This window comes from Salmonella sp. SAL00653 (genome assembly GCF_046552515.1).
Classification (GTDB): Bacteria; Pseudomonadota; Gammaproteobacteria; order Enterobacterales; family Enterobacteriaceae; genus Salmonella; species Salmonella enterica.
Window position 1 is genome coordinate 461373 of sequence record NZ_JBGDTY010000001.1, and the last position, 56432, is coordinate 517804.

General features: G+C 49.1%; 55 protein-coding genes, 15 pseudogenes and 1 riboswitch (2 of these 71 cut by a window edge). Of the genes and pseudogenes, 37 read left to right on the top strand and 33 right to left on the bottom strand.

Translation table 11 applies throughout. The features are described from left to right. Window positions 1-74: the end of a RidA family protein gene (locus ACLJRU_RS02325; RefSeq protein ID WP_000029550.1), read on the top strand. It extends 271 nt beyond the left edge of the window; the window shows 74 of its 345 coding nt (coding positions 272-345); its start codon lies off the left edge, out of view; its stop codon occupies window positions 72-74. 5 nt (window positions 75-79) lie between these two features. On the opposite strand, the gene ACLJRU_RS02330 is transcribed toward ACLJRU_RS02325, so the two are convergent. Continuing rightward, on the bottom strand, window positions 80-259 hold the full coding sequence (locus ACLJRU_RS02330; protein ID WP_000457328.1) for a YoaH family protein: 180 nt from the start codon (window positions 257-259) through the stop codon (window positions 80-82). Window positions 260-339: 80 nt separating this feature from the next. On the opposite strand from ACLJRU_RS02330, the gene pabB reads away from it, so the two are divergent. The 4 genes from pabB to ACLJRU_RS02350 all read left to right on the top strand — a co-directional run bounded on the left by pabB (window position 340) and on the right by ACLJRU_RS02350 (window position 5653). After that, a complete protein-coding gene (pabB, locus tag ACLJRU_RS02335; RefSeq protein WP_001540198.1) occupies window positions 340-1704 on the top strand; it encodes an aminodeoxychorismate synthase component 1 in 1365 nt (454 codons plus the stop codon). Between the two features lie 3 nt (window positions 1705-1707). Then, window positions 1708-2286: a CoA pyrophosphatase gene (locus tag ACLJRU_RS02340; RefSeq protein WP_000381544.1), complete on the top strand. Its 579-nt coding sequence runs from the start codon at window positions 1708-1710 to the stop codon at window positions 2284-2286. Between the two features lie 263 nt (window positions 2287-2549). After that, a complete protein-coding gene (sdaA, locus tag ACLJRU_RS02345; protein WP_000624277.1) occupies window positions 2550-3914 on the top strand; it encodes an L-serine ammonia-lyase in 1365 nt (454 codons plus the stop codon). A gap of 137 nt (window positions 3915-4051) precedes the next feature. After that, window positions 4052-5653: an EAL domain-containing protein gene (locus ACLJRU_RS02350; protein WP_023235000.1), complete on the top strand. Its 1602-nt coding sequence runs from the start codon at window positions 4052-4054 to the stop codon at window positions 5651-5653. 21 nt (window positions 5654-5674) lie between these two features. On the opposite strand, the gene yoaE is transcribed toward ACLJRU_RS02350, so the two are convergent. Both yoaE and ACLJRU_RS02360 read right to left on the bottom strand, forming a co-directional pair. Further along, complete coding sequence (gene yoaE, locus ACLJRU_RS02355; protein ID WP_023235001.1) at window positions 5675-7234, bottom strand: CNNM family cation transport protein YoaE; 1560 nt, start codon at window positions 7232-7234, stop codon at window positions 5675-5677. Next, window positions 7222-7554, bottom strand: a complete 333-nt coding sequence (locus ACLJRU_RS02360) for a protein YoaL (RefSeq protein WP_011233029.1) — start codon at window positions 7552-7554, stop codon at window positions 7222-7224. The genes yoaE and ACLJRU_RS02360 overlap by 13 nt, the downstream gene beginning before the upstream one ends. Before the next feature lie 152 nt (window positions 7555-7706). Here ACLJRU_RS02360 and manX point away from each other — a divergent pair, with 152 nt between their 5' ends. The 5 genes from manX to mntP all read left to right on the top strand — a co-directional run bounded on the left by manX (window position 7707) and on the right by mntP (window position 11885). After that, complete coding sequence (gene manX, locus ACLJRU_RS02365) at window positions 7707-8675, top strand: PTS mannose transporter subunit IIAB (protein WP_000150521.1); 969 nt, start codon at window positions 7707-7709, stop codon at window positions 8673-8675. 52 nt (window positions 8676-8727) lie between these two features. After that, window positions 8728-9528: a PTS mannose transporter subunit IIC gene (manY, locus tag ACLJRU_RS02370; RefSeq protein ID WP_000406918.1), complete on the top strand. Its 801-nt coding sequence runs from the start codon at window positions 8728-8730 to the stop codon at window positions 9526-9528. Window positions 9529-9540: 12 nt separating this feature from the next. Beyond that, window positions 9541-10392, top strand: coding sequence for a PTS mannose transporter subunit IID (locus tag ACLJRU_RS02375; RefSeq protein WP_001518647.1), 852 nt, complete (start codon window positions 9541-9543; stop codon window positions 10390-10392). 58 nt (window positions 10393-10450) lie between these two features. Next, complete coding sequence (locus ACLJRU_RS02380) at window positions 10451-10909, top strand: DUF986 family protein (RefSeq protein ID WP_000156280.1); 459 nt, start codon at window positions 10451-10453, stop codon at window positions 10907-10909. A gap of 196 nt (window positions 10910-11105) precedes the next feature. Further along, window positions 11106-11207, top strand: a riboswitch (yybP-ykoY riboswitch). 111 nt (window positions 11208-11318) lie between these two features. Then, on the top strand, window positions 11319-11885 hold the full coding sequence (gene mntP / locus ACLJRU_RS02385; RefSeq protein ID WP_001518359.1) for a manganese efflux pump MntP: 567 nt from the start codon (window positions 11319-11321) through the stop codon (window positions 11883-11885). Here mntP and rlmA read toward each other — a convergent pair. The 6 genes from rlmA to mgrB form a co-directional block, all read right to left on the bottom strand. After that, window positions 11882-12691 carry a 23S rRNA (guanine(745)-N(1))-methyltransferase gene (gene rlmA, locus ACLJRU_RS02390; protein ID WP_000010924.1) on the bottom strand — a complete coding sequence of 270 codons (810 nt, stop codon included), beginning with the start codon at window positions 12689-12691 and terminating at the stop codon, window positions 11882-11884. The genes mntP and rlmA overlap by 4 nt on opposite strands. Window positions 12692-12755: 64 nt before the next feature. Further along, entirely contained in the window at window positions 12756-14501 is a 1746-nt protein-coding gene (gene ftsI, locus ACLJRU_RS02395) for a peptidoglycan glycosyltransferase FtsI (RefSeq protein ID WP_023235002.1), read from the bottom strand. A 219-nt stretch (window positions 14502-14720) separates the two neighbouring features. Then, window positions 14721-14930, bottom strand: coding sequence for a transcription antiterminator/RNA stability regulator CspE (cspE, locus tag ACLJRU_RS02400; protein ID WP_001062678.1), 210 nt, complete (start codon window positions 14928-14930; stop codon window positions 14721-14723). A 12-nt stretch (window positions 14931-14942) separates the two neighbouring features. After that, complete coding sequence (locus ACLJRU_RS02405) at window positions 14943-15086, bottom strand: DUF2627 domain-containing protein (protein WP_001537930.1); 144 nt, start codon at window positions 15084-15086, stop codon at window positions 14943-14945. A 648-nt stretch (window positions 15087-15734) separates the two neighbouring features. After that, window positions 15735-16022 carry a YebO family protein gene (locus ACLJRU_RS02410; protein WP_001000660.1) on the bottom strand — a complete coding sequence of 96 codons (288 nt, stop codon included), beginning with the start codon at window positions 16020-16022 and terminating at the stop codon, window positions 15735-15737. Between the two features lie 70 nt (window positions 16023-16092). Beyond that, the gene (gene mgrB / locus ACLJRU_RS02415) at window positions 16093-16236 is read right to left on the bottom strand and encodes a PhoP/PhoQ regulator MgrB (RefSeq protein WP_079961240.1); all 144 of its coding nucleotides are present in this window, start codon (window positions 16234-16236) and stop codon (window positions 16093-16095) included. 157 nt (window positions 16237-16393) lie between these two features. Here mgrB and yobH point away from each other — a divergent pair, with 157 nt between their 5' ends. Continuing rightward, window positions 16394-16633 (top strand): invasion protein YobH, encoded by a 240-nt coding sequence (yobH, locus tag ACLJRU_RS02420; protein WP_001236777.1) that lies wholly within the window; start codon window positions 16394-16396, stop codon window positions 16631-16633. A 211-nt stretch (window positions 16634-16844) separates the two neighbouring features. Here the strand turns inward: yobH and kdgR are convergent, their stop codons facing one another. Further along, window positions 16845-17636 (bottom strand): DNA-binding transcriptional regulator KdgR, encoded by a 792-nt coding sequence (kdgR, locus tag ACLJRU_RS02425; protein WP_001262195.1) that lies wholly within the window; start codon window positions 17634-17636, stop codon window positions 16845-16847. A 175-nt stretch (window positions 17637-17811) separates the two neighbouring features. Here kdgR and ACLJRU_RS02430 point away from each other — a divergent pair, with 175 nt between their 5' ends. Further along, entirely contained in the window at window positions 17812-19185 is a 1374-nt protein-coding gene (locus ACLJRU_RS02430) for an MFS transporter (protein WP_000416139.1), read from the top strand. 47 nt (window positions 19186-19232) lie between these two features. On the opposite strand, the gene htpX is transcribed toward ACLJRU_RS02430, so the two are convergent. From htpX to ACLJRU_RS02450, 4 genes are all read right to left on the bottom strand, one after another. Continuing rightward, window positions 19233-20114 (bottom strand): protease HtpX, encoded by an 882-nt coding sequence (gene htpX, locus ACLJRU_RS02435; protein WP_000984498.1) that lies wholly within the window; start codon window positions 20112-20114, stop codon window positions 19233-19235. Between the two features lie 193 nt (window positions 20115-20307). After that, on the bottom strand, window positions 20308-22356 hold the full coding sequence (gene prc, locus ACLJRU_RS02440; protein WP_001091234.1) for a carboxy terminal-processing peptidase: 2049 nt from the start codon (window positions 22354-22356) through the stop codon (window positions 20308-20310). Between the two features lie 19 nt (window positions 22357-22375). Further along, window positions 22376-23062: an RNA chaperone ProQ gene (gene proQ, locus ACLJRU_RS02445; RefSeq protein ID WP_000431401.1), complete on the bottom strand. Its 687-nt coding sequence runs from the start codon at window positions 23060-23062 to the stop codon at window positions 22376-22378. Window positions 23063-23159: 97 nt separating this feature from the next. Beyond that, window positions 23160-23657, bottom strand: a complete 498-nt coding sequence (locus ACLJRU_RS02450) for a GAF domain-containing protein (RefSeq protein WP_023235004.1) — start codon at window positions 23655-23657, stop codon at window positions 23160-23162. Window positions 23658-23785: 128 nt separating this feature from the next. Here ACLJRU_RS02450 and yebS point away from each other — a divergent pair, with 128 nt between their 5' ends. From yebS to ACLJRU_RS02475, 5 genes are all read left to right on the top strand, one after another. Further along, window positions 23786-25069, top strand: coding sequence for a membrane integrity lipid transport subunit YebS (yebS, locus tag ACLJRU_RS02455; RefSeq protein ID WP_001207290.1), 1284 nt, complete (start codon window positions 23786-23788; stop codon window positions 25067-25069). Further along, the gene (locus tag ACLJRU_RS02460) at window positions 25038-27671 is read left to right on the top strand and encodes a PqiB family protein (RefSeq protein ID WP_024148654.1); all 2634 of its coding nucleotides are present in this window, start codon (window positions 25038-25040) and stop codon (window positions 27669-27671) included. Before yebS ends, ACLJRU_RS02460 begins: the two co-directional genes overlap by 32 nt. A gap of 77 nt (window positions 27672-27748) precedes the next feature. Beyond that, window positions 27749-29188 carry a 16S rRNA (cytosine(1407)-C(5))-methyltransferase RsmF gene (gene rsmF / locus ACLJRU_RS02465; protein WP_001540209.1) on the top strand — a complete coding sequence of 480 codons (1440 nt, stop codon included), beginning with the start codon at window positions 27749-27751 and terminating at the stop codon, window positions 29186-29188. Between the two features lie 117 nt (window positions 29189-29305). Continuing rightward, window positions 29306-29542, top strand: coding sequence for a YebV family protein (locus tag ACLJRU_RS02470; protein ID WP_024131167.1), 237 nt, complete (start codon window positions 29306-29308; stop codon window positions 29540-29542). Window positions 29543-29651: 109 nt separating this feature from the next. Further along, on the top strand, window positions 29652-29843 hold the full coding sequence (locus ACLJRU_RS02475; protein ID WP_000457838.1) for a YebW family protein: 192 nt from the start codon (window positions 29652-29654) through the stop codon (window positions 29841-29843). A gap of 18 nt (window positions 29844-29861) precedes the next feature. On the opposite strand, the gene pphA is transcribed toward ACLJRU_RS02475, so the two are convergent. The 3 genes from pphA to sopE2 all read right to left on the bottom strand — a co-directional run bounded on the left by pphA (window position 29862) and on the right by sopE2 (window position 31906). Beyond that, window positions 29862-30512: a protein-serine/threonine phosphatase gene (gene pphA, locus ACLJRU_RS02480; RefSeq protein WP_001540211.1), complete on the bottom strand. Its 651-nt coding sequence runs from the start codon at window positions 30510-30512 to the stop codon at window positions 29862-29864. A 222-nt stretch (window positions 30513-30734) separates the two neighbouring features. Beyond that, window positions 30735-30899: a hypothetical protein gene (locus tag ACLJRU_RS02485; RefSeq protein WP_001134857.1), complete on the bottom strand. Its 165-nt coding sequence runs from the start codon at window positions 30897-30899 to the stop codon at window positions 30735-30737. Window positions 30900-31183: 284 nt separating this feature from the next. Next, window positions 31184-31906: an SPI-1 type III secretion system guanine nucleotide exchange factor SopE2 gene (gene sopE2 / locus ACLJRU_RS02490; RefSeq protein ID WP_000182074.1), complete on the bottom strand. Its 723-nt coding sequence runs from the start codon at window positions 31904-31906 to the stop codon at window positions 31184-31186. A 683-nt stretch (window positions 31907-32589) separates the two neighbouring features. On the opposite strand from sopE2, the gene ACLJRU_RS02495 reads away from it, so the two are divergent. Both ACLJRU_RS02495 and ACLJRU_RS02500 read left to right on the top strand, forming a co-directional pair. Next, window positions 32590-32985 carry a DUF1398 domain-containing protein gene (locus ACLJRU_RS02495; protein WP_000422891.1) on the top strand — a complete coding sequence of 132 codons (396 nt, stop codon included), beginning with the start codon at window positions 32590-32592 and terminating at the stop codon, window positions 32983-32985. A gap of 327 nt (window positions 32986-33312) precedes the next feature. After that, window positions 33313-33789 (top strand): hypothetical protein, encoded by a 477-nt coding sequence (locus ACLJRU_RS02500; protein WP_000030946.1) that lies wholly within the window; start codon window positions 33313-33315, stop codon window positions 33787-33789. A 372-nt stretch (window positions 33790-34161) separates the two neighbouring features. Here ACLJRU_RS02500 and ACLJRU_RS02505 read toward each other — a convergent pair whose 3' ends face one another. Beyond that, window positions 34162-34581: a GNAT family N-acetyltransferase gene (locus ACLJRU_RS02505; RefSeq protein ID WP_000354401.1), complete on the bottom strand. Its 420-nt coding sequence runs from the start codon at window positions 34579-34581 to the stop codon at window positions 34162-34164. A 369-nt stretch (window positions 34582-34950) separates the two neighbouring features. Here ACLJRU_RS02505 and ACLJRU_RS02510 point away from each other — a divergent pair, with 369 nt between their 5' ends. Beyond that, window positions 34951-35220 carry a hypothetical protein gene (locus ACLJRU_RS02510; RefSeq protein ID WP_012664556.1) on the top strand — a complete coding sequence of 90 codons (270 nt, stop codon included), beginning with the start codon at window positions 34951-34953 and terminating at the stop codon, window positions 35218-35220. Window positions 35221-35385: 165 nt separating this feature from the next. Continuing rightward, a complete protein-coding gene (locus tag ACLJRU_RS02515) occupies window positions 35386-35526 on the top strand; it encodes a hypothetical protein (RefSeq protein WP_001617922.1) in 141 nt (46 codons plus the stop codon). 145 nt (window positions 35527-35671) lie between these two features. Here ACLJRU_RS02515 and ACLJRU_RS02520 read toward each other — a convergent pair. After that, a pseudogene (locus tag ACLJRU_RS02520) lies at window positions 35672-36845 on the bottom strand (IS256 family transposase). Window positions 36846-36914: 69 nt separating this feature from the next. Between ACLJRU_RS02520 and ACLJRU_RS02525 the strand changes: the two are divergent. Beyond that, window positions 36915-37337: pseudogene (locus tag ACLJRU_RS02525) on the top strand (tyrosine-type recombinase/integrase); the annotation flags it as partial. 415 nt (window positions 37338-37752) lie between these two features. Here the strand turns inward: ACLJRU_RS02525 and ACLJRU_RS02530 are convergent. Next, window positions 37753-37927 (bottom strand): annotated as a pseudogene (locus ACLJRU_RS02530) (DUF4113 domain-containing protein); the annotation flags it as partial. On the opposite strand from ACLJRU_RS02530, the pseudogene ACLJRU_RS02535 reads away from it, so the two are divergent. The 4 genes and pseudogenes from ACLJRU_RS02535 to ACLJRU_RS02550 form a co-directional block, all read left to right on the top strand. Then, window positions 37914-38480: pseudogene (locus tag ACLJRU_RS02535) on the top strand (fimbrial protein); the annotation flags it as partial. The pseudogenes ACLJRU_RS02530 and ACLJRU_RS02535 sit on opposite strands and share 14 nt — an antisense overlap. 790 nt (window positions 38481-39270) lie before the next feature. Continuing rightward, complete coding sequence (locus tag ACLJRU_RS02540) at window positions 39271-40185, top strand: DMT family transporter (RefSeq protein ID WP_001233445.1); 915 nt, start codon at window positions 39271-39273, stop codon at window positions 40183-40185. Between the two features lie 132 nt (window positions 40186-40317). After that, window positions 40318-40476, top strand: coding sequence for a DUF5993 family protein (locus ACLJRU_RS02545; RefSeq protein WP_000480735.1), 159 nt, complete (start codon window positions 40318-40320; stop codon window positions 40474-40476). Window positions 40477-40485: 9 nt separating this feature from the next. Beyond that, window positions 40486-41100, top strand: a complete 615-nt coding sequence (locus ACLJRU_RS02550; RefSeq protein WP_000848070.1) for a disulfide bond formation protein B — start codon at window positions 40486-40488, stop codon at window positions 41098-41100. A gap of 408 nt (window positions 41101-41508) precedes the next feature. Here the strand turns inward: ACLJRU_RS02550 and ACLJRU_RS02555 are convergent, their stop codons facing one another. Then, window positions 41509-43488, bottom strand: a complete 1980-nt coding sequence (locus tag ACLJRU_RS02555; RefSeq protein WP_023235011.1) for an alkyl/aryl-sulfatase — start codon at window positions 43486-43488, stop codon at window positions 41509-41511. Window positions 43489-43883: 395 nt separating this feature from the next. On the opposite strand from ACLJRU_RS02555, the gene ACLJRU_RS02560 reads away from it, so the two are divergent. Next, window positions 43884-45014, top strand: coding sequence for a GGDEF domain-containing protein (locus ACLJRU_RS02560; RefSeq protein ID WP_000529518.1), 1131 nt, complete (start codon window positions 43884-43886; stop codon window positions 45012-45014). A gap of 286 nt (window positions 45015-45300) precedes the next feature. Here the strand turns inward: ACLJRU_RS02560 and ACLJRU_RS02565 are convergent, their stop codons facing one another. Continuing rightward, a complete protein-coding gene (locus tag ACLJRU_RS02565) occupies window positions 45301-45696 on the bottom strand; it encodes a DUF977 family protein (protein ID WP_000089408.1) in 396 nt (131 codons plus the stop codon). Between the two features lie 13 nt (window positions 45697-45709). After that, window positions 45710-45820 (bottom strand): annotated as a pseudogene (locus tag ACLJRU_RS02570) (replication protein); the annotation flags it as partial. On the opposite strand from ACLJRU_RS02570, the pseudogene ACLJRU_RS02575 reads away from it, so the two are divergent. The 3 genes and pseudogenes from ACLJRU_RS02575 (at window position 45769) to ACLJRU_RS02585 (ending at window position 48224) form a co-directional block, all read left to right on the top strand. After that, window positions 45769-46216 (top strand): annotated as a pseudogene (locus ACLJRU_RS02575) (recombinase RecT). The pseudogenes ACLJRU_RS02570 and ACLJRU_RS02575 sit on opposite strands and share 52 nt — an antisense overlap. Next, a pseudogene (locus tag ACLJRU_RS02580) lies at window positions 46173-46490 on the top strand (tyrosine-type recombinase/integrase); the annotation flags it as partial. The pseudogenes ACLJRU_RS02575 and ACLJRU_RS02580, both read left to right, overlap by 44 nt. A 933-nt stretch (window positions 46491-47423) precedes the next feature. Beyond that, window positions 47424-48224, top strand: a complete 801-nt coding sequence (locus ACLJRU_RS02585; protein WP_001536069.1) for a hypothetical protein — start codon at window positions 47424-47426, stop codon at window positions 48222-48224. Window positions 48225-48252: 28 nt separating this feature from the next. Here the strand turns inward: ACLJRU_RS02585 and ACLJRU_RS02590 are convergent. Further along, window positions 48253-48395 (bottom strand): annotated as a pseudogene (locus ACLJRU_RS02590) (helix-turn-helix domain-containing protein); the annotation flags it as partial. Window positions 48396-48871: 476 nt separating this feature from the next. Between ACLJRU_RS02590 and ACLJRU_RS02595 the strand changes: the two are divergent. The 3 genes and pseudogenes from ACLJRU_RS02595 to ACLJRU_RS02605 all read left to right on the top strand — a co-directional run bounded on the left by ACLJRU_RS02595 (window position 48872) and on the right by ACLJRU_RS02605 (window position 50263). Next, window positions 48872-49641: pseudogene (locus ACLJRU_RS02595) on the top strand (transporter substrate-binding domain-containing protein). Between the two features lie 16 nt (window positions 49642-49657). Continuing rightward, a pseudogene (locus ACLJRU_RS02600) lies at window positions 49658-49834 on the top strand (tail fiber assembly protein); the annotation flags it as partial. A 243-nt stretch (window positions 49835-50077) separates the two neighbouring features. Next, window positions 50078-50263 carry a PagK family vesicle-borne virulence factor gene (locus ACLJRU_RS02605; protein WP_012218702.1) on the top strand — a complete coding sequence of 62 codons (186 nt, stop codon included), beginning with the start codon at window positions 50078-50080 and terminating at the stop codon, window positions 50261-50263. A 90-nt stretch (window positions 50264-50353) separates the two neighbouring features. Here ACLJRU_RS02605 and ACLJRU_RS02610 read toward each other — a convergent pair. The 5 genes and pseudogenes from ACLJRU_RS02610 to ACLJRU_RS02630 form a co-directional block, all read right to left on the bottom strand. After that, window positions 50354-50463, bottom strand: a pseudogene (locus tag ACLJRU_RS02610) (tail fiber assembly protein); the annotation flags it as partial. A gap of 48 nt (window positions 50464-50511) precedes the next feature. Next, on the bottom strand, window positions 50512-50844 hold the full coding sequence (locus ACLJRU_RS02615; RefSeq protein ID WP_031606598.1) for a DUF1353 domain-containing protein: 333 nt from the start codon (window positions 50842-50844) through the stop codon (window positions 50512-50514). 105 nt (window positions 50845-50949) lie between these two features. Beyond that, a pseudogene (locus tag ACLJRU_RS02620) lies at window positions 50950-51150 on the bottom strand (DUF4376 domain-containing protein); the annotation flags it as partial. A 134-nt stretch (window positions 51151-51284) separates the two neighbouring features. Continuing rightward, window positions 51285-51489 (bottom strand): annotated as a pseudogene (locus tag ACLJRU_RS02625) (phage tail protein); the annotation flags it as partial. Continuing rightward, a pseudogene (locus ACLJRU_RS02630) lies at window positions 51485-51769 on the bottom strand (hypothetical protein); the annotation flags it as partial. The pseudogenes ACLJRU_RS02630 and ACLJRU_RS02625, both read right to left, overlap by 5 nt. 4 nt (window positions 51770-51773) lie before the next feature. Here ACLJRU_RS02630 and ACLJRU_RS02635 point away from each other — a divergent pair. After that, window positions 51774-52403, top strand: a pseudogene (locus tag ACLJRU_RS02635) (tyrosine-type recombinase/integrase); the annotation flags it as partial. Window positions 52404-52776: 373 nt separating this feature from the next. Here ACLJRU_RS02635 and ACLJRU_RS02640 read toward each other — a convergent pair. From ACLJRU_RS02640 to yobA, 3 genes are read right to left on the bottom strand one after another with little or no spacing between them, the layout of a single operon-like run. Beyond that, window positions 52777-53130: a YebY family protein gene (locus tag ACLJRU_RS02640; protein ID WP_038394002.1), complete on the bottom strand. Its 354-nt coding sequence runs from the start codon at window positions 53128-53130 to the stop codon at window positions 52777-52779. 16 nt (window positions 53131-53146) lie between these two features. Beyond that, window positions 53147-54022 (bottom strand): copper homeostasis membrane protein CopD, encoded by an 876-nt coding sequence (gene copD / locus ACLJRU_RS02645; RefSeq protein WP_001540235.1) that lies wholly within the window; start codon window positions 54020-54022, stop codon window positions 53147-53149. Then, on the bottom strand, window positions 54023-54397 hold the full coding sequence (yobA, locus tag ACLJRU_RS02650) for a CopC domain-containing protein YobA (protein WP_000168393.1): 375 nt from the start codon (window positions 54395-54397) through the stop codon (window positions 54023-54025). A gap of 137 nt (window positions 54398-54534) precedes the next feature. Between yobA and ACLJRU_RS02655 the strand changes: the two genes are divergently transcribed. The 3 genes from ACLJRU_RS02655 to exoX all read left to right on the top strand — a co-directional run bounded on the left by ACLJRU_RS02655 (window position 54535) and on the right by exoX (window position 56251). Continuing rightward, a complete protein-coding gene (locus ACLJRU_RS02655) occupies window positions 54535-54765 on the top strand; it encodes a DNA polymerase III subunit theta (RefSeq protein WP_000856224.1) in 231 nt (76 codons plus the stop codon). A gap of 107 nt (window positions 54766-54872) precedes the next feature. Further along, window positions 54873-55529: a carbon-nitrogen hydrolase family protein gene (locus ACLJRU_RS02660; RefSeq protein WP_000100257.1), complete on the top strand. Its 657-nt coding sequence runs from the start codon at window positions 54873-54875 to the stop codon at window positions 55527-55529. A 23-nt stretch (window positions 55530-55552) separates the two neighbouring features. Further along, window positions 55553-56251, top strand: coding sequence for an exodeoxyribonuclease X (gene exoX / locus ACLJRU_RS02665; RefSeq protein ID WP_000944282.1), 699 nt, complete (start codon window positions 55553-55555; stop codon window positions 56249-56251). 34 nt (window positions 56252-56285) lie between these two features. Here the strand turns inward: exoX and ptrB are convergent, their stop codons facing one another. Further along, window positions 56286-56432 carry the 3' end of an oligopeptidase B gene (gene ptrB / locus ACLJRU_RS02670; protein ID WP_000936992.1) on the bottom strand. The gene runs 1905 nt beyond the window's last position, so only the last 147 of its 2052 coding nucleotides appear in the window; the start codon falls outside the window, past its right edge — the gene reads right to left on this strand; its stop codon occupies window positions 56286-56288.

Sequence of the window (56432 nt, forward strand, 5' to 3'; positions counted from 1 at the left end):
TACGCTGTACCGTACAGGCCGGGTTAATGAATCCGAAATATAAAGTTGAGATTAAGATTGTCGCGGCGGTATAAGCCGGTTATTCGTCTTCATCCTCAAAACGCGCCACTATCCGTTCGCCGGTATGGTTGGCGCGAAGTTCGCCCGCCACCTGGGCAATCGCTTCTCCGCTACTCATACCTTGCGACATCAATTCCTGGATACGTTCTACGGCTTTTTGCTGTTGTTCATGACTGAGTGAAGGTAAACCTGCAAACATGATTAACTCCTGCTAAATTGTTAGCGCTAATTATTTCACGCTACCCGGCGGTAAGCCAGTAGTGTTGTAACGAGTCAGGAATGATGAAGACGTTATCTCCCACTGTTATCACCTTACCCTGGCGTCCGGACGCCGCTGAACACTATTTTGCGCCCGTAAACCATTTGCCCTGGGCGATGCTGCTGCATTCAGGTGATGCTATTCATCCCTATAACCGCTTTGATATTCTGGTCGCCGATCCTGTCACCACACTGACCACGCGCGCGCAGGAAACCACGGTATGTACTGCGCGCACGACTACCGTCACTCTCGACGATCCGTTACACGTTTTGCAGACTCAACTGGAGGCGCTGCCTTTTCATCCTCAGCCTGACCCTGACTTACCCTTTCAGGGCGGCGCGCTGGGTCTGTTTGGTTATGATTTAGGGCGGCGTTTCGAAATTCTGCCCGATACTGCCGCGCGCGATATCGCTTTACCCGATATGGCGATTGGCCTTTACGACTGGGCGCTGATTGTCGATCACCATAAACAGGTAGTGTCGCTGATAAGCTATCACGATGCAGACGCCCGATATCGCTGGCTCACCAGCCAGCGCGCGCCGACCCGCACGCCCTTCAGGCTTACCTCAGCCTGGCAATCCAATATGACGCGTTGCGAGTATGGCGAGAAGTTTCGTCAGGTGCAGGCCTGGCTGCACAGCGGGGACTGCTATCAGGTCAATCTTTCCCAGCGTTTTCAGGCGAGCTACGAGGGTGATGAATGGCAGGCTTTCGAACGCCTTAACCGCGCCAATCGCACCCCGTTCAGCGCCTTTCTTCGTTTACATGACGGCGCCATATTGAGCCTTTCTCCCGAGCGTTTTATCCAACTGGAGAATGGTCATATCCAGACGCACCCGATCAAAGGTACGCTTCCACGGCTTAACGATCCGCAGGCGGATCGTCAGCAGGCGCAGAAACTGGCCAACTCAATGAAAGATCGCGCTGAAAATTTGATGATCGTCGATTTGATGCGTAACGATATTGGCCGGGTCGCCGTACCGGGTTCGGTGAAAGTGCCGGAACTGTTCATCGTCGAACCATTTCCTGCCGTTCACCATCTGGTTAGCACCATTACCGCCCGTTTACCGGACTCGCTTCATGCCACCGATCTGCTGCGCGCGGCTTTCCCCGGCGGCTCCATTACCGGCGCGCCTAAAGTGCGGGCGATGGAAATTATCGACGAACTGGAGCCGCAGCGACGCAACGCCTGGTGCGGTAGCATCGGTTATCTGAGTTTCTGCGGCAAGATGGATACCAGTATTACTATCCGCACCGTCACGGCAACGCAGGGCCAACTCTATTGCTCAGCCGGCGGCGGTATCGTGGCCGATAGCAACGAAGATGCGGAATATCAGGAAACTTTTGATAAAGTTAATCGTATCCTGCACCCACTGGAGAACTAATACGTGGATACCAGCCGTCTGACGCTCGATCATTTCTTATCGCGCTTTCAGCTTTTGCGCCCGCAGATGACTCATGAAACGTTAAATCAACGTCAGGCCGCCGTACTGATCCCTGTGGTTCGCCGCCCCCAGCCGGGGCTGCTGTTGACCCAGCGGGCTATTCATTTGCGCAAACACGCCGGACAGGTCGCCTTTCCCGGCGGGGCCGTGGACAGTACCGATGCTTCGCTTATCGCCGCAGCGCTTCGCGAAGCGCAGGAGGAAGTCGCCATCCCGCCGCAAGCCGTGGAAGTGATTGGCGTTTTACCGCCGGTAGACAGCGTGACCGGTTTTCAGGTCACCCCGGTGGTCGGCATTATTCCGCCAAATCTCCCCTGGCGCGCCAGTGAAGATGAAGTGTCTGCGGTGTTTGAAATGCCGCTGGCGCAAGCGTTGCAACTGGGGCGATATCATCCGCTTGATGTTTACCGTCGCGGCAATTCGCACCGCGTATGGCTCTCCTGGTATGAGCATTATTTCGTCTGGGGCATGACCGCAAACATTCTTCGTGAGCTGGCGCTGCAAATCGGCGTAAAGCCCTGACTGTACACAACGCCATTCACGTTGCCTCAAGGCGGTAACAATCGCCTCCCCCAAAGAGGCAGCCTGAAGGGCAACGTGTATATACTTAACTTTACGCGCGTAAGACACGACTTGAGATTACTGTCGCAATATTAGTAAAAACGCGGTTATTCATTAGTTTAATTCATGTGAATAGTTAAGCTGATGCCAGCGTTCCCTCTTACACTATGCGCAGTTATAACATAGTAACCGGAAGCCCCGGTTGCCCTGTCAGGAGTATTATCGTGATTAGCCTATTCGACATGTTTAAGGTAGGGATTGGTCCCTCCTCTTCCCACACTGTTGGCCCGATGAAGGCCGGTAAACAGTTCGTCGATGACCTGGTCGAAAAAGGATTACTGGATAACGTTACCCGCGTCGCTGTCGATGTCTACGGCTCGCTGTCGCTGACGGGGAAAGGTCACCATACCGATATCGCCATTATTATGGGTCTGGCGGGTAATGAACCCGCTACCGTGGATATTGATAGTATCCCCGGTTTTATTCGCGACGTCGAAACGCGCGAGCGTCTGTTACTGGCCCAGGGACGTCACGAAGTCGACTTCCCGAAAGATGACGGAATGCGTTTTCACAACGGCAATTTGCCGCTGCATGAAAACGGGATGCAGATCCACGCCTGGCATGACGACACGGTCATTTATAGCAAGACGTACTATTCCATCGGCGGCGGCTTTATCGTTGATGAAGAGCATTTCGGCCAGGAAGCGACGAATGAGGTTACTGTACCTTATCCGTTTAAATCGGCGAAAGAAATGCTGGAGTATTGCAACAGTACCGGCCTTTCACTCTCCGGCATGGTGATGCAAAACGAACTGGCGCTGCATAGCAAGAAAGAGATTGAAGAGTATTTCGGTCACGTCTGGCAGACCATGCAGGCCTGTATTGATCGTGGTATGAATACCGAAGGCGTGCTGCCGGGGCCGCTGCGCGTACCGCGTCGCGCCTCTGCGCTGCGTCGTATGCTGGTTTCCAGCGATAAGCTTTCCAGCGATCCGATGAACGTCATTGACTGGGTGAACATGTTTGCTCTGGCGGTGAACGAAGAGAACGCCGCAGGTGGTCGCGTCGTGACGGCGCCAACCAACGGCGCGTGCGGCATCGTGCCTGCGGTACTGGCTTACTACGACCATTTTATTGAGTCTGTCAGCCCGGATATTTACACCCGCTACTTCCTGGCGGCAGGCGCTATTGGCGCGCTGTATAAGATGAACGCGTCTATTTCCGGCGCGGAAGTCGGCTGTCAGGGCGAAGTCGGGGTCGCCTGTTCGATGGCGGCGGCAGGCCTTGCTGAACTGCTGGGCGCCAGCCCGGAACAGGTTTGCGTTGCCGCTGAAATCGGCATGGAGCATAACCTGGGGCTGACCTGCGACCCGGTTGCCGGTCAGGTGCAGGTGCCGTGTATCGAACGTAACGCCATTGCTTCGGTTAAAGCGATCAACGCTGCGCGTATGGCCATGCGTCGAACCAGCGCGCCGCGCGTCTCGTTGGATAAAGTCATCGAAACGATGTACGAGACCGGAAAAGACATGAACGCAAAATACCGCGAAACGTCGCGCGGCGGGTTGGCTATTAAAGTCCAGTGTGATTAAACGCCGTTTCCCCTCCCTTCGCCCATCTGCTACGGATGGGCGAAATTTTTATCTCTTCCTCGTCGACTCCACGTTTCCCCACTACACTTGCTGTGTCGCGGTTGGCTTTTGTCGCCAACGCTTATTGGGCGGCCCGCATGCAAACAGCACAACGGATCATCAATCATTATCGCCGTAATCGTTTCATTGTTTGCACGATTTGTGCACTGGTCACGCTCATTCTTACGCTGAGCATCCGATTTATTTCGGAGCGGAACTTAAATCACCATCGCACGGTTGCATTCGCGAATCATGCCGTTGATGCGCTGGATAATGTTTTGCATCCTCTCCAGGTCGGACGAAACGTACTGCTCCCCTTGCTTGAGCTTCCGTGCGCGACCGCGCATCTGCCGTTGCGTAAGCAAGCCGCCCGTCTGCAAACCGTTCGTTCTATCGGGCTGGTGAAAGAGGGAATTCTCTATTGCTCAAGCATTTTTGGCGCCCGTAATACTCCCATACGCCAGCTTCAGCCCGATCTTCCCGCAGTCGGCGATCTGCTGCTACTTTCCACAGACCAATCGTTACTCAAGGGAAGCCCGATCCTCATTCAGTGGTATCCCGCCTCTGCCGATGGCCAGGATGGCGTGATGGAAATTGTGAATATTGACTTGCTGGCGACTATGCTACTTGAGCCGCAGCAGCCGCAAATTACCAGCGCCAGCCTGACGGTCGGCAAACGGCACCTGTTATATGGTCGGGGCGTGGTCGATACTCTTCCGGAATTAAAAAAAGATGAAGAGCGTTACCAGCTTTCATCGCGGCATTTCCCTTTTACTATCAGCGTCAGCGGGCCGTCGGCAGGCGTACTGGCGTTCAAACATCTCCCGACACAGTTACCGCTGGCCGTATTGCTTAGCCTGTTGATCAGTTATATCGCCTGGCTGGCAACGGCCAGCAGAATGAGCTTTTCCTGGGAGATTAATCTGGCCCTTGCCGAACGGGAGTTTGAGCTATTTTGTCAGCCGTTGCTTAATGCCCGCACGCAGCAGTGTACCGGCGTTGAGATCCTGTTACGCTGGAATAACCCGCGCCAGGGCTGGATCTCACCGGATGTTTTTATTCCTATCGCCGAGGAGCATAACCTGATAGCGCCGCTGACCCGCTATGTGATTGCGGAAACCATTCGGCAGCGGCACTACTTCCCCATCAACCATCAGTTTCATATCGGCATCAATGTGGCGGCAAGCCATTTCCGACACGGCGTGCTTCTCAAGGATCTTAATCAGTACTGGTTTAGTGCGGAACCTGTTCAGCAACTGGTGCTGGAGCTCACGGAACGCGACGCGTTGCTTGACGTTGATTACCGCCTGATGCGCGAGTTGCATCGTAAAGGCGTCAAGTTAGCCATCGATGATTTTGGCACAGGAAACAGCTCGCTCTCCTGGCTGGAAAAACTGCGGCCGGATATTTTAAAAATCGATAAATCCTTCACCGCCGCCATCGGTACCGATGCGGTCAATTCAACGGTGACCGATATTATTATCGCGCTGGGGCAAAGACTGAATATTGAGCTGGTGGCGGAAGGGGTCAAAAACCAGACGCAGGCACAGCATTTGCGCCAGCATGGCGTGCAAATGTTACAGGGCTATCTCTATGCGAAGCCGATGCCCATTAGCGAATTTCCACAGTGGCTGGCGGGCAGCGCGCCGCCGCCCACCCGGCATAACGGACAGATTATGTCCGCGATGCCGCATCTATAGACTTGATTCCTGCGTGTGACGTTATTCCTCTTCGTCGTGGGCAGGCTGTTCTTTAACAATCCGAACCAGATCGACACGATAGTCGTTGGCCTCGACAATGGTGATCCGCAGTGGCGGAACATCAATGACATCGCCTACACGAGGAATATGGCCATTAGCGGCGATCACTAACCCCGCGACCGTCGCAATATCGCCCTCTTCGTTCACCAGATGGTCAACTTCCAGCGCCTGCTGTAGCGCATGAAGATCGGTGCCGCCCTTCACTATCCAGCCCTCGGCATCGGCAACGATTTCCGGCGTTTCATCGGCATCCGGGAACTCACCGGCAATCGCTTCCAGCACATCCAGCGGCGTAACCAGCCCCTGCACCACGCCGAACTCGTTAGTGACGATAACGAAACTGCCGCGCGCGCGACGCAAAACGCCTAACAGATTGATAGGATCAAGCGTTTCCGGCACCACTATCGCCGGAGAAGACGCGGCGATAGCCGCAACGTCCGCGCCCTCTTCCAGCGCCACCAGCAACTCTTTCGCCCGAACGATACCGATAATTTCATCCAGCTCGCCCCGACATACCGGGAACAGGCTATGCGGAGAAGAGAGTAACTGCTGACGGATTTCAGCTACGCTGAGATTCGCATCCACCCAACTAATTTCGCCTCGCGGCGTCATAATGCCGCGCAGGGAGCGCGACGCCAGAGTCAGTACGCCGTTAATCATGTAGCGTTCTTCTTCGGCGAAGGCGCCTTCCGACACCGATATCGCGGCCGGGCTATCCGTTTCATGTTGCGTACTCGCCTGGCGTTTACCGCCCATCAGACGCAGGATAGCGTCCGCAGTACGCGCGCGCAGCGGCAACGTGGACTGATGACGAATAAAGTTGCGGCGCGCAATCTGGTTAAACACCTCGATAACGATCGAGAAACCAATTGCCGCGTACAGGTAGCCTTTCGGAATATGGAAACCAAACCCTTCCGCCACCAGGCTCAAGCCGATCATCAGCAGGAAACTCAGACAGAGCACCACCACCGTCGGATGCTGGTTGACAAAACGGGTCAGCGGTTTTGACGCCAGTAGCATCACCGCCATCGCAATCCCCACCGCCGCCATCATAACCGGCAGATGGTTTACCATACCTACCGCCGTAATCACGGCGTCCAGCGAGAAGACCGCATCCAGGATGACAATCTGCGTGACTACCACCCAGAAACTCGCATAGCCTTTACCGTGTCCGGTGTCATGCTCGCGGTTTTCCAGACGTTCATGCAGCTCGGTGGTCGCTTTAAACAGCAGGAATATACCGCCCAGCAGCATAATTAAATCGCGGCCGGAGAAGGTAAAATCCCAGACGGTAAAGAGCGGCTTTGTTAAGGTCACCAGCCACGAAATAATGGACAGCAGCGCCAGACGCATAATCAGCGCCAGCGAGAGCCCGATAAGACGCGCTTTGTCACGCTGCTTTGGCGGCAATTTATCGGCGAGGATCGCGATAAAGACCAGGTTATCGATACCCAGAACAATTTCCAGGACGACGAGCGTGAGTAAACCCACCCAAATTGAGGGATCCATTAATAATTCCATGACAAGCTCCTGCTTAAGGAATGACTAAACGGCGCCCACAACATCTCAAAGGATGCAGGCGGTAACGCAATAAACAAAGTAAGGCTATGGCAAGATATGCCAGATTGACAGGCGCAAAACGGCCAAAGAGTGAAATGACGTCGGTGACGATCCATACAACGGGCTGCTGCCCTATACCCCATTCTAATTAAACGGAAGCTAAACATAACAGAGACAACTGGTTTTTGGCAAAGATTTACCTTCCTTTGCAAAGAGATGTAACCAGGATATTTTACACTTCGAAATTTCTCATTATCGAAAACAAAATTACGGATCTCCATCACACAAAATATTTTTTTCGATATCTAAAATAATTCACGAAAATCATGCGTTTTTCGTTGTAACCCTCATCTGAATCGATTCGCTTGCGGACGGCGATTCAAAAAATACATCTGTCAAGTTGATGTGTTGACAATAATAAAGGAGGTAGCAAGTGACCATTGCTATTGTTATAGGCACACATGGTTGGGCTGCAGAGCAGTTACTTAAAACAGCCGAAATGCTGTTAGGCGAGCAGGAAAACGTCGGCTGGATCGATTTCGTTCCAGGCGAAAATGCCGAAACGCTGATCGAAAAGTACAACGCTCAGTTGGCTAAACTCGATACCAGTAAAGGCGTGCTATTTCTCGTTGATACATGGGGAGGCAGTCCGTTTAATGCTGCCAGCCGCATTGTCGTCGATAAAGAGCGCTATGAAGTTATTGCCGGCGTCAACATCCCGATGCTGGTCGAAACGTTTATGGCTCGTGACGACGATCCGAGCTTTGACGAGCTGGTCGCACTGGCGGTAGAAACCGGTCGTGAAGGCGTAAAAGCGCTGAAAGCGAAACCGGTAGAAAAAGCCGCGCCAGCGCCAGTCGCCGCCGCGCCAAAAGCGGCCGCACCGGCAAAACCGATGGGCCCGAATGATTATATGGTTATCGGGCTTGCCCGTATTGATGACCGCCTCATTCACGGTCAGGTCGCTACCCGCTGGACCAAAGAGACCAATGTCAGCCGTATTATTGTTGTGAGCGATGAAGTGGCGGCGGATACCGTTCGTAAAACGCTGCTGACGCAAGTTGCGCCGCCGGGCGTTACGGCGCATGTGGTTGACGTCGCGAAGATGATTCGCGTCTACAATAACCCGAAATACGCCGGCGAACGCGTGATGCTTCTGTTTACCAATCCTACCGACGTCGAGCGCATCGTTGAGGGCGGCGTGAAAGTCACTTCCGTGAACATTGGCGGTATGGCCTATCGTCAAGGTAAAACGCAGGTGAACAACGCCGTTTCCGTCGATGAAAAGGATATCGAAGCCTTTAAAAAGCTCAACGAGCGCGGCATCGAGCTTGAGGTGCGTAAAGTTTCCACCGATCCGAAACTGAAAATGATGGATTTAATTGCCAAAGTGGCGAAATAACCGCCGGCATTTAATTAGCTTTCACACTTAAGATAGCAATAGGAGAAGTACAATGGAGATTACCACTCTTCAGATTGTGCTGGTGTTCATCGTCGCATGTATCGCGGGTATGGAGTCGGTACTTGATGAATTTCAGTTCCACCGTCCGCTGATCGCCTGTACCTTAATCGGCGCCGTTCTGGGGGACATGAAAACCGGTATTATCATCGGCGGTACTCTGGAAATGATCGCTCTGGGCTGGATGAACATCGGTGCTGCCGTTGCGCCTGATGCCGCACTGGCGTCCATCATCTCTACCGTTCTGGTCATCGCCGGGCATCAAAGCATTGGCGCCGGTATCGCGCTGGCGATTCCGCTGGCGGCGGCAGGCCAGGTACTGACCATTATCGTTCGTACCATCACCGTGGCATTCCAGCACGCGGCGGACAAGGCGGCTGAAAACGGCAACCTGACGGCGCTCTCCTGGCTGCACGTTTCTTCTCTGTTCCTGCAGGCAATGCGTATCGCTATCCCGGCGGTTATCGTTGCCATCTCCGTAGGCACCAGCGAAGTACAGGGAATGCTGAATGCGATTCCTGAAGTCGTCACAGGCGGTCTGAACATCGCCGGCGGCATGATCGTCGTGGTTGGTTATGCGATGGTTATCAATATGATGCGCGCAGGCTACCTGATGCCGTTCTTCTACCTCGGTTTCGTCACCGCGGCTTTCACAAACTTCAACCTGGTCGCACTGGGTGTCATCGGCGCAGTGATGGCTATTCTTTACATCCAGCTGAGCCCGAAATACAACCGTGTAGCGGGCGCGCCTGCAGCGGCTGCTGGCAATAACGATCTCGATAACGAACTGGACTAACAGGTGAGCGAAATGGTTGATATGACTAAAACTACCACCGAGAAAAAACTCACTCCGAGCGATATTCGCGGCGTATTTCTTCGTTCTAACCTGTTCCAGGGGTCATGGAACTTCGAACGTATGCAAGCGCTGGGCTTCTGCTTCTCTATGGTGCCGGCGATTCGTCGCCTGTATCCGGAGAATAATGACGCGCGTAAACAGGCGATTAAACGTCACCTGGAGTTCTTTAACACTCATCCTTACGTTGCGGCGCCGGTACTGGGCGTGACCCTGGCAATGGAAGAAAAGCGTGCGAACGGTGCAGAGATTGACGATGGCGCTATCAACGGTATCAAAGTCGGTCTGATGGGACCGCTGGCAGGTGTCGGCGACCCTATCTTCTGGGGTACCGTCCGTCCAGTATTCGCGGCGCTGGGCGCAGGTATTGCAATGAGCGGCAGCCTGCTTGGTCCGCTGCTGTTTTTCATCCTGTTTAACCTGGTGCGTCTGGCGACCCGCTATTATGGCGTAGCTTATGGCTACCGCAAAGGCGTCGATATCGTTAAAGATATGGGCGGCGGCTTCCTGCAAAAACTGACTGAGGGAGCGTCAATCCTCGGCCTGTTTGTCATGGGGGCATTGGTTAACAAGTGGACGCACGTGAATATCCCGCTGGTGGTCTCCACCATCACCGGTCAGGATGGTCAGACCCGCGTTACCACCGTGCAAACCATTCTCGACCAGTTGATGCCGGGTCTGGTTCCGCTACTGTTGACCTTTGCCTGTATGTGGCTGCTGCGTAAGAAAGTTAACCCGCTGTGGATTATCGTGGGCTTCTTCGTCATCGGTATCGCCGGCTACTCCGTAGGGCTGCTGGGCCAGTAAGGCTGTTGTACACTACCGGGGCCAAACGGCCCCGTTTTTTTATTTCTCTGGAGGATAAATGACTATCACGGACCTGGTGCTGATTCTCTTTATTGCCGCATTATTGGCTTACGCTCTCTACGATCAGTTCATCATGCCCCGTCGCAATGGCCCCACTCTGCTTTCTATAGCCCTGCTCCGCCGCGGTCGCGTAGACAGCGTTATCTTCGTTGGGCTGGTCGCCATCCTTATTTATAACAACGTAACCAGCCACGGAGCGCAGATGACCACATGGTTATTAAGCGCGCTGGCGTTAATGGGGTTTTATATATTCTGGATCCGCACGCCACGGATCATCTTTAAACAACGTGGCTTTTTCTTCGCCAATGTCTGGATAGAATATAACCGTATTAAAGAGATGAATTTATCGGAAGACGGCGTACTGGTGATGCAATTAGAACAACGACGCTTGCTTATCCGTGTACGCAATATCGACGATCTGGAAAAAATATATAAACTTCTTATTGAAAATCAATAATCTAAGATATAGCCTCAACTATGTTTTTCGAATTTTATTTCGAATCATAATATAGCTAAGGCTATATTTTCTATTGACCAATTGTTATTTAATTTAACGTTTTATTGATGAATAAATCTAAATGAAAATCGTTTTCAACTAGAAGGCAAATAATATTTTATCGCTGTTGTTTTATATTCTAAAAATATGTTAATGTTGCGCCGTCAATTGGGGAGTAGCCGATTTCCAGACTCCGGAAATGTACGCGTCAACATACTCGTTGCAAAACGTGGCGCGTACGGACCAGCCGCCGCTGGTCAGGCGAGACCATAGGCGCATCAACTGCTGTGTATTTCGTCACAGAATGGCGACATGCATGTTTGCTGGGGGCAGTGATGTGTTTAATGGATACCCCGGTCAGGACGTTGTCATGCACTTTACTGCTACTGTTCTTCTCGCTTTCGGCATGTCGATGGATGCTTTCGCGGCATCAATTGGCAAAGGCGCCACCCTACATAAACCCAAATTCTCAGAAGCGTTGCGTACCGGCCTTATCTTTGGCGCGGTTGAAACGCTGACCCCGTTAATCGGCTGGGGGCTGGGGATATTGGCGAGTAAATTCGTTCTGGAATGGAACCACTGGATAGCCTTTGTTCTGCTGATCTTTCTGGGCGGACGCATGATCATCGAAGGTATCCGCGGCGGTAGCGATGAAGACGAAACACCGTTACGCCGCCACAGCTTTTGGCTATTAGTCACGACGGCTATCGCGACCAGCCTCGATGCGATGGCGGTTGGCGTCGGTCTGGCGTTTTTGCAGGTAAACATCATCGCTACCGCATTAGCTATCGGTTGCGCCACGCTTATCATGTCCACCCTCGGAATGATGATCGGTCGCTTTATCGGCCCAATGCTGGGTAAGCGTGCTGAAATTCTCGGCGGGGTCGTACTGATAGGAATTGGCGTCCAGATCCTCTGGACGCATTTTCACGGTTAACGGTTACGCTGCCAGAGATGAAGGTTGAAATCCGTCTGGCAGCTAAGTCCGGCGCTGGCAGCCAGTTGTTCCCACACTTCTGGTCTGGCGCGCCAAGCAAATGGCGTCATTTGCAACAGTGCTACAGCCGCTTCGGCGGTGAGCTGCATGTGATAAGCAAGGCGGGTACTCTGCTGCAATGTGAATCCGTCGAGCTGCTCGGTATACGGCGCATGTAAACGCACCTCATCATAAATGAGCCCTTTTAGTTCCATCAGATGATGCGGTCCAGGCGTGGCGGTAACGACCCAACCACCTGGTTTCACCACGCGCGCCAATTCCTGCGCCTTACACGGGGCGTAGATTCTGATCACCGCATCCATTGACGCATCGGCAAAGGGCAGTCGATGGCTTGACGCCACACAAAACTTCACCTGCGAATAGCGCTTCGCCGCCGCTTTGATCGCCGTTTTAGCAACGTCCAGTCCAAACGTGGTGACTCCCGGCAACGCCTCGGCAAAAGCATGAGTGTAATACCCCTCGCCGCAGCCGATATCCAGAATCGCCGTGGCCGACTGATCCAGCCGCTCGCGCAACAGGTTAATCACCGCATCGCGCAGCGGCTGATAATGGCCCGCATCAAGAAACGCTCTCCTCGCCTGCATCATTTCGGCGCTGTCGCCCGGATCGCGCGAACGTTTATGCTGTACCGGCAGCAGATTGATGTAGCCCTCTTTCGCCACATCAAACTGATGGCGCTGTGGACATATAACGCTGTTATTAATCTGCGTAAGCGGCTGATGGCAAAGCGGACAGGTAAACGACATGACAACTCCGGACTGGGCGCTAAAGGGCGCAAGTGTAACGCGAATTGCGCCCCGGGAAAATCCTTTACGAGCCTGGAACCGCAACGTGGCTGCCATGCATCACCAGAAGGTGATCTGAATCGGCTGGCATACCGTCTGGCTCAACATTTTCCAGCCGCAGCACATCGCCCATGATCTGGCTGAATACGGGCGCAGATACCGCGCCGCCATAATAAGCCCCGTTTTGCGGATTATTAATCACCACCACCAGCGCAAATCTGGGGTTACTTGCCGGCGCGACGCCTGCGGTATATGCCACATACTTATCGACGTATTTACCATCATCGCCAATTTTTTTCGCCGTCCCGGTTTTGACCGCAATACGGTAGTCTCTTACTGCGGCTTTTGTTCCGCCGCCGCCAGGCAACGCGACGCTCTCCATCATATGTTCCACCTCGTGCACCAGTTCTTCCGGCATTACCCGCGTGCCGATCACGGGCGGATCAACTTTGGTGATCGATAACGGACGGTAGATACCAAAGCTGCCAATCGTGGCATAAACATGCGCCAGTTGCAGCGGCGTCACCATTAATCCATAGCCAAAAGCGAAGGTAGCGCGATCTAAATCACTCCAGTAACGGCGTTTCGGTAATAACCCGCTGCTCTCTCCGGTGAGACCCAGTCCGGTAGGCACGCCGAAACCAAAGCTTTTATAAGTATCCATTAATTTCTGCACCGGCATCGCCAGAGAAAGGTGAGAAACGCCGGTATCGCTGGATTTTTGCAAAATGCCGGTTAATGTCAGTTCCGGATAGTAACCGACGTCGCGGATACGGTGTCCATCGAGAGTAAAAGGATGGGTATCGATAACGCTGTCCGGCTGCACGATGCCCTGCTGTAACGCAGTCATAATGACCAATGGCTTCACAGTAGAACCGGGTTCGAAAGTATCGCTAATCGCGCGGTTACGAAAATCGTCCAACTGCGCGCCTTCACGGTTGTTCGGGTTGAAATCCGGGTAGCTCGCCATCGAGAGAATTTCACCCGTTGGGATGTTAATCAATACGGCAGCGCCGGATTCCGCTTTGTTCCAGATGACGGCGTTATCCAGCGCATCTTCGGTGACCGTTTGCAGACGTTCATCAATGCTAAGCTGAAGTTCATGAGCAGGAACCGGATTCACTTCCGTAATGTTCTCAATAACGTGACCAAATTTATCTTTACGCACCAGTCGGGAACCCGGTTTTCCCGTCAGTTGCGCGTTAAAGCTCTTTTCAATACCTTCTATTCCCTGCCCGTCGATATTGGTAAAGCCGATCAAATTGGCCGCTACGTGTCCGGCAGGGTAAAAACGGCGCGACTCTTCCCGTAGGTTAATACCCGGTAGATTCAGTTTATCTATCCATTCGGCTTGCTGGGGTGAAACCTGGCGCGCAAGGTAGATAAAACGGCCTGCCGGGTTACTGTTTACCCGTTCCGCAAGCGTACTGAGCGACAGATGTAAGGCGCTGGCCAGCACCTGCCAGCGCTCATTGTAGCCAACGCCGCCTTTGCTTATGATAGTCTTCGGATCGGCCCAGACAGCATTAACCGGAACGCTCACCGCTAAGGGTCGCCCTTCTCTGTCGGTGATCATGCCGCGTGGAGAGGCCGTGGTCACTTCACGAAGCGAGCGCATATCTTCTTGTTTCACCAGTTTCGACGGCGTAACAATTTGCAGCCATGCCACCCGCCCTAACAACAATGCCATACTGAGCAGAATGGCAGTGCAAAGTAGTGCAAAACGTATGGGCGTAAAATTACGGGTATCGCCGTCGCTTTTCTTTTTCACCTGATCTCCAGCCGAATCATTTTTCAGGTGATTGATTTAACGGGAAACGGCCGGAAAAACCAGAAAAAACAATGCTAATAACATCGCGCCTTTGCAACAAATCGCTAACGAGAGCGCATCCAGACACATTTTGAAGGATATTGAATTAAAAAGCCCCGCTTTTAGCGAGGCTTTATATCTGAGGCTGACGCGACAAACGCATCAAATCAGTGGTGTCGATCAGATAGCTGTTACGTTAACAGCAGCCGGACCTTTCTGGCCGTCCTGAATTTCGAACTCAACGTTCTGGCCTTCAGCCAGAGTTTTGAAACCATTGCCCTGGATAGCGGAGAAGTGTACGAACACATCTTTGCTGCCGTCAGCCGGAGTAATGAAGCCAAAACCTTTGGATTCGTTGAACCACTTAACTTGACCTTTAATCTTTGCCATTTGCAAAATTCCTTAGAGTGTTTTCTTTGCCCGTAGGCATAACATAGATAAAACTGACACATTACTGCTTGAGGCACTAATATAAGGTTCGGCAGAGAAGCGGTATTCAACGTCAACGTGTTTACTCAGGACTTCTTTACTGAAAATGCCACACATAAACAGAACTGTACCTCGTTTAACCCAAAGCCTGTTATCACATACAACGTTAATTATGGCAAGCCATTTTTAAACGTGTCTCGATCCGTCGCACAAATTACGAGAACCTTCACAAATTGACAGCACATTTATGCAACAAAATTGCGAAAGATATATCCTCACGCGCTGACGGACTCCTGACAACGTCACTGCTGAAAAGCCATTTTTCTACCATAGCTCAATAACTTCGCTTCTTCCAGTGCATCAAATCACATTTAAAAGCTGTATTTTTCATATCACTTTTTATGCTGAGTTATGCATAAATTGTCACAATGATAAAAAACACCTTTTAATCAAAATAATAGAAAAGAAAAGCGATTTTCGACACCGCTTTTTGTGATGTTCTGCGTCTTTACAGAATGCCTTAAAATAATGAACAAACAATGACAATCCATAAAGAGAGAGAAACGTTTCGCTTTTAATAGAGAATGAGCGGTATCACAAAATTGACATATGTCCATTTGTTATACATATAAAACTATGTTGCATATAAAGCCATATATTATGTAAGGTGTTGATGCTGTAGTATCAGTTGCAAACGGCAACGCGGAGAGATCCGACGGGGAAATGGGGCGTATGGCACTGGCGCCATTTGCGCCCCGGTAAGCATTATCGTTCTGCAACCAGACGAATGATGTCCTCATCCTCTTTCGGTTCGCTTGCCGCTGTTGCGGGTTCCGCTTCTTTTTCTGGTTCGTTTGCTTCGCAAAGGCGGCGTAACAACGCGTTTTGCCGCTTTTGTTGATCCAACAACGCTTCGAGCAATTCTATCTGCTCGTTGGCACGGGAACTTGCCCGGTTGACAAAGAACCAGAGCGCCAGCCCCACCACCAGAACCACCATTGATACTATTAAAGATGCAAGAGAAAACGCACCAGAGTTTAAAACGTCGTTCATTTCACCACCTCAATGTAGAGACGTCATTCTACCACTGCTACACGGGAAGGAAATCTCTGGTGTAAAACGTTTACCAGGGAATAAATTTATTGATGGCGCAAATACCGCTGAAAAATTGTACATCCTGATCGCACAGGATATTAAACACCTGCGCCCACAGCAACAGGCATACTACCACCACGATGCCGAGAACGACCCATCGAAATTTTTTCACTCCACTCTCCGATCTTACATCTTATGTCGCTAAATTATCATGAGTTACTTAAACCAGGAGTAACTGTAGCGGCATTATATGTTTTTAGGAATGATTCACTTGTTTCAATCAATGTACACGCTACTCTTATTCTAACTAAAAAAGAAAAGAGGTAGTAATGCGTTTGATCATTCGCGCAATTGTATTGTTTGCCCTGGTGTGGATAGGCCTGCTGATGAGCGGCTATGGCATCCTGGTGGGAAGTAAAGTGAACGCTGCGGGGCTGGGTTTACAGTGCCATTACCTGACCGCACGCGGCACCAGCACGGCGCAATATCTCCATACCAACAGCGGCATTATTGGCTTTTCCGACTGTCCCATTTTCAGAAAAATCGCCACCGTGGTGGATAATGGCTAAGCGGCAATAAATAATTTCATAGTGAAACTATCACCAATAATTCCCCTATATTGGCTGTTGTTCATAAGTACTGTTAAATAATATTTTAATAACCGTTAAATAAGCCGACAGATATTATCTACTTTTACGATTTCATCCCGCCCTATGTTATAAAAAAAGCAGCTACATTTTTCGCAGCTGCTTTTTTTTAACGTCATGCTAATAACGTTGCTTAGAAGGGATAATCGTTGTAACCCATTTGTTCAGAAATTTTACGCGCGGCGGCGTGTAACATAGCCACATATTCCTGTAGGCGTTCTTCTGAAAAGCGCAGCGTCGGAAACGAAATGCTTAACCCTGCGATGACTACGCCAAAACGGTCAAATACCGGTACGCCGATACAACGTAATCCTTCTTCCTGTTCTTCGTTATCTTCACCGTATCCTTGCGCACGCACTTCATCCAACAGCGGCAGCAACGCTTCAGTGCTGGTAATCGTGCGTCCAGTGCTTTGCTTATACTCTACGCCGTCGAGAATCTGCTTAACCTCATCACGGTCGCGCCAGGCCAGAAGTACTTTACCGATGGCCGTACTGTACAGCGGATTACGACGCCCAATACGTGAGTACATCCGCAGATTGTACATAGAGTCAATTTTATGGATATAGACAATGCTGTCTTCATCCAGCGCGCCAAGATGGATAGTTTCTTTTGTCAGACGAGACAGTTCGCGCATCTGAATGTCCGCACTGCGGATGAGATCAACATTTTGCAACGCTCGCGCGCCCAGCTCAAACAGCTTTAGCGTCAGAGAGTATTTTTCAGACTCCCCCTCCTGAGCCACGTAGCCCAGCGTTTTCATGGTTTGCAAAAAGCGATAAACGGTGCTTTTCGACATCATGACGCGCTGCGATAGCTCGGTAATCCCTATTTCACGCTCTTCACCCAGCGCCTGCAGAATGCCGAAAACTTTCAGCACAGAAGATACAGAATCAGGCTGCTTATCCAGATCTGCGTTTGCCATTTATCACCTCATTACGAGCGTTTTATAAAATTCAGAACGAGTTTTTATTATAATTTCACGCCAGGTCGCCCGCAATCCATCTTTGCTTACTTCGTTACAAATCTGCGACATAACAACTCAGTATTAATGCTAACATTATTATTCAGCTCATAACTCCCCTTATTACAAAATACTTATGGAAAAAACACGGGCCGATGGCCTGCCCCTCCCGCAGAGATACGGCGCTATCCTGACGATTATTATCGGTATTTCGATGGCGGTTCTGGATGGCGCAATCGCTAATGTCGCGCTGCCAACCATTGCGACTGATTTACATGCCTCCCCTGCCAGCTCTATCTGGATTGTCAATGCATACCAAATCGCCATTGTCGTCTCACTGCTTTCCCTGTCTTTTTTAGGCGACATGTTTGGTTATCGCCGGATCTACAAATGTGGTTTAGTGGTATTTCTGCTTTCATCATTGTTTTGCGCGCTTTCAGACTCGCTGCAGATGCTGACGCTGGCGCGCATCGCGCAGGGATTTGGCGGCGCGGCGCTAATGAGCGTAAACACGGCGCTGATTCGTCTTATCTACCCCCAGCGTCATCTGGGACGAGGCATGGGAATTAACTCTTTTATCGTCGCAGTCTCTTCCGCCGCGGGTCCGACGATCGCCGCGGCGATTTTGTCCATCTCATCATGGAAATGGCTGTTTCTGATTAATGTCCCGTTAGGTATCATCGCGTTAATTCTGGCCATACGCTTTTTACCAGCAAACATCGCCCATGACACTAAGCCGCGCTTTGACTTACCGAGCGCGGTAATGAATGCGCTCACATTTGGCCTGCTGATTACCGCATTGAGCGGATTTGCCCAGGGACAGTCGCTAACGTTGATTGGCGCAGAGCTGCTCGTTCTGGTCGTGGTCGGGTTTTTCTTCGTGCGCCGCCAGCTTTCTTTGCCCGTCCCTTTGTTACCCATCGACTTGTTACGAATTCCGCTTTTTTCACTCTCGATCGGCACGTCAATTTGCTCGTTCTGCGCGCAAATGTTAGCCATGGTCTCGCTACCTTTTTATCTGCAAACCGTGCTGGGCCGTAGCGAAGTAGAAACCGGCCTGTTATTGACGCCCTGGCCGCTGGCAACGATGGTAATGGCGCCGCTGGCGGGATACCTGATAGAACGTCTTCATGCCGGTTTGCTGGGGGCGCTGGGAATGGTGATAATGGCAGCCGGGTTGTTTGCGCTGGTCATGTTGCCAGCCTCCCCCTCCGATCTGAATATTATCTGGCCGATGATCCTTTGTGGCGCAGGGTTTGGCCTGTTCCAGTCGCCGAATAATCACACCATTATCACTTCCGCGCCGCGTGAGCGCAGCGGTGGCGCCAGCGGGATGCTGGGCACGGCGCGACTGTTAGGCCAAAGTACTGGCGCCGCGCTGGTAGCGCTGATGTTGAACCAGTTTGGCGATAGCGGTACGCATCTTTCTCTGCTCGCAGCGGCGATCCTGGCGACTCTCGCGGCGGTTGTGAGCGGTTTACGTATTACGCAACCACGCGTTCAGGCGTAAAAAAAGCGCGTCATTCGACGCGCTTTTCATACTTGCCAGTGGGCTTATTATTTCAGGTACTCACCGCTACGCAGCGCTTCAATGCGTTTATCCAGCGGTGGGTGCGTCATAAACAGCTCGCTTAACGATTTCGATTTACCGTTAATACAAAACGCCATCATGCTGGTCGCTTCTTGCGGCTCGTAGCTGGTTTTCAGGCGCTGCAACGCGGCAATCATTTTTTCACGGCCAACCAGCTTCGCCGATCCCGCATCGGCATGAAACTCACGGTAACGGGAGAACCACATGGTGATGATGCTCGCCAGAATACCGAAGACCAGTTCCAGCACCGTCGCAACGGCGAAATAGATTAGCGGATTACCGTTACTTCCTTCGCCTTCATCGCGGTTGCCGCCCAGAAAACCAGCAGCAATTTGCGCGATAATGCGCGAAATAAAGATAACGAAGGTGTTAACCACCCCCTGAATCAACGTCATCGTCACCATATCGCCATTGGCAATATGGCTGATTTCATGCGCAATGACGGCTTCCGCTTCGTCAGGGCTCATGTTTTGCAACAAACCGGTGCTCACAGCGACCAATGAGGCGTCACGGCGTGCGCCCGTCGCAAACGCGTTAATGTCCGGCGCATGGTAGATAGCAACCTGCGGCATGGCGATACCGGCCTGGCGCGCTTGCGTTGCTACGGTGTTCATCAACCAGCGTTCTCTTTCATTGCGAGGCTGTTCAATAACTTCCCCTCCTACGGATTTTAACGCCATCCATTTGGACATCAGCAATGAAATAAAAGAACCGCCAAAACCAAACAGCAGCGCCATGATCAGCAAGCCTTGCACGCTGCTCGACTGTATCCCTGTCAGGCTCAGAACCAGCCCGAAAACGACCATCACGGCCAGGTTCGTCAGCAGGAAGAGCGCGATTCGCATCATAATTTTCTTTTAACCTCAATTTAACAAAGCGCACTATGCGATTACCCACATCGTATGGGTCTTATGGCTATTTTCAAGCATCACCAGGCGGTAAGTCACGAGAAAAACACAACTTTACATTTTGTAGCATTATCCTGACGACTTCTGCGCTTGTTAAAAAAAAACAGGCACAATTTTTTGTGCCTGTTTAGCGTTACTTATTGGCTGCCGCCTGCTCCGCTGGTTTTTCTTTTTCAAGATGCGCCAGGTCCAGAGCAATCTTCACCGTTTCATCAAGGTACGGGTCCGGCTCCTGGTAATCCTTTGGCAGATCGTCCAGTTTCTTCAGCAACGGTTTACCCTCACGTTTAAACCGATCGTTAATACGCGCCAGGCGCAGAGCGTCTTCTTCATTGTTCTCTTTCTCACGCTGCGCATAATTCAGAGAGACGATGTTGCGCTTATCCTTCATGGCATTGAAACGTGCAATATCCTTCATGATGTACTGAAACTCAGGATCTTTGGCGATACGCGCGTTGTGTTCTTTCAATAATTCCGGGCCAAACGGGGCCAAATCGTCCGATTTCACGTATTTCGCCGCATCAATGCTATCCCACGGCAAGGCGTTATCTTCAAATTTTTCTCCGGTTTCCGTCTCTTCATTGCCAGTCGGCATGATGATATCCGGCGTGACCCCTTTACGCTGCGTACTACCGCCGTTGACACGGTAAAACTTCTGAATGGTGTACTGCACCGAACCCAGCGCAGGCCATTCCGGGCGAAGCATCTGATCGTAAATTCGGTTTAGCGAACGATATTGCTGTACCGTACCTTTACCGAAGGTCGGCTCACCGACAATCAGCGCGCGGCCATAATCCTGCATCGCGGCAGCGAAGATTTCCGATGCCGAGGCACTGAAACGATCGACCAGCACCACCAGCGGGCCTTTGTAGTAGACCACGCCGTCGGTGTCGCTATCCTCACGCACTTTGCCGTTATTGTCGCGCACCTGAACTATCGGACCAGAAGGGATAAACAGACCGGAAAGCGAAACGGCTTCCGTCAGCGCCCCACCGCCGTTTGAACGCAGATCGATAACGATGCTGTTAACGTTCTGTTTTTCCAGCTTCTGAAGCTGAACTTTGACATCATCGGTCAAGCCAACATAGAAGCCTGGAATATCCAGTACGCCAACTTTTTCCTTGCCGATGGTTTTCACCGACATTTTAACCGCGCGATCTTCAAGACGAATCCGTTCACGCGTCAGCGTTATAATACGCGTTTTCGTCCCTTTGCCAGCCGGCAGTATTTCCAGTCGGACCTTGCTGCCTTTCGGCCCTTTGATCAGCGCCACCACATCGTCAAGACGCCAGCCAATGACGTCGACCATCGGTTTTCCGGCCTGCCCTACGCCGACGATACGATCGCCGACGCTAATCGACTTGCTCTTCGCTGCCGGGCCACCGGCGACCAATGAGTTAATGACAGTGTAATCGTCATCCATTTGCAGCACCGCGCCGATACCTTCCAGAGACAGGCTCATTTCGGTATTAAACTGCTCGGTATTGCGGGGAGAAAGATAATTCGTATGCGGGTCGATTTCACGCGCAAAAGCGGTCATCGCCAGCGAGAACACATCTTCACTGTTGGTCTGCGCCAGGCGGCGAATAGCGAATTTGTAGCGACGCGTCAGCGTTTCGCGAATTTCTTTGTCGCTCTTGCCGGTGAGTTTCAGACTGAGCTCATCGAATTTCACTTTACCATCCCACAGCGCATTTAGCTCAGCCTCATCTTTCGGCCAGGGCGCTTTACTGCGGTCCAGGTTAAACGTATCGTTTCCGGTGAAATCCATTGGCCGTTCCAGCACTTTTAGCGCGTACTGGTAACGTTCAAACCGGCGCTTTTGCGCCAGGTTATAAAGATCGTAAAAAACATCCAGCTTACCCGTGCGCAGCTCATCGCCCAACACGGTTTTCTTTTTCGCAAACTGCTCGACATCGCTCGCCAACAAAACGTTGTGGCTATAGTCGAGAAGATTCAGATAGCGATCAAAAATCTTTGCCGAAAATGCCTCATCCAGATCGAACTGGCGATAGTGGGAGCGGGTAAAACGCGACGTTACGCGCTCGCTCACCGTCGCATGTTGCGTCTCTTCCTTTAGTACGGGAATTTGATCGGCACGCGTAATATCTTCCACGGCGAAGGACTGGCCTGCTAATGCAAGCAGGCCAGCTAACGCGGTAAGCCTAAAAAAAGTGTTCATGCCAGGCCTGGCCTCCGTTTCAGAACACCAGGTGTTCTGCGCGTACAATCAAAGACATACCCGAATTCAGCTGTACACGGACACCATCTTTGGTGATTTCTAATACGGTGGCATCCATCGCATTATTACCCGCTTTCACCTTGAGGGACTGCCCTACGGTCAATACTGAAATATCAGAAACCGGCGTGTGCTTCTCTTCGCGAGGCGCACGCGGCGCTTTCGTCGTCGGTTTATCAGCGCGAGGTTTACGTTCAGCGCCTTCTTTACGACGCGCTACCGGGCGAGGTTTACGCTCGCGTCGCGGCGCGTCTTCTTTTTCGCCAGCCGCCGCGGCAGCTTCGCGTTTTTTCGCTTGCTGCTCTGCGCGCTGCGCCTGAACACGGGCTTTGGCTTCTTCAAGCTGCTTACGCGCATGTTCGACATGCTGTTCTTCCAGCTCGCCGCACGGATTGCCATCAAGGTCGACGCGCGTTGCGCCCGGCTTAACGCCGTACAGGTAACGCCAGCTTGAAGTATAAAGACGTAAAGCGGAACGAAGTTGCGTTTTGCTGAGGTTCATTTCGCCCCCAACTCGCTCTACCAGATCCTGAAAAATACCAATTTTCAGCGGGCGAGCTTCGCCTTCCGCACTAAAACAGTGAGGAAAACGCTCGGCCAGAAACGCGATAACTTCTTTACTGCTATTCAACTTAGGTTGATTTTCCATGAAATTTCCTGATTACAACGGACGTAGCCAACAAGCAGCAGGCATGAACAGGCGTCATTATAATGACGCCATCAGTAATTGCTACGTTATCCGTTGATTATCCTGCGACGCTCGCAAAGAATTTTTTGTAATCCGTCGTTGCAAGCACGGTTTCAAGCTGTGCGACCAGCGTACGCAGGCCGTGTTCATCTTCTTCGGTAAAACGGCCAAACGCCGTGCTATCTATATCCAGCACGCCGATAATCCGTTCGCCAACCGTGACAGGCAGCACAATTTCGGCGTTGCTGGCGGCATCATAGGCAATATGGCCGTCAAACGCATGAACATCATCAATACGTTGAACCTTATTCTGCGCTACCGCTGCGCCGCACACGCCGCGACCAACCGGAATCCGCACACAGGCGATTCGCCCCTGAAACGGCCCCAACACCAGCGTATCGCCTTCGAGGAGATAAAATCCCGCCCAGTTCACCTCGGTAAGACGTTCGAACAGTAGCGCGCTGGTATTCGCCAGCGTGGCCAGAAAGCTGGTTTCACCTGCCATTAACGACTGAAAATCGCGGTTTAACGCCGCGTATAGTTCTGTTTTGCTCATTATATAATCACTTCGTGGTCTTACTCCTAAACACAGGCTATTAAAATAAGCATTAAATGCGTTCTTGCTCAAGATTATTCCTGTCATGAGTTAAGATTACATTATTCTAACACTTTGATTCACGATACATGGCTCTGAACACCTCACACGTCACGCCAACAAAAAAGCTAACGATCAGGTCAATTAGCGAAGCGCTGCCGTGCAGCCACTACCAGCGCTGCCCTGAATGCGACATGCTGTTCAGCTTGCCGGAGATGAGCGCTCATCAAAGCGCTTATTGTCCTCGTTGCCAGGCCAAAATTCGCGATGGGCGCGACTGGTCGCTGACGCGGCTGACCGCGATGGCGGTAACCATGCTGCTATTGATGCCGTTTGCCTGGAGCGAACCGTTACTCCATATCTACCTATTGGGCGTACGCATTGATGCCAATGTGATGCACGGCATCTGGCAAATGACGCAGCAGGGCGATCCGTTAACCGCCGCAATGGTGCTCTTTTGCGTGGTGGGCGCGCCGCTTATTCTGGTTTTTTCAATTGCTTATCTGTGGTTTGGCAGCCTTCTCGGCATGAATCTGCGTCCAGTCCTGCTGATGCTGGAAAAACTGAAAGAGTGGGTGATGCTGGACATCTATCTGGTTGGTATTGGCGTTGCCTCTATCAAAGTGCAGGACTATGCCTTTCTGCAGCCGGGCATCGGGCTTTTAGCGTTCGTTTCGTTGGTGGTTCTTAGCATTCTGACTATGATTCATCTGAATGTGGAGCAACTATGGGAACGATTTTATCCGCAGCGCCCTGCTCAACGTGCGGACGAAAGATTGCGCGTCTGTCTTGGCTGCCACTTTAGCGGCTATCCGGATGCGAAAGGACGCTGCCCGCGTTGTCATATTCCGCTACGGTTACGCAGAAAACAGAGCATACAGAAGTGTTGGGCGGCCTTGCTGGCGTCTATTGTCTTTTTGCTGCCGGCAAACCTGCTGCCTATCTCGGTAATCTACATTAATGGCGGGCGTCAGGAAGATACTATCCTGTCGGGCATTATGTCGCTTGCCAGCAGCAATATCGCCGTCGCCGCCGTCGTTTTTATCGCCAGTATTTTGGTGCCGTTTACCAAAGTCATCGTGATGTTTACGCTACTGTTGAGTATCCATTTTAAATGCCAACAGGGACTGCGGACGCGAATTCTGTTGCTGCGTCTGGTGACATGGATAGGCCGCTGGTCGATGCTTGATCTTTTCGTTATCTCGTTAACCATGTCTCTGATTAATCGCGATCAGATTCTGGCTTTTACTATGGGACCGGCTGCGTTTTATTTCGGCGCAGCGGTAATTTTGACTATTCTTGCAGTGGAATGGCTGGATAGCCGCTTACTTTGGGATGCACATGAGTCAGGAAACGCCCGCTTCGAAGACTGAAGCGCAAATTAAAACCAAACGCCGTATTTCACCTTTCTGGCTGCTACCGCTTATCGCGCTAATGATCGCGGGGTGGCTGGTATGGGATAGCTACCAGGATCGCGGCAATAGCGTGACTATCGATTTTATGTCGGCGGACGGTATCGTACCGGGCCGTACTCCCGTGCGTTATCAGGGAGTAGAAGTCGGCACCGTGGAAGATGTCAGTCTGAGCAAAGATCTGCGCAAAATTGAAGTTCGCGTCAGTATCAAATCAGATATGGAAGATGCGTTGCGCGAAGAGACGCAATTCTGGCTGGTGACGCCCAAAGCCTCGCTGGCGGGCGTTTCCGGCCTGGATGCGTTGGTCGGCGGGAATTACATCGGTATGATGCCAGGTAAAGGCAAGCCCAGAGATCATTTCGTCGCCCTGGATACACAGCCTAAATACCGGCTTAGCAACGGCGATCTGATGATTCATCTCAATGCGCCGGATCTCGGTTCGCTTAATAGCGGTTCACTGGTCTATTTCCGTAAAATCCCTGTCGGACGGGTGTATGACTATTCGATTAACCCTAACAAACAGGGCGTGACGATTGACGTTCTGATTGAGCGACGGTTTACCGATCTGGTGAAAAAAGGCAGCCGTTTCTGGAATGTCTCCGGCATTGACGCCGATCTAAGCCTGAGCGGCGCGAAGGTGAAACTGGAGAGCCTCGCGGCCCTGGTCAATGGCGCGATTGCGTTTGACTCACCGGACAATTCCAAACCCGCCGCCCAGGATGACACGTTCGGCTTATATAAAGATTTAGCCCACAGCCAACGAGGGGTAATCGTTAAACTTGAGCTGCCCAGCGGAGACGGTCTGAAAGCGGAATCTACGCCGCTAATGTACCAGGGACTGGAGGTGGGTGAGCTTTCTAAACTGACGCTCAACCCTGGCGATAAAGTCACCGGAGAGATGACCGTCGATCCCAGCGTTGTTCCGCTGATGCGGGAAAATACGCGTATTGAGTTACGCAATCCCAAACTGTCGCTAAGTGACGCGAATATCAGTTCGTTGTTAACCGGAAAAACCTTCGAGCTGGTGCCGGGCGACGGCGAACCGCGCAGTGAATTTGTGGTGGTGCCGGGTGAAAAAGCCCTGCTGCATGAGGCGAATGCCTTAACCCTGACGCTGACGGCCCCGGAAAGTTACGGCATCGAACCGGGCCAGCCGTTAATTTTACATGGCGTAAAAATTGGCCAGGTCATTGAGCGCAACTTATCCAGTAAAGGCGTGTCATTCATCGTCGCGATTGAACCGCAGCACCGGGATTTGGTACAGGGCGACAGTAAATTCGTGGTCAACAGCCGGGTGGATGTCAAAGTCGGCCTTGACGGCGTAGAGTTCCTCGGCGCCAGCGCCAGCGAGTGGATTGACGGCGGAATTCGTATTTTACCCGGTACGAGCGGGAAGATGAAATCCACCTACCCGCTCTATGCTAACCTAGAAAAAGCGCTGGAAAATAGTCTCAGTGACTTACCGACTACCACCCTGACGCTGACAGCCGAAACGTTGCCGGATGTCCAGGCAGGTTCCGTCGTGCTGTATCGAAAATTTGAAGTAGGCGAAGTCATCACCGTTCGCCCACGCGCCAATACCTTTGACATCGACCTGCATATTAAGCCGGAATATCGCCACCTGTTAACCAGCAATAGCGTGTTCTGGGCGGAAGGCGGTGCGAAGGTGCAACTTAACGGCAGCGGCCTAACGGTACAGGCCTCGCCACTCTCCCGCGCGCTGAAAGGGGCCATTAGTTTTGATAACCTGAGCGGCGCCAGCGCCAGTCAGCGCAAAGGCGATAAACGCATTCTTTATGCTTCAGAAACCTCCGCTCGCGCGGTAGGCGGACAAATTACGCTGCACGCGTTCGACGCCGGAAAATTGGCGGAAGGGATGCCCATTCGTTACCTCGGTATTGATATCGGCCAGATCCAGACGCTGGAATTGATCACCGCACGTAATGAAGTGCAGGCAAAAGCCGTACTTTATCCGGAGTATGTACAGACATTTGCCCGCGCCGGGACACGTTTTTCCGTTATCACGCCACAAATTTCCGCGGCGGGCGTCGAGCATCTGGATACGATTCTCCAGCCCTATATTAACGTTGAGCCAGGACGCGGCGCGGCACGGCGCGACTTTGAACTGCAGGAAGCCACGATTACCGACTCACGCTATCTGGATGGGTTAAGCATCGTCGTGGAGGCGCCAGAAGCAGGCTCGCTTAATATTGGTACCCCCGTCCTGTTTCGCGGTATCGAAGTGGGAACCGTCACCGGAATGTCCCTGGGGTCGCTCTCCGATCGCGTGATGATCACCTTGCGCATCAGTAAGCGTTACCAATATCTGGTGCGTAATAACTCCGTATTCTGGCTTGCCTCCGGCTATAGTCTCGACTTTGGTCTGACAGGCGGCGTGGTGAAAACGGGGACATTTAATCAGTTCATCCGTGGCGGTATCGCCTTCGCTACTCCACCAGGTACGCCGCTGGCGCCAAAAGCGCAAGCCGGTAAGCATTTCCTGTTACAAGAGAGCGAACCGAAAGAGTGGCGTGAATGGGGTACCGCTCTGCCACGTTAAACACCCGGCTCCGGCGTACTCGCGCCGGAGCGTTTTATGCTACACTGCGCGCCTGTTTTTTTGCCGGCGATACACCTGTGGCTCAACACGCTGTCTATTTTCCTGACGCTTTTCTGACGCAAATGCGTGAAGCAATGCCTTCCACGCTCTCTTTTGATGAATTTATTTCGGCCTGCCAACGCCCGTTGCGCCGCAGTATACGCATCAATACGCTTAAAATCTCCGTGGCTGATTTCCTTGCCCTAATCGCGCCCTACGGCTGGTCGCTCACGCCAATTCCGTGGTGTCATGAAGGATTCTGGATCGAGCGCGATGATGAAGAGGCATTGCCGCTTGGCAGTACCGCTGAGCATTTAAGCGGCCTATTTTACATTCAGGAGGCCAGTTCGATGCTGCCGGTCGCGGCCCTGTTCGCCGATGATAATCATCCGCAGCGGGTCATGGATATGGCAGCGGCGCCTGGCTCCAAAACCACGCAGATCGCTGCCCGCATGGGGAACCGCGGCACCATTCTGGCCAACGAATTTTCGGCCAGCCGCGTCAAAGTTCTGCACGCTAATATCAGCCGATGTGGAATCGCCAATACCGCACTGACGCATTTCGATGGCCGCGTATTTGGCGCTGCGTTACCGGAGATGTTTGACGCTATCCTGCTGGATGCGCCCTGCTCTGGCGAAGGCGTAGTACGTAAAGATCCTGATGCGCTAAAAAACTGGTCGCCAGAAAGCAATCTGGATATCGCGGCGACACAGCGGGAACTGCTCGACAGCGCTTTTCATGCTTTACGACCCGGCGGCACGCTGGTCTACTCCACCTGCACGTTAAATCGCCAGGAAAACGAAGCGGTCTGCCTCTGGCTGAAAGAGACCTACGCCGACGCCGTTGAATTTTTGCCGCTGGGTGATCTGTTTCCTGACGCTGACCGCGCCCTCACCCCGGAAGGCTTCCTGCACGTCTTCCCGCAAATTTACGACTGCGAAGGATTCTTCGTCGCACGTCTGCGTAAAATGTCATCCCTTCCAGCCATGCCCGCGCCGGGGTATAAAGTGGGGGCGTTTCCTTTTACCCCCCTCAAAGGCCGCGAAGCCTTACACGTTACCCAGGCGGCCAACGCCGTCGGACTGTTATGGGATGAAAATCTCCATCTTTGGCAGCGTGAAAAAGAGGTCTGGCTGTTCCCGGCAGAAATTGAATCACTGATCGGAAAAGTCCGTTTTTCCCGGCTCGGCATTAAGCTGGCCGAAAGTCATAATAAAGGCTATCGCTGGCAACATGAGGCGACGATAGCCCTTGCCTGCCCGACTCATGCTCACGCGTTCGAACTTTCTGTGCAAGAGGCGGAGGAGTGGTATCGCGGTCGGGATATTTATCCGCAAACACCCCCTGCCGCTGATGATGTCCTGGTGACGTTCCAGCATCAGCCACTTGGTCTGGCAAAACGTATCGGCGCCAGAATAAAGAACAGTTACCCGCGTGAACTGGTACGTGATGGCAAACTCTTTACTGGTAATAGTTAAAAGGCGCACAAAAAAACCGCACTTTTTGACTGGCGCTTTTGCGTACGTTGACTACGCTGAAAAATGGACGGCTAAACTGGTCGTACCACAATTAGCGTATTAACGGAGAGCACGATGATGAAAACCAGTGTGCGCATTGGCGCTTTTGAAATCGACGATGCCGAATTACATGGCGAATCGCCGGGGGAGCGAACGTTAACAATCCCCTGTAAATCCGATCCGGATTTATGTATGCAACTGGACGCCTGGGATGCCGAAACCAGCGTTCCCGCCATTCTCAACGGGGAACATTCCGTTTTGTTCCGTAATCATTACGATCCTAAATCTGATGCCTGGGTCATGCGTCTTGCCTGACTCAAAAAGAACCCGTCGCCAGGCGGGTTATTTATTCTTCCTTTTCTCATTTCCCCCTGCGCTAACCTCTCCTACACTATCGTGTAAAGTAGTTAACATTGAGGATGTAATGTTCGCGCTGGTACTTTTTGTATGTTACCTGGATGGAGGATGCGAGGATATTGTCGTGGACATCTACGATACCGAGCAGCAGTGTCTTTATTCGATGGACGATCAACGGATTCGCCATGGCGGCTGTTTTCCGGTAGAGGATTTTATCGACGGCTTCTGGCGACCTGCGCAGCAATATAGCGATTTTTAACCCTGGTCGCTGATACCGCTATTGTATCCGCGCTAACGTCAATTGCCCGCCAAATACCGAGCCCGTATCAATATAGTGTACGTTGGCGAAATCCATGCGCCGGCGCAACGGCGTATGGCCAAACCAAAAATGATCGGCTCCACTAATCCCACCGCGCTTATTTATGAGCCGTTCGCGGCTCCAGAGAACCTGATGTAAGTCGACCTTTTTTTGCCATTGATAGGTTGACGCGGGGTAATCAGCATGAGCGATCACATGCGTGCTATGGCGGCAGCGAACTTCCAGTATCCAGGGCAGCCGCTGACAAAGAATAAAAAGCGCTTCAGCTTGCGCAGCGTGTTCAGCCGTCAGGCGGGTAAACCAGTCGCCACCATTCATCAACCACAGCGTCGACTGCGATGAGGCCCGCGCATCCAGCGCCATTTGTTCATGATTGCCGCGAACCGCCGTCATCCAGGACTCACGCAGTAAAGCCTGGCAACCCAGGCTGTCCGGGCCTCTATCAATGAGATCGCCCACAGAAACTAACAAGTCTTGTTGCGGATCAAATCGACACTCACGTAACCTTTTCATTAACATTGAAAAACAGCCGTGAATATCGCCGACCACCCAGACATGCCGCCAATTCTTTGCCTCTATTCGCTGATAAATCTCTTCAGGCCGCATCATGTTTTTCCTGTCGTTCATTATCCAGGATAGATATAAAAAGATAGCGTGTGCAGATTTTTTTGCTTAGTAAACGTGCTCTGTTGTAAATAGCGAATTTCATCAGTAGCGAGTAAATGCTTTGTTATCATCGCAATAAAATATAACTGACTGCGCCAGGGAACGTTATCCCCTGGCGCAGCGAGCTACTCACTATCACCTGTTCGCGTTCAATATTCTCCCTCCTTAAAAACATATCGGAAACATAAACCACATCACCTCAGCACACGATATAGCACACTCTTTAGCGGAGTGATCCTCAAGGCAAACCAGCGCCAATGCAGGTGTCGTTACCGTGGCGACCATCGCCCCCACAAACAGGCGCAGCACAATTTTTTTTAAAGGTGGCATAACCTCTCCTGACAGTTAACAGACCATTAATCCTTATCGAGACATCATCCGTGCGCGGGTATCATAGACTTAACAACACGCAGCGTTTCAAAAAAAGCTGTCTGGTTATACCGGCATTTAGAGTAATAACAATTATTTTAAGTTTTAAGCGTATCCATTTGATTTTTATATTAAAATAAATATGACGACGTTTTGTTAAAAGCGTCGCCATAAAAATGAATATATAGTTTCAGAAAATCTGCTATTAATTCATACGGTTAATAGCGGTATTGTGTTTGCTATCTTCAGGAGGCATTCTGAAGATGCTTATTCGCAATATTTTCTATAGTTAACTGAAATTGTTGTGGCGTTGGCATTGTCCCCTTATTAAACAGCGGTGTAACCTCTTTCATAACGATTTTCTCAGCATACGCTTTAAAAGACACCTGCTGATTATGATTTATAAACATATGCGGATATTTAATGCTCGCTGCAGCAATGAGGGGGACGACAAAAGGATTCGCCCCTGCCCCACCTGGAGTAAATACACCATTTTTTATCTCCCCAGGTAGCCCCGCATTCTGCGCAGCCTCTCCTATCTCTTTCAGAAAGGGGGTAATACTGACCCCTTTACTGATGAGTAATTTACAACAGTGATCTTTATTATTACTGTACACGGCTGATAATATGGCTTCGCATGTCTGACGAGCATAGGCCGGATCTTTACTCGCATTACCTTTGATATCCAGGCTATTGAGCTTTTGCAGCATAAAATCTTTAACAGTTTTACTGGTTAATACTGCCCTACCCTCAGAGGCGCTCCCACGATGAAAATGGGTAGTCGGTATGTCTGTTTGTTGATGCAGGCTAAAACGATCTGACAGACTCGTCGACAGGCTGATAAAGCTATTTCTAACGGCAGTAATACTTTTTGCAAAAATGTCCTTCTCCGTTGTTTTTTCTTTTACTGGTTCAACGTCACTTCTATGGATTCTGTAGTGCTGGGTGGATAGTGTTATGTTAGTCACGGTAGTTCTCCTTTTAGATAACTATGCATAGCTACACTTTGTTTATATTTCTTGCTTTCAAAAAATAGCCACCTTCTCCACAACCATTTTTACTCATTGATATTTATAAATTTTATTTTCCTGATGGATTTTGTTCTTCTATCAGTTAGCCTGTTTTTTTTCGGCGCAAGGTGATCGACTTTTATCGAGGAGCATTTTTATCGGGACAATCCTGAACAGGTAAAACATCACTTCAATTCAACTGCTGCGTCACATAAAACATTCATGAATATTATTATTTATGCTGATGTTGTTACGATTTTGCCCCCATTCGCAGGCTGGCTACCAATTATCCTGCCAGCGAGTTAGCCGCTTTTTCAAAACCTATAAAGTCCCCACGCCAAACCTCTCCGTCACTGTAATCCTTATCTAAACATCAATTAATTAACTGATTTTTATATATTATGACTTTTCATGACGTTCAGAAAAACTACAAATGAAATGGATTGACGCATCTATTAGTGGTCAAAAAAACGTGCTACGAGAAATAATCAGTAACAATTGCAACACTATTCCAATCATAACGTAAACTATATGATACCAGGCGATTATTATTGCTTTTAGGTAACATCTTTGTATGGCTGCTTTTAAGCAACAATACTCTAACACAACATATAACATTATAACTTACAATAGGTTAACAAATGGAATTACAGCTTATGCTTAACCACTTTTTCGAGCGCGTCAGAAAGGATGCAAATTTCAACGCATTTCTAATCGATCTGGAATATAATAATATCGCTTATTACATCTATTTTGTTGCTACCGGCAATGTGAAAATTATCACTCATACAGGCCACTTCATTTCTATTAAAAGCAATAGAAAGCTGATTAAAGTCAATTCAACACCAAATACGCAATTAATAAAATTGACTTCAGCTAAACACTTTTCGGGCGAGCATTCCTATGAAAAATACTGTACCGATCTGGCAACAGCAGGCGTTTTTAAATGGATTGTGGAATTAAACCAAAAAACTCGACAATACTGGTCGAAAGACAACCAATTATTATATATAGAAAATGTGGTCATGCCGCTTTAACAAGCCAGGGTAATAATAGCGTCAGTCGTGACATTCGGCGTGTTACGACTGCGGGTTATCCATTTGAGACCATGATGAGAGTCTGACTGCGAGAGTTACCCTGTGCAGTCCGACCGACGCAGCAACGTTTGACACGATGCTCGACAACAGCATCTCCTGGTGCAGGAGAAATGATATTCAAAGCGATATCGACTAAAAGCTCAAAATATTTTCCTGCTATTTATATTCTATCTAATTAATACCCTCCAGGAAGTGTGGCATAATTGCAGAATCTGTCAGGATTCCGGGAACATACCGGAGCGTAATCGAAAAACCATCTGGAGATGTATGAGCAAGGATGAAATCAGTTATCAAATTCTTTACCGGTACTCTCTGGAAAAACTATACAGTACTCTTACCAGAAGAGTAGATAACGTGCTGTCATTCGCCCTCGTTTTTCTCGGGGTCGGCGTCACCATAAACGTCGGGAGTCCCTTTATTCTGGGGCCAGGCATTGTGGGTATCGCCATACTAAAAAGAGTACTCCGCTTCGGCACGCGATCAGCACAGGCCGATCGGCAGTCCCGCGCCTGGCTGAAACTTTTTAATACTCAGCACCGCTTTCCTTCAGATAAAACACTGTTCCTTGCCTTCACATCGCTTGAGCAAGACGCGAGCGAAGTATGGTCCATGCTTATTGGTCCTGCCATCGTCATGACTGAGACCGCTCTCGGAAAAACGCCCATTGAGCCATTGACGGCGGGTGAAAAACTCTGCGCATTTTTGAGTGGCGCGACGAAATCCCAGCCAGCAGATCGCAATTGAACTGTCTTCTAAACGCCTGTGCCATACCACAGAGATTTAGTATAAAATTAATTAATGGAGTACTAACGCTGTCAGCAGGTTTCTCTGAGTGAAAGATTCGTATTATACGCACAGCCCAGTTTACAGTTTATATAACAGCGCAATATGTTTTTGTATCCGCACCATACCGCCTACAAGCGGCTGTCTGAGTACCTCTAGCCGTGCCAGGGGGTATTAGCTCAAATGTGAGCTGACAGCCAAACCTAATCTGACTGTCCGCCCTGTGCCAGAAGCGGACGCTGATCATGGTGTGTACAGGCCAACAATACGATATATTTTAAAGCTACCTGATTACAGCTTTCATAAAGCTATGGGTATTCAAATGCAGCAAAGCTATAAACCGGGCTTAATTAAATAATGCCTTTGCGAACCTACTTTAGGAAAGTCCGGTAGCGACATTTGAAGTATATAACCCTGTTTTTCATAAAAAGGGAGAGCCTGGAAGCTAAAGGTATCTACAAGTCCATGAACACAGCCTTTCCGCAAACCTTCTTTTTCGGCCATCTCCATAAGTTTACTACCCAGACCGTTGCTCCTTGCAGATTCACTTACCCAAAGATAGTCGATGCAGAGCCACGGACCTTTTCTGTCAGCAATTAATCCGCCTACCATTTCGCCGCTTTCGTTTCTGCAGTAGACCCCAAGCTGCCCATTTTTACTAAAATCGACGAACTGAGCATTGTAGCTTCTTAATCCGGCTAATAGTTCTTCTTTATCAAATTCAGTAACTTGATGTGTGATTTGAATGTCCATACATATCCAATTGAACAAGTTTGCATTTGAAATATAACGTTATAAATAAGTTAATTAAATGTATCAATAGAAAGTTTGTTTTTACTCCTGGGGGCAGGTCACGTCCGCTACTCGCTTAAAGCAAACTGTCAGTTGGAGTCTGAGCTGGTACAATTAATGTGCCACTGGTTAGAAATCAGTAATACGATTTTATCAGGCTGGTGCTCTGGCCTGTCAGGATTTGAGGTATCCACCCGGTTTACCAGCCCCCTGTATTTGGCACCAGTGGAACCCACTTCCCGATCCAGGATATCCAGTACCCACCACCGAACCTCTTTCCCCAAAAGACATGAGCAACCTCAAGCGCCTTGTCTGGATGATAACCACGGTATGAAGTTTGATAACACGTGGAATCAGGGCGTATGGTTCGCTCTCCGTTCAGCAACTGGACGCCCTTCTCCCCAGCCTTTCAGCGTTGAAGATTTGCCAGCGCAGGGTGAAGAGTGTAGGCGAATTATGAAAATCACTTCTGCCGTTTATACTTCGAAAAAGACGTTATCAAAAAGGTGGTTCGCAAGCGCGGAGTTATTAAACCTTTACTTAACGAAATACGGTTTAAGTTGCTTGAATTGCAGCAGAAAGAAAACGACGGCTTGCTGATGCTGGACAAATTAAGCAAGCATGGCATCAATGGACTGATACGCCGTCAATAAAAGGAAGGGTGCATGGACGATCCCGTCACATCACCAATCACAACAGAAGAGCACAAAACAACATTTCACAGTGTAAAGGATAAAACACGATGCCATTTTCAATCAAAAACATATGTTCAGGTCCAAAAGGACATTGCCCAGAAATCTCCAGCCCTATACAGGACAAGCCAGTACCGAGGAATTGCACACTGACCTCAACAACATGCGATATACAGAGCTATACAGTATTCAGCAGATGGTCCTGCAGTTATGAAATGCGCCCACCCGGTGCAGAAGAAAGAACCCCACGACTAAAACTCTCAGCAACAGAGCTCTCATGGCTATCTAAAACAATAGAAACAGAGATGCGCAACACAAAAGAATGAGCCTGTCAGTAATTCTGTGTAACTGCCCAGTTATTAAAGGTGATCGCTCAGGCGGTCACCGAACTCGATAATAAAACGGCTCATCGCCAGCCGCCAGTTCTGGATCGGCATACTCCATTTTTTGACGCATCCTTGATCGCCAGATAAATAACTTTTCGTACTGAGTCATCCGTCGGGAACACCTTGCGTTTCTTAATCGCGGCACGGATCACGCAGTTCAGGGATTAGATTGCGTTTGTGGTGTAGATGGCCTTGCGGATATCCGGCGGATAACTGAAGAGCGTATTGAGGTTTTCCCAGTGCGCACGCCAGCTTTTGCTGATTTGCGGATATTTATCGTCCCGGGCTTTCGCGAACGCATCCATCGCCATCAGTGTCGCCTCTTCGGTCGGGGCCTGAGGCCGCTGGTGGCGACTTTACGTATTTCAGACTGTTACGCACCATGTGGATACTGCACAGCTGGATATGGGGCTGCGGGAAGACGCTGTTTATCGCATCCGGGAAGCCCTTCAGACCATCCACACAGGCAATCAGGATGTCCTGAACGCCCCGGGTTTTCAGCTCCGTCAGCACGCTTAGCCAGAACTTTTCGCCTTCATTTTCGGCCAGCCACATACCCAGTAACTCTTTCTGGCCTTCGGTGTTGATACCCAGTGCCAGGAAGACGGCTTTGTTGATTACGCTGCCATTCTGACGGACTTTGACGACAATGCAGTCCATATAAACAATGGGGTACAGCGCATCCGGTTGCCGGTTTTGCCTCTCAGTGACCTGCTCTTTTACGGCGTCGGTGACTTTAGATATCAGCGAGGGTGACACATTGGCGTCGTACATCTCTTTGAAGGTGGCGACGATTTCGCGGGTAGTCATGCCTTTAGAGGGATAAAATTTGGCTGTCCATCTGCGTAATGCGCGTCTGGTGCTTCTTAAGCAGCTGTGGTTCGAAGGTGTTTTCACGCTCACGCGGTGTGTTGAGTTCTATCTCGCCGTCATCGCACAACACCGTTTTGGACGAGTAGCCATTACGGGTGTTTGAGCCTGTTTTGGGCGCATTTTTCTCATACCCGGGGTGGTCAGCCAGCTCCGCATTGAGCACCGTTTCGACGGTTAATTTCGCCAGCATACGGGAAAACGAATTGAGGTCGGCTTCGGTTTTAAGGCCTTTAGCCAGTTCAACCGCAAGGGCTTTGAGTTTCTTTTCGTCCATAATTGCCTGTCTCCGTTACTGGAGTGAACATATCAAAAACAGGCAATTACACAATTTTACTTACAGTCTCAGTTCAGTCACATTATTGATGAGCGACTGTACGTTAAGCAAATCAAGACCGGGATGAAAATCGCTCTGCCACTTTCGCTCAACCTTCCTTCCATGGGTTTACGCCTCAGTACGGTGATTGAGCGTTGCCGCCTGGTAAGCCGTAGCGAATACCTTATCAGCGCTGGCATACGCAAAAACAGCCCGAACGGGAGTATTCATCCTGATAGCCTGACTAAAAAATTTGTTGCGGCACGAAAATTGACCGGAATAAATTTCAGTGAAAACCCACCGCCGTTTCACGAGATCCGCAGCTTATCCGGACGACTGTATAAAGACGCTTACGGCGAAGGGTTTGCTCAGAAACTCCTGGAACATACTTCAGAGAACACAACAAAAATATACCTTGATGGACGTGACGAAAAGGCATACATGATGCTCTGATTTTCTGTTTTAAAAATGTTAAATCAGGTTTTATCGTGGTATAAAGAAAAAAGACCGAATACAGAAATTCGGACGTATTTCGGGCCATTTTGCGTATAAATCCCCCGACCAAACAAACTCACTGCCCAATACATCACTCCCCTCTTCCATTGGGGGACTCTCGATGCCAAATACCCATGTAGACGAAGGCTTAATAGTGATGCCAACAAAAGCGATCGCGAAAAGTTGAACAGGTGGCTAGTTTCAGATTAAACACATTGGTTAGTCATCCTGAACAAGTAAAATCCGCCGCAACTGGCAACCATTCAATACTCGCACTATCGAACGATCGCCAGCTTGCCGCAGCCCGTTCTTGCATACGATGTGGCTGCGGTTCCATTACATCAGGAATGTGAAAATCGGGAAAAACCTGCCACTTAACCTGAAGCAGGTCTTCATAGCGGGTGGTATACCGAGGCGAAAGCATTTCTCGCTTCATAGCCCACGGTTGCGGCATCCCCCCCGGCGAAGTACAGCGTCCCCTTCCCGTCTTTTGCGTTAAGATGGTCCAGTACGTCCATCAGCTTCGCACTACCGGCGCGCGGCGCGTTATGTAAAATCACAGATTATCCTGCGATCGTGAAAATTCCCCCTGTCGCCGTCGGCGTATTAGCCGCCGGGGGGAGTAGCCAGGTACCTTTCCACGTCAGCCTGGAATGTGAGTCCGGCGCCGTATCCAGCCCCCGTCCAACCATTAGTGCCGCCAATATCGCAATGGGGTTTGTCGTTAATCAACCAACCGCCGTGGCGATGGCTCGTCGCCTGGGGATAACCGCATCCGCAGGCGGTCTGTCGTGGCTACTGGACGCCCATTATGGCGACCCCGGCGTAGCTTCCGGAGTGGGAATTCGCATCTATAACGATGCCGGTACGCCGATTAATCTGTTGCCCGATCGTATCAGGACGGGCATCGGCAACGCCCGAGGCTGGTATGGCTATAAAGATTTAACCACACGGGTATCATCCGGTTCAGTAGAAATCTACAGCGGTGATTTTACTGCCTCACTTGAGGCGATCGGCGGACAAACAGTAACAGCAGGAAGCGTTAATGCGCAATTACAGGCATCGCGTCGTAGTGTGTCTGGCATCTATATTACGTTATAAACTGTTTTGCTCTGGTAACCCATTATGTTCTGCGGCTACGTAATGGGTTTTACAAGCTCTGGTGATGAATCTGACTCAGAACAAATTCTTCCAGGTAGCCGTACGGCCAGGAGAAGTAATTTAGAAGCGGATCACAATTTTGTTAATTGATTATATTTTATCCCAAATGGCGCCAGTATTAAGGTCGCCATATAAAAACATTCTATTACAACGAGTTATCTCCTCCTGCCTCCGCCCCGGCGCAAAGCTATAGTTTTTTCTATCTCCTTGTGAAACAAACAATTATTCTTGCTATGGCGCTGATTAACAATCGTTCGCGGGCAACGTACATTCAGCGAGTTTCAGAGCCTCCTGACGGAATTCAGCCGGTGCTGTTTCTGGGGCTTCTTACTGGTTGATACAGATCCTGCCTCTTACTTGAGAATTTACTCATTTAGCCGTATGTCCATTATGGGTGGATAAGATCATTTATCATCGTAAGGGTTGAAAGCGATAAGTTAAACTTGTCCTGGCTCAACAAGGGACCCGACTAATGATGAGCTCTTCATCTTCAAGGCGTTTTATGCCTTCCAGCAAGAATAGACATTAAATCGACAACTGCTGCCAGGTCTTACAGGCGCAGTGGACAATCGTGTGGTAACAGCCTGAGTCATTTATTATTTTTCTCATTCAGCATAACTGCGTCTTCTGATAGAGAAATTTTTATCTAAACATATAAAAAACACAGTGAAGAAAACGCTACTTTTTTCTAGCTAAAAAGCTAAATTAATTTTTTTACGGAGAGGATCTTATGCGCAAGGTGTCGATATCTATATTATTCATGCTAGTTTCACTGACTTGGGGGACTACATGGTTGGCCATGCGAATTGCCGTTGAAACTATCCCTCCAGTGTTTGCAACCGGAATGAGGTTTATGTTTGCAGCACCTTTTTTAATCATCATTGCATGGTTAAGAAAAAAAACACTGTTGTTTCCTCCCGGACAACGATTATTCCAGTTTGTGATATGCATCTTTTATTTTTGCATTCCTTTCTCACTAATGATTTATGGTGAAACCTATGTCAACTCTGGGCTTGCCGCCATTATCTTTGCGAATATGCCTGTGGCCGTTTTGATAGCATCGGTTTTGTTTCTAAATGAAAAAGCGAAACTAATGCAGATCGCGGGCTTAACTATCGCAATCACTGCATTGACGGGGATACTTCTTGAAGAAACGAATACAAGTACAGAGAGTCACTGGCAGGGTATCACTGCGCTTATTTCTGCTGTGTTAATCCATGCCATAATATATACACAATGTAAGAAAAGAAGTTGTACTGTCTCTGTTATCACATTTAATGCGCTCCCGTGCCTTTTAGCTGGGTTGATACTTTCTGCGACAGGATGGTTTTTTGAAAGACCACAAGTATCAACCTTCTCAGTACACTCAATATTAGCTACCCTGTATCTCGGGGCTTTTGCCGGAGTTTTTGGTATCCTGTGCTACTTTGCGCTTCAGCAAAAGGCTAATGCCTTCCAGGCTTCGCTTGTATTTCTTATCTTTCCGCTGATTGCGGTAAGTCTGGAAGACTATATTTATGGATATGCTATTTCAACACACTCAATGCTGCTTATTATACCATTAGTTATCGGGATATTTCTTACTCTTGTCGCCAGAAATATCCCTGTAACCAGCAGATGCCGGGATAACTCATCACAGAAATAATCGATTTATAATAACGCAAATAATTCCTGATGCCTTACTGAGCTCCGGCTAATGCGGGGTGGATAAGCTGGAATACAGACCCGGTAATACACAGCGATTATATTAAAAAGCAATGTAATAAAGGAGTTTTTTATGTTCATGTTTCTGCCATTCTTGCTTGCACTGAGCGTGGCAATGGGGGCCATAAACAGAAAGGATAAAGTCAGCTACATTCTGTGGGCCGTTTTACTCATCGTCACTATTTTATCATTCATTCATCATATGACCAATTCGCTGACTTTGTCATTTTAAGGAGTTTGTATGAAAACGCATCATCATCCAACAACATTTGTTCATCTGATTAATCAGGTGGGACTCCTTGGGATATGCGTTGCTCTGGTTGTAGCCTTTTATTATCAACTCGTTAGGCATGAGCTGCCTTGTCCAATTTGCTTATTACAGCGGGCTGGCCTCATCATCGCCGGTTTTGGCTTTTTATTTAACCTCTGCTTTGGTCTACGAGGTATACATTACGGGATGGTAATTATTGGCAGTATCCTGACCGGAGTTATGGCATCCCGGCAAATGTGTTTGCATATCATGCCCGGTGACACAGGATATGGTTCTACATTTTTTGGATTACACTTTTATACCTGGACTCTGATTACATCAATTCTTATTATTATTGCTGTTGCGGTAATTCTGGCAATCAGTAGCATGAATGTTGCATTTCGTTCATTGAATATTAATCCGGACCTGTTCAGTATTGTCGGTTGGGTATTTCTGTTACTGATTACTGCCAACCTTATTTCAACTGTACTGGAATGTGGCGGAGGGGAATGTGCTGCTAACCCGGTCACATATAAGCTACTGTCGAAACAGGATATTGCCTTTCTGAAAACAGGCCTCCTGACGAGGACAGTTCTCCGGTTATGACGCACTTTTAAAATGACTGATTGGTAAATATATAGCAAGCACCTGTCTTGTAGAAATTGGAATGGTTATGGGCTAACACGGAAGTTTCAGTAACGTTGAAATGGTGCAATAATAGGAATCAAACTTACAACCTTCGCATTACGAATTAGTAGAATCACATTTAACTAACTAAAAGCATGTTGACCAGACTCGCAGACCATTGAATCACGCAACAACCAGTTACTGTCATCTGATGAAAAAGGCTGTGCATAACAGAATCAGGACTGACTGGCATCAGGGTCATGTGCTTCAGCAGCAAATACATAAAATGAAGCAAGATATAAAGAATGAAGGAAAAATCGAGTATGAAAAACGTACAGAATTGTCTGAAGTAACTTCCCTGCAGCATTGACGCCGCAGGGAATCTATTTATGGTGTAACTATATTGAACCAGAACTCAAACTTGTCCATATAGCCCAGCATCTCATCCAGTTTCGCAGCATTACCGGTAACGTTGACTTCTCCTTTATCTTGAGCCTGCTTCAGGGTTTCTTCCTTCAGGATAATTTTATTCAGCGTGTCACGGTTCAGAGTAATCGTGGCATCAGCGTCTTTCGCTTCAGCATTAGCCGTGTGGTTCAGCACGCCATTTTCCAGCTCAAGCTTGTACTTTCCGCCGTCGCTGCCAAGGTCAATATTAAACACCGCCCGGGCATTACCCGCTTTTTCACCGTTGATATGTACAGCCAGGAAATCGAAGAACATTTCAGGGGGCATTGCCCGAACGGTATCCGGACTTGCTGTATTTGGCGTCGGACCTTTAACCACACCGTTACGCAGCTCCTGCGCACCGGTCAGGTAGAAGTTACGCCATGGACCAGATTCAGCCTGATACCCCAATTGTTCCAGCGCATCGGCTTCAAGGTTACGTGCATTCTGGTTATTTGGATCGGCAAACACGACCTTACTCACCACCTGAGCAACCCAACGGTAGTTCCCCTGGTCAAAGTCTGCTTTGGCTTTCTGAAGAATCGCATCGGCACCGCCCATGTATTCAACAAATTTCTTAGCCGCTTCTTCGGGTGGCAGCTCATCAAGGGTTGCCGGATTGCCATCGAACCAACCGAGATACAGCACATACGTTGCTTTTACGTCATGGCTGATGGAGCCGTAATAGCCGCGGTTGGCCCAGGTTTTTGCCAGGCTATCCGGTAGTTTGAAGTTGGCCGCTATTTCGTCGCGAGTCAGACCTTCATTGGCCATACGCAGAGTCTGGTCATTGATATAACGATACAGGTCTCGCTGGCTTTTCAGCAGACCAACAACATTCTCGTTACCCCAGGTCGGCCAGTGGTGCTGGGCCATAATAATTTCAGCTTTGTCACCCCAACGCACTATAGCTTCGTTGATATATTTCGACCACGGCAACGGCTCACGAATTTTTGCGCCGCGTAGCGAGTAAGTGTTATGCAGGGTGTGAGTGACGTCCTCTGCGGCTTCGATGAGTTTCTTCTCTTCGATGAACCACAGCATTTCCGAAGGGGCTTCCGAACCAGGGACCAGCATAAAGTCGTAAGTCAGGCCATCAATCACTTCTTTCTGGCCGTCTTTATCAATGATATTAGTGGGCGCAATCAGTGTCACCGTCCCCGCAGAGGTGGTCGTCCCCAGTCCAGCGCCAACCTGGCCGGAGGCATCTGGTTTCAGGAGGTTGCCATACATATAGCTGGCACGGCGGCTCATCACGTTGCCGGCCATAATATTCTCGGCTACTGCTGCCTCCATAAAGCCAGCAGGCGCATACACTTTCACCTTGCCGGATTTCACGTCCGCTTCATCGACAACGCCACGCACACCGCCATAGTGGTCAACATGGCTATGAGTATAAATGATGGCGACAACAGGCTTATTGCCACGGTTTTTGAAATACAAATCCATACCGGCTTTGGCTGTTTCCGCAGAAACCAGCGGATCGACAACCGTAATCCCCTCTTTACCTTCGATAATCGTCATGTTGGATAAATCAAGGTTACGAATCTGGTAGACGCCGTCTGTTACTTCAAACAAGCCACTGATATTGATTAGTTGGGACTGACGCCACAGACTAGGGTTAACAGTGTCAGGAGATTTTTCCCCTTCTTTTATGAAAGCGTACTGCTGTGGATTCCAGATGACATTCCCTTGCTCTCCCTTAATCACCTCTTCAGGTAAATCAGCAATAAAGCCTTTATGGGCATTCGTGAAATCGGTGTTATCAGAGAAAGGAAGTTGGTTATAAAGCGCATTGTTAGATTGCCTGGTTGAAGCAGTGGCACCTTTTGGGGCTTCCTGTGCAAATAAAGGTGTCAGCGCAGAGGAAGAGAGTAGCCCCGCCAGCACAAAACTTTTAACGATCAACTTAAGTCTCATTTGTACCCCTCATGTAAAAATATTCTGTAACACTCAGCCTGGTCGATTAATTATCTGTTAATTCAAACAATTAAAGTTATTGCTGACCATTTTCTCTCTTTTAAATATAACCAAAACGTTACATTTCGCTATTTATGGATACAAATAAATCGTGTTTTACGTCTGCCAGTTACATCCTCTTTTAGTAAGTGGGGTAAGCTCGCTTCCAGTTTCCGGGAGACACTATAATTCTCCTCCCTACTACAGGAATTGTGACTATAAGTTCGTCACTGTGGAGCAAAAATCATCTCATCAGCCAAAAATGCAGCCTGGCCTGATAGCTTTTCCATTTTTCACCGTGAAGTATCTCCGCACTACACTGGATAGTAATTATTCATTATATGAGGCGATTAAGGATGGGGCAGGATTCGGACGACTGGCGCCGTACCTCCAGTGCTGGAAGGGTATGGCAGGATCATAAAGATATGGTCAGGCAAGCGCTACGTGTAAGTATTCCGTGGTTCACATTTGTGAATATCAGCTTTGCGCTTATCATTTTATTTCGCCACATACTCATCAGTGACTTTGACAAGTCGATCAGTGCACAGACTGGAATACTGCCTTTAATAGACGATATTATGGGCAGTATTATTGTTTTTTCGTTCCTGATGCTCCTTTTCATTTACCGCCTTCCGACCAGATTTACTCCTCTTTGTCTGGTGATGCTGCTGATTCTCAGTCTGATGTGGAGCTATTGTAGCTACTGTTTTATTGTCTGGTGGCAGCTGCCTTTTGCCTGGCCTCTCAGTGTCATCCTTATGCTTACCGCGCTGGCTGCGCTTTATTATCATCTGCCAGCGTTGCTACTTTTCATCGTCCCGTTATGGCTGACCGCCCTACTGGCCAGTGTGCGGCTTAACCAGTATGTGAATATCCGGTTTTTATTAGTCTGGCTTACTCTTACCGCCATACTCATTTATGGTCGCTTTATCCTGCAGCGCTGGTTTGATGAAGCCTGGTTGCGTTACCAGGAAAACCGGATGCTTATCGCGCGTCTCGACGTTATGGCTCACCAGGATGCACTGACCGGAACCGCTAATCGACGTTCAATGGAAAGTTTTCTTGGGGATGCTCTCCGCCAGACGGAGCCGTTTGCACTGATCATGCTCGATGTGGACTATTTCAAAAACTATAACGACCATTATGGTCACCAGGCTGGCGATGCCTGTCTGGCAAAGGTGGCCTGTGTAGTGAAGAGGTCGATTCGTACTCCGGCAGACCTGGTGGCACGTTACGGGGGCGAGGAGTTTGTCGTTGTGCTGCCTTCTTCGTCGCTGAATGAAGCAGCACTGGTTGCTCAACGTATTCAGACAAACCTGCGTGAAACCGCACTGCCGCATGCAGCATCTGCGGTTAGCGAAACGGTCACCGTCAGCATGGGCATCACCCTTTCCACAGCCGGTGACACTGTTACCGGCATTATTGCCAGAGCGGACGAGGCCCTTTATCGGGCTAAACAACAGGGACGTAATCGTTGGGTAAAGTAAAACCAGTTGCCCGGTGTTTGATACAGATGATCACCTTGCCATACTCAGATAATTAAAACTGAATATTTGGAAGCAAAAAAGACAGTCGGACTCACGGAACCTTTGCGCTGGTACAGCCTGAATATCAGATAAAATTATGTCCAGCCGCAGACAACCAGTTGACAGTGGAATATTCCTGGTGTTGTGAACAAGGCGACATTCACAACACGACTGTGCTCACGGAATTCAAATGCCGAACGGGTGATTACGATATTCACTACCTCTGCAAAGTTATATTATTCGATTTTCATGCAGATTCCGCCTCCCGGTAATGTCCCGGATAAAATGCCAGTCCCCTTTGCATCGTCACGCTGTTCCGGCACTCCGTACAGATAACGTTTCTGGTCCGGTCGTAGGAACTCACGACACCTTCCGGCGTTTTCAGAAAGCGGGTAATCCTGGCATCTTCACGTTTCTGCTTCCAAAGCAGGAAAACCTGTTCCGAAGGAAAAATACCGCTTCTCCCGGCCTGATACAGATCCCCACAACTTTCCGCCTTTTCCAGGTAGTGGCGGGCTGTAAAAATGGTTAACCCTGTTATCTTCCGCAGCTCTCCAAACGTCATCCGACCGTGTGTTCGTATCAGTTCCGTCAGGCGCTTCTGTATTTCAGCTTTCTGCGCCGGTGTGTAATTTCTGCTCATAAGTCCCCCCCTGTTAAAGCCTTCCCGCCGCCTTACGCCGTCTGAATTCTTCCATCATCAGTTGTGCCGGGGTTGGCCCTGCCGGATGGCGCGGCGCTGCAAGTTGACGGCGTACCGGCGGTAGCCACAACGGAAATCCGAAAAGTTCCGGCGCTGGGTGACTGTGACACCATGAGTTTTGTCAGCGCCATCGTTCAGTGTTCCCAGCTTGGGCTGGAACCCGGCGGCGCGCTCGGTCATGCCTATCTGCTACCGTTCGGAAACAGAAACGAAAAGTCAGGCAAAAAAAAACGTTCAGTTAATTATTGGCTACCGGGGAATGATCGACCTTGCCCGCCGTTCCGGACAGATTGCAAGTCTTTCCGCGCGCGTCGTCCGCGAAGGTGACGATTTCAGCTTCGAGTTTGGTCTGGAAGAGAAGCTGGTACACCGTCCGGGTGAGAACGAAGATGCACAGGTTACTCATGTCTATGCCGTTGCCCGCCTTAATCGATCGCTGCCGACTGGTAAGCCGAACTGATTTCATGATCAGTGCAGGAATCAGGAAAAATAGCCCGACCGGGAATATTCATCCGGATGGATTGACAAAGACATTTGTAAAAGCAAGAAAAGCCTCCGGCGTTAACTTCAGCAATAATCCACCGACATTTCACGAGATCCGAAGTCTGGCCGGGCGGTTGTACAAAAACGAGCACGGCGAGGTGTTCGCCCAAAAACTCCTGGGCCACACCTCAGAGAACACCACGAAACTCTATCTCGATGAACGCGATAATAAAGCTTACGTGATGCTCTGATTTTGCTGTAAAAGAAATGTTAAACTGGATTTGGATGTGATATAACCAAAAAGACCGGAATACAGAAGTTCGGAAAATTTCGGATCGTTAATTGTAAGTAGCTTATTTATAAGAAAAATAAAAAGAGACCGAATACAATTCCTGTTTACGGCAACAATTGATCTTTCTCTTTAAATTCATAATGTTACATATTAATTAAGTGATTTTAACGATTAGAATACGTTATTTTTGATTCTAATAGATTCAATTAGTTATCACTTTTTACGTTTTAATTCGGACATATTTCGAACCATTTTGCGTATAAATCCCCCGACCAATCAAACTCACTGCCCAATATATCACTCGACCTCTTCCACTGGTGGCCTCCCGATGCCAAATGCCCATGTAGACGAAGGCTTAATAGTGATGCCAACAAAAGCGATCACGAAAAGTTGAACAGATGCCTGGTTTCAGATTAAACACATTGATTAGCCATTCTTAACCAGTAGAATCCGCCGCGACTGGCAACCATTCAATATTCGCACTATCGAACGATCGCCAGTTTGCCGCAGGCCGTTCCTGCATACGACGTGGCTGCGGCACCGATCATACCGGGCAGTCGTCAAACCTCCAGGATCGCGCATCGTCAACGATGCAGGTGATCGTGAACAAGATATAGTTTTCCACAGTTCGTACAGGATAGGCCTCCTTATTGCTGCCTTCGCAGTGACAGTAACTGTCCCTGTGTTTTCACATCCTAACCTACCATGTCCCCGATAAGTTAAGTATATGAGCGTAGAGGAGCTTTTCGACCATGGGCACAACCTCTAAATCTGAAGGGAGTTCATCAATAGATACAATAATGAACGTTTCTTTAAAGATCTTTGTAGTCAGTCCCTGTTAGGTTGTCGTGACATAAGAATATCGCTTAATTTTGAATATAGGGAAATGTAATTGATTATAAATGTTGGACATGTAGCTACAGAAAAATTCGACACAACTGGAGTGAGCGCCTGTAACAACCAACAGAGTACTTCAGTTGATTTATCCTCCTGTATTATTAATGCTGCTTCAGAATGTACCGTTTTTGTCAGAACAATAATAAAGAAATCGGACAGTTATGATGCTATGCAAATTGACAGGCTTAAAATTGATACGCAGGAAAAATACGACGCTCTTAATTTACAAAGAGAACATCACAAGAAATTTCTGCAAACTATAAAAGCAAACTCTTTTGACAGAGCTATGGCTGAAAGACCAGAAAACCCAATATCTCTGAGTCTAATATATTCTTCCATTGATTCAATAAAATATAACACAGGGAACTGTGCTGATATGTCGCTAATTTTAGGTGCGATTATTGCAAAATATATACCACAAAGACTAACCGGAATAGGATTTTCGAAAAATAATGTATTTGATGCCAGAATAAGCACATCCCTTATGTATAATAGCGCGTCAGGAGGGAATCATGTGGTCGTTTTTTTGACTTTTACTGATTCAAAAGGAATATCGGAATATATACTTGACCCTTGGCTGGATGCGCGCATTTTCAAAAAGGAAGAGTCATATGAAATTTATAAAAACAATAGCAGTGAATATATCAATGAAAATCATTGCTTCGAAGCATACGATAAATACACTGCTATAATGAATAGCGCAGAATATATAGACGCCATAACAAAGACAATAAATCTTTTATATAGAGTTAATCTTGATGAAATTCAATTAACAAATCCATTTAAGTTTATATAATTAACTCTTATGGCTGATTAAAGGAGTGTTATTTTCCCATGAATGGCATCAAAGGCATGTTACTCGCCGGAAATTTTCTGTACAACGTCGAAACGCCAACATCATAAATAATCGCTACCTGCTGTCACGGTACTCCGGCCCTAATGAGGCGCCCGGCTGCGCCCATTGTTCCTGTGATTATTATTTAATAACGATTACGAAAGCAAAAACTCAACTAACTGAATTAAATAGAATTAAACAAAAGTGACATATAAAAATGTACTTAATTATGTACTTTTGAAATCGTCAGCATACGATCTGCTGATCAACATACGACGTTACATCACAATAGTGAACTGTACGACCTATAAACACGATTACAGTCAGTTCTGACTAAACAGCAGGCAGCCTACCAAGGCACGCTCTTGCAAACAACGTGACTGCGGTAATCCATCACATCAGAAATGTGAAAAATCAGGGTGAAAATTTAATTGAAGCTGTCACTTAACCCGAAGCAGGTCTTCATAGCGGATAGTATATCGTGGCGAGAGGATCTCCCGTTTAATATACCACTATTATTGGATTCCCTGCCCAGTATAGGTTACCGGTGCAATGGAGAGAAGACAATCTCATCTGTAGTCTACTGATCAAACATTAGGGTAAGAGTAATGAAAAAAGTATATTTTATGTTTGTTATCTTGTTGTCACTTTCAGGTATTCATTCCGCGATGGCAAAACCCTGGCAGGAGATTAAAGAAAGCAAAGAGTTACGTGTGGGGGTGCCTGGTGACTATGCTCCCCTCGCATTTCACAACAAACAAAATAAATTAATCGGTTTTGATATTGATATGGATATTCACTGGGCAAAGCTCTGCACCTGAATATCCTGTTTGTACCTAGCAGTTGGCCTACACTGTCAACTGACCTGGCAGCAGACAAATTTGATATTGCAATGGGAGGGATTACAGAAACTCCCGGCAGAAGAAAACAGTTCGCACTTTCTTCTCCGGTACTTAAAAATGGGAAAATAGCGCTGACGCAATGTAACAGGATTAATGACTTCAAATCTCTTGAAGATATTGACCGTAAGGGCGTGCGGATTGTTGTTAATCCAGGTGGTACAAATCTGGACTATGTTGACAAGCATATCAGGTATGCAGATGTTATTCGCGAAAAAGATAATGATGCCACTCTGCAGAGGATTCGTGAACGCAGCGCTGATGTCATGTTTACCGACTTGCTCGAAGGTACTTATTACCAGAACAAAGAGCCAGGCGTCTTCTGCGTATCAACCAGGAGTATCCTCCCCGACACTGCCGGTAATAAAGTCTATATGATGGCGAAGGATAATCAGTATCTTCTTGATGCTGTAAATAGCTGGTTATCTGATGAAAACAGAATCATACTTGCCAGAAAGTGGCAGATAAATCCAGAGTAGCCGCCACAAAGTTTTGACAAGCACCATTGCCGACTGACGAACAGAACTGGCGCGGGGTGAAAGATGTGACGACGATAAAGCCAGCCAGGCTAAATGGATGGCTTATATCAGGAAGCTTAAAACGCTGGATTTAACAGGCGTTTCAGATGAGGCCACCTTCACAGTAATCAGATGGTCTGCATTACCACAGTAATACTACTAACTTGCAGTTTTTTAGGCGTTAATTTGGTTCTGGTATCTACACGAGTTCATTCAGATACAAGTAAATTTTCTGTAGAGAATGAAATTACTACACTTATTATTCCATTTCAAAGTAAATACTTGCTTAACAATCAGTAGACAGACAAGAAAAATTTTCGCCTCTGCTTTATCCTGGTAAAAGGATTGCGGTAAAAGTTAAGAAGGCAGCATAACTCTCAACTATGTGGATAATATTATGAATAAATTTAACAGTGTATTGTTAGCGCTGGTTTTTGCTATATCAGCCATAACATTTTCTTCATCTGCAATGGCCACTGAAAGCGGTAATAAAGGATTCCCGGGCATTTCCTTTCCGTGGTGTAAAATCTGGCCGGCAGGTATATCAATCCCAGAACTACCAGTGGGTAAAATATGCTGGTAAACGAAACAACCTTTTATTAACCTGGGTGATTAATTACCGTGTAAACAAGTAATTTGTGATACATGGATAATTAAAGCACCACAGTAACGACTACAGACTGGCTGGTTTATCCGGCCAGGAGAGGCAGATGTATCCACCCTGTTTACCATTACGCTGTAGAGTTCCCATGCTTCCAGCCGTTTAATCTCGTCATCTGTGGCAAATCATTCACAGTATTTACGTTCTTTCCCATACATTCCCCTGCCAAATCACCTGACCGCCAGATACATCTCAATCCGTTTCCACTTCGGCGCGCCAAGCACGGTCATTCCGTCCAGGAATATCAAATTGGCTTCTTTTTTCGTGCGCAGCGCATTGTTGTAAAGGTAGTCGTGGATTATTGCCGCTTTAGCGTATTTGCCGTCTGGCGGCATGACTGACCAGAAGATGCATGGCACAGTGGCGAGATCAGTTACAAATCCGGCTGGTACGCTGATTACGTCGCTGTTGTCGTCGCTGAGGTAAAATTCAAAAGATTCATGTACACGCCAGAGGTAGTGGCCAGGCATTTCAAGAATGGCCGGGGTTGTGAAGCAGCTCATAATACATTCCTTAACGGTTTTCCGGCCAGCCAACACGTAACCCAGTACAGCCTGTGCGTTGGTGAGACTGTTCACTTCGTCCTTCATCTGCCGCTGGCGTTCGTGGATTTTAAAACCCACCAGTACCATGTTTTGTTGCATAGTGGCTTCGAGTTTAATCAGTTCGTCTGCGCTCATTGGCACATCGATGTTATCTGCATCCGTCCAGAAGAATCCTGGTGGTAGCGTTCCCTGTTTTGCCACCGCCGTTACTGGCGACAGTCGGTCCTGCGACGCTTTACCGCAGTCCCAGTGGTGATCATTCAGTGTGAACGGATAGTTACCGTTTTCCTACGCATTACGCCACGCATTAATCTCAGCGTATTTCTGACCGAGTGCGGTCGCAAGGTCAGCCACCCACTGACCGTTTTCAAATTTATCTATTGGTGATGTGGGGGCCTGTGTGGTGGTGTTCTCCGGTAACGGGCCGGGTTTTGAAATATAAATCGGGTTGCTGGTTTGCGTGTCGTACACTGTTTCGCCGTGATGGTCTTCGTTTAGACTCCACGTTTCGGTTTCAGGGTCAAATACAGCAATATGACTGGCCGGAATATCAGGAGGGGCAATATCGGTACAGTTTGACGGTAATCCGGTATGTGGCGCTACCGTCGGCAATATCCAGTCCGGCAGTGCCTGTCACCATTACTGAAACATTACTGCCTTCACCAGCACTCCAGACCTGCGCGACGATACGGTAATGCTCCTGGATATTTTGTGTCTGCGGTAACAGTGAACAGTCCAGATACAACGAACTCAGTTCCGGATCATCTCCGATACCGGTGATAATCCCTGTGGTCTGGTCGTTAACACTGGCTGTGATGGCCTTCTCCCTGAAATACCGCTCCACAGCATTTAGCAACTCATCCGGTTTACGGTTACCGATGAATAATTTTCGTGAGGCAATTGTGGAAGGAAGAATAACAACAAATCCGGTTGAGTCAACCCGAGCACCTGAAATTAAGGTTGCCAGGGAACGCCTGCAACTGGAAACCTATAACGCCACGCGGACGGCGGCAGAACATCTGCCTGTGTGGTTTCCTCTTGCGATGGATCTCGCGCTGGTTACTGGTCAACGTAGGGAGGATATCGTAAATATGAAATTTAGTGATGATTTTGACAACCGCTTATACGTAACTCAGATTAAAACCGGAATGAAAATAGCCATTCCCCTCTCCCTGACACTTCAGGCGCCAGGGTTACGTCCGGGAACGGTTATCGATCGCTGCCGGCTGGTAAGCAAAACCGATTTCATGATCAGTGCAGGAATCAGGAAAAATAGCCCGACCGGGAATATTCACCCGGATGGGCTGACAAAGAAATTTGTAAAAGCCAGAAAAATTTCAGGCGCTAAATTTAGTGATAACCCACCGACATTTCACGAGATCCGTAGCCTGCCCGGGCGGCTATACAAAGACGAACTCGGCGAGGAATTCGCTCAAAAACTCCTGGGCCACACCTCAGAGAACACCACGAAACTCTATCTCGATGAACGCGATAATAAAGCTTACGTGATGCTCTGATTTTGTTGTAAAAGAAATGTTAAACTGGATTTGGATGTGATATAACCAAAAAGACCGGAATACAGAAATTCGAGGAAATTTCGAGGAATTTCGAGGGGAAACACATAACCCATTGATTTATAATCTAAATAAAAAGAGACCGAATACGATTCCTGTATTCGGTCCAGGGAAATGGCTCTTGGGAGAGAGCCGTGCGCTAAAAGTTGGCATTAATGCAGGCTAAATCGCCTTGCCCTTTAAGAATAGATGACGACGCCAGGTTTTCCAGTTTGTGACGAAGGTGATTGAAAAAACCTGGCGTATTGTCTGTCATCAGAGATAAAAAAACCGTAAGCCTTTTCGTGAAGGTTTACGGTTTTTTATTAAAAATCAGTCAGCTATTGGATGGATCACAAAGCTTTTGCGCACGTTCGATAAACGGCGCCAGACTCATTTTCTCACCGGGCTTCGCCGGGTTATCGATTTGAATGACGGCAATAGGCTGAGCGCGCGTTTTACCCTCCGCTACTTGCTGTTCGGCAATGGCATTCAAGGGATACTGCACCAGCGTACTGGGGTTGATCACATAGAGCGCCTTGCCAGGCCGACAGGTCAACATGACCTCTTCCCGATTAAACGCCCACTTGTCTTTTCCTACTTCAAAACGACTTACGGTAATCACCTGCGGCGCCGCCAACGCTACGCCCGAAGTGGCCAGCAGAAGCGCCGGAAGGAGTATTTTTTTCATTCGTTATGCCAGTCCATCAGAAAGGTTCGAGGGTTGCAAACAGGCTGACGATCGACAGAACTATGCCTCCAACTCCCCATTCAATTTGCGTCATCCTGACAAACCATAGGTCAGTCCGGGGATTTTCCTGTCGCATACGTGGTACGAGAACATACCGATTCGTCAGCGCAATTGCTACCATAAGCACCACCAGCGCACATTTTAACAAAAGCAACTGTCCATAGGTGGTCTGCCAGATAGCGGTAAATCCCGTGATAAATAGCGTGTTGCCAATGCCTGTGAGCAATACGCCCGCCACAAAAAAGTGACCATAACGAGAAAAACGCATCATGGCGCTAATAGCATGTTGACGCCAGCGTCCCTGAGCCATGCGCATACAATAAACCACTGGCAACAGCCCACCAAACCAGGCTGCGGCACAGAGTAAATGCAGGGCATGGTTAATCTGCTGTAATGTTCCCGCTACACCGTCGCGCATCGTCGCATGTCCAACGCCTGCCAGCAGGATAAACTGAGCAACGGTTAGAATAAGAAGCCGTCGTTGCATTTTTACCGGCGCAATGACTACCACCGCCAGCGTGACCAGCGCGAGGATAATTTGCCATATCCAGACCGCGCCAAAGCGGGTTTGCAGCACCGCGCCCCACACCGAGACGGAAAAAACATCGGGCCAGCCGCCGCCCATCAGTCCGCCCTGAATCGCCAGCATAAAAGCCGCGCTGATAACGCTCCAGGCGGTGGCATGTCGTTGCAGATGTAAAAATCGACGCGTCATTAAACGACGAATTGATGCGGGTGCCAGCCAGGCGCCGTAAAGCGCGCAGCCGTAGACCAGCATCACACTAGCAAAATGAATAAATCGGAGAGTTATCCAGACGAATGTCAGCATCATTTATTTCACGCTGAAGGTGTATTTCCCTTTTGTTTTATGTCCATCCACCGACACAACGTGCCAGTCTACCGTGTAAGCGCCAGATTTTAACGGCTGCTCAAGCGGGATAATCAACTGCGTTTTATCCTGTTCATTTCGCTTTGCCGGGCGCGTTTTGATGAGCTCTTGCTGAGGGCCAGTAATGGTTGCGCCGCTGAACCCTGGCTCAATCCCTTCAGAAAAGTTCAGGGTCAGCGCCTGTGGCGAGGCCGTAACGGCAGCATTCGCCGCTGGATACTGATGCGTCAGGTGCGCATGTGCCCAAGCCGCTGGCGTCGCAAATGTCGATGCCAGCAGCAGTAAAGCTAAACGTCGCGATGGTGCAGAAGAAGCCATATTCACTATTCCTTTTTGTTATACCTACGTTACAAAGAATAACCTTCAACAATCAATGAGTCGAGGATCATCATTTCCATCTTGCCATTACCGCGTACTCTTAGTACCTTCTGGCGGCAACAAAAAAGGAGACACGTATGAAAACAAATCTGGCTCAGCTTGAACAAGCGGAAATGGATAAAGTCAATGTGGACCTGGCGGCAGCCGGGGTGGCATTTAAAGAGCGCTACAATATGCCAGTTGTCGCGGAGGCGGTCGAACGTGAGCAGCCAGAGCATCTACGCGCCTGGTTTCGCGAGCGGCTGATTGCCCATCGTCTGGCTTCCGTATCACTATCCCGACTCCCTTACGAACCCAAAGTTAAATAAAAATTATATAACGTTACACTTCCTTACATGCAGACGACTACATTATAAGGCGATTCTTAACCTATGCTTTTTAGAATGGCTGTAGAGACTATGAAAAGGAAGTCATTATGTCCTCCTGGAAAATTGCTGCTGCGCAGTATGCGCCCCTGAACGCCTCGCCGGCGGAGCATGTCGCCCATCATCTGGAATATATTGAGCTTGCGGCTCGTCAACAGTGCGAACTGCTGGTCTTTCCGTCGCTGTCGCTATTAGGCTGCGACGAAAGGAATAAATCGTTGCCCGCCCCGCCTGACGAGGCGCTTTTACAGCCGCTCACTCATGCGGCCGATACCCACCATATGACTATCATTGTGGGTATGCCTGTTGAGCATAACTGCCGCTTCGTAAAAGGCATCGCTATTTTTGCCCCATGGCTAACGTCGCCGCTCATGTTTCACAAAAGTCATGGCGCCTGTATTGCCAGGCAGCGAAGCGCTATCAACGTGGTGGATGAGCAGCCAGAAGGTGGTGATATAGATCCCTCATTTACGTTATTCACAACCAGTCAATGTCTTAACGAACCTGAACTCCATGCTTCTACCTCACGCTTACAACGTTTTTCGCATAAATATGCGCTGGCCGTACTGATGGCCAATGCCTGTGGCAGTAGCGCGCTGTGGGATGAAAGCGGGCAACTTATTGTTCGTGCCGATTGCGGTTCGCTATTACTGACGGGTCTGCGCACAACCGAGGGTTGGCAAGGCGATATCATTCCATTACGCTAAGGTCTTTCGGTGAGGAATGAATCATGTTGCGGATTATAGACACGGAAACCTGCGGGCTGCAGGGCGGGATCGTAGAGATAGCCTCTGTAGATGTCATTGATGGCAACATTGTCAATCCCATGAGTCACCTGATACGCCCCGATCGCCCTATTACGCCGCAGGCGATGGCGATACACCGTATTACCGAAGCCATGGTCGCCGATAAGCCGTGGATTGAAGATGTCATACCGCTTTATTACGGTAGTGAGTGGTATGTCGCTCACAATGCCAGTTTCGACAGACGCGTATTACCTGAATTGCCGGGTGAGTGGATCTGTACCATGAAGTTGTCGCGACGCCTGTGGCCGGGAATAAAATACAGCAATATGGCGCTCTATAAATCGCGCAAACTAAGCGTACAAACGCCACCGGGGCTGCATCATCACCGGGCGCTTTATGATTGCTATATCACCGCCGCCTTGCTGATTGATATTATGCGAACCACCGGCTGGACCGCGGAAGAGATGGTCAATATCACGGGCCGTCCTGCGCTGTTAACCACTTTCCCGTTCGGTAAATACCGCGGTAAGGCGGTATCTGAAGTCGCAAAACGCGATCCGGGCTATTTACGCTGGCTTTTTAATAACCTTGATAATATGAGCCCGGAACTTCGCCTGACGCTTAAACACTACCTGGAAGATGTTCAGGCTGGCGAGCAACGCAGCAATGGAACACCACAATAACCCGCGACGCTCACAAGCCGTTGCGGGCGCGCGTCTATGCGCTATGTAAGGTTCCCTGCGCCAGGCCGATTAAAAAGGCGAACTCCAGCGCGACGCCTTCGTAGGATTTAAACCGCCCCGACTTACCACCGTGCCCGGAGTCCATATCCGTACATAACAGCAGCAGACGTTGGTCCGTTTT

Bases quoted from the DNA above. Each gene is read 5' to 3' on its own strand.
- ACLJRU_RS02330 (WP_000457328.1), bottom strand. From the start codon at position 259: ATGTTTGCAGGTTTACCTTCACTCAGTCATGAACAACAGCAAAAAGCC.
- pabB (WP_001540198.1), top strand. From the start codon at position 340: ATGATGAAGACGTTATCTCCCACTGTTATCACCTTACCCTGGCGTCCG.
- ACLJRU_RS02350 (WP_023235000.1), top strand. From the start codon at position 4,052: ATGCAAACAGCACAACGGATCATCAATCATTATCGCCGTAATCGTTTC.
- yoaE (WP_023235001.1), bottom strand. From the start codon at position 7,234: ATGGAATTATTAATGGATCCCTCAATTTGGGTGGGTTTACTCACGCTC.
- ACLJRU_RS02360 (WP_011233029.1), bottom strand. From the start codon at position 7,554: ATGGAGATCCGTAATTTTGTTTTCGATAATGAGAAATTTCGAAGTGTA.
- manY (WP_000406918.1), top strand. From the start codon at position 8,728: ATGGAGATTACCACTCTTCAGATTGTGCTGGTGTTCATCGTCGCATGT.
- ACLJRU_RS02375 (WP_001518647.1), top strand. From the start codon at position 9,541: ATGGTTGATATGACTAAAACTACCACCGAGAAAAAACTCACTCCGAGC.
- ACLJRU_RS02380 (WP_000156280.1), top strand. From the start codon at position 10,451: ATGACTATCACGGACCTGGTGCTGATTCTCTTTATTGCCGCATTATTG.
- mntP (WP_001518359.1), top strand. From the start codon at position 11,319: ATGCACTTTACTGCTACTGTTCTTCTCGCTTTCGGCATGTCGATGGAT.
- rlmA (WP_000010924.1), bottom strand. From the start codon at position 12,691: ATGTCGTTTACCTGTCCGCTTTGCCATCAGCCGCTTACGCAGATTAAT.
- cspE (WP_001062678.1), bottom strand. From the start codon at position 14,930: ATGGCAAAGATTAAAGGTCAAGTTAAGTGGTTCAACGAATCCAAAGGT.
- ACLJRU_RS02405 (WP_001537930.1), bottom strand. From the start codon at position 15,086: ATGTGTGGCATTTTCAGTAAAGAAGTCCTGAGTAAACACGTTGACGTT.
- ACLJRU_RS02410 (WP_001000660.1), bottom strand. From the start codon at position 16,022: ATGAACGACGTTTTAAACTCTGGTGCGTTTTCTCTTGCATCTTTAATA.
- yobH (WP_001236777.1), top strand. From the start codon at position 16,394: ATGCGTTTGATCATTCGCGCAATTGTATTGTTTGCCCTGGTGTGGATA.
- kdgR (WP_001262195.1), bottom strand. From the start codon at position 17,636: ATGGCAAACGCAGATCTGGATAAGCAGCCTGATTCTGTATCTTCTGTG.
- ACLJRU_RS02430 (WP_000416139.1), top strand. From the start codon at position 17,812: ATGGAAAAAACACGGGCCGATGGCCTGCCCCTCCCGCAGAGATACGGC.
- htpX (WP_000984498.1), bottom strand. From the start codon at position 20,114: ATGATGCGAATCGCGCTCTTCCTGCTGACGAACCTGGCCGTGATGGTC.
- prc (WP_001091234.1), bottom strand. From the start codon at position 22,356: ATGAACACTTTTTTTAGGCTTACCGCGTTAGCTGGCCTGCTTGCATTA.
- proQ (WP_000431401.1), bottom strand. From the start codon at position 23,062: ATGGAAAATCAACCTAAGTTGAATAGCAGTAAAGAAGTTATCGCGTTT.
- ACLJRU_RS02450 (WP_023235004.1), bottom strand. From the start codon at position 23,657: ATGAGCAAAACAGAACTATACGCGGCGTTAAACCGCGATTTTCAGTCG.
- yebS (WP_001207290.1), top strand. From the start codon at position 23,786: ATGGCTCTGAACACCTCACACGTCACGCCAACAAAAAAGCTAACGATC.
- ACLJRU_RS02460 (WP_024148654.1), top strand. From the start codon at position 25,038: ATGAGTCAGGAAACGCCCGCTTCGAAGACTGAAGCGCAAATTAAAACC.
- ACLJRU_RS02470 (WP_024131167.1), top strand. From the start codon at position 29,306: ATGAAAACCAGTGTGCGCATTGGCGCTTTTGAAATCGACGATGCCGAA.
- ACLJRU_RS02475 (WP_000457838.1), top strand. From the start codon at position 29,652: ATGTTCGCGCTGGTACTTTTTGTATGTTACCTGGATGGAGGATGCGAG.
- pphA (WP_001540211.1), bottom strand. From the start codon at position 30,512: ATGATGCGGCCTGAAGAGATTTATCAGCGAATAGAGGCAAAGAATTGG.
- ACLJRU_RS02485 (WP_001134857.1), bottom strand. From the start codon at position 30,899: ATGCCACCTTTAAAAAAAATTGTGCTGCGCCTGTTTGTGGGGGCGATG.
- ACLJRU_RS02495 (WP_000422891.1), top strand. From the start codon at position 32,590: ATGGAATTACAGCTTATGCTTAACCACTTTTTCGAGCGCGTCAGAAAG.
- ACLJRU_RS02500 (WP_000030946.1), top strand. From the start codon at position 33,313: ATGAGCAAGGATGAAATCAGTTATCAAATTCTTTACCGGTACTCTCTG.
- ACLJRU_RS02505 (WP_000354401.1), bottom strand. From the start codon at position 34,581: ATGGACATTCAAATCACACATCAAGTTACTGAATTTGATAAAGAAGAA.
- ACLJRU_RS02510 (WP_012664556.1), top strand. From the start codon at position 34,951: ATGAAGTTTGATAACACGTGGAATCAGGGCGTATGGTTCGCTCTCCGT.
- ACLJRU_RS02515 (WP_001617922.1), top strand. From the start codon at position 35,386: ATGTTCAGGTCCAAAAGGACATTGCCCAGAAATCTCCAGCCCTATACA.
- ACLJRU_RS02540 (WP_001233445.1), top strand. From the start codon at position 39,271: ATGCGCAAGGTGTCGATATCTATATTATTCATGCTAGTTTCACTGACT.
- ACLJRU_RS02545 (WP_000480735.1), top strand. From the start codon at position 40,318: ATGTTCATGTTTCTGCCATTCTTGCTTGCACTGAGCGTGGCAATGGGG.
- ACLJRU_RS02550 (WP_000848070.1), top strand. From the start codon at position 40,486: ATGAAAACGCATCATCATCCAACAACATTTGTTCATCTGATTAATCAG.
- ACLJRU_RS02555 (WP_023235011.1), bottom strand. From the start codon at position 43,488: ATGAGACTTAAGTTGATCGTTAAAAGTTTTGTGCTGGCGGGGCTACTC.
- ACLJRU_RS02560 (WP_000529518.1), top strand. From the start codon at position 43,884: ATGGGGCAGGATTCGGACGACTGGCGCCGTACCTCCAGTGCTGGAAGG.
- ACLJRU_RS02565 (WP_000089408.1), bottom strand. From the start codon at position 45,696: ATGAGCAGAAATTACACACCGGCGCAGAAAGCTGAAATACAGAAGCGC.
- ACLJRU_RS02605 (WP_012218702.1), top strand. From the start codon at position 50,078: ATGAATAAATTTAACAGTGTATTGTTAGCGCTGGTTTTTGCTATATCA.
- ACLJRU_RS02615 (WP_031606598.1), bottom strand. From the start codon at position 50,844: ATGAGCTGCTTCACAACCCCGGCCATTCTTGAAATGCCTGGCCACTAC.
- ACLJRU_RS02640 (WP_038394002.1), bottom strand. From the start codon at position 53,130: ATGAAAAAAATACTCCTTCCGGCGCTTCTGCTGGCCACTTCGGGCGTA.
- copD (WP_001540235.1), bottom strand. From the start codon at position 54,022: ATGATGCTGACATTCGTCTGGATAACTCTCCGATTTATTCATTTTGCT.
- yobA (WP_000168393.1), bottom strand. From the start codon at position 54,397: ATGGCTTCTTCTGCACCATCGCGACGTTTAGCTTTACTGCTGCTGGCA.
- ACLJRU_RS02655 (WP_000856224.1), top strand. From the start codon at position 54,535: ATGAAAACAAATCTGGCTCAGCTTGAACAAGCGGAAATGGATAAAGTC.
- ACLJRU_RS02660 (WP_000100257.1), top strand. From the start codon at position 54,873: ATGTCCTCCTGGAAAATTGCTGCTGCGCAGTATGCGCCCCTGAACGCC.
- exoX (WP_000944282.1), top strand. From the start codon at position 55,553: ATGTTGCGGATTATAGACACGGAAACCTGCGGGCTGCAGGGCGGGATC.